The 57,671-nt window shown below is 59.8% G+C and carries 47 protein-coding genes and 1 pseudogene (1 of these 48 running past the window's edge); 25 read left to right on the forward strand and 23 right to left on the reverse strand.

The window, feature by feature from the left end:
• Nucleotides 1-270: 270 nt before the first annotated feature.
• From CEJ45_RS15845 to arsH, 4 genes are read left to right on the forward strand one after another with little or no spacing between them, the layout of a single operon-like run.
• Nucleotides 271-606 (forward strand): ArsR/SmtB family transcription factor, encoded by a 336-nt coding sequence (locus CEJ45_RS15845; protein WP_181464887.1) that lies wholly within the window; start codon nucleotides 271-273, stop codon nucleotides 604-606.
• Nucleotides 607-618: 12 nt separating this feature from the next.
• Nucleotides 619-1,899: an arsenic transporter gene (locus CEJ45_RS15850; protein ID WP_077236030.1), complete on the forward strand. Its 1,281-nt coding sequence runs from the start codon at nucleotides 619-621 to the stop codon at nucleotides 1,897-1,899.
• 27 nt (nucleotides 1,900-1,926) lie between these two features.
• Nucleotides 1,927-2,355, forward strand: a complete 429-nt coding sequence (gene arsC, locus CEJ45_RS15855) for an arsenate reductase (glutaredoxin) (protein ID WP_088756039.1) — start codon at nucleotides 1,927-1,929, stop codon at nucleotides 2,353-2,355.
• Nucleotides 2,336-3,058, forward strand: coding sequence for an arsenical resistance protein ArsH (gene arsH / locus CEJ45_RS15860; protein ID WP_034337071.1), 723 nt, complete (start codon nucleotides 2,336-2,338; stop codon nucleotides 3,056-3,058). The genes arsC and arsH overlap by 20 nt, the downstream gene beginning before the upstream one ends.
• Before the next feature lie 55 nt (nucleotides 3,059-3,113).
• On the opposite strand, the gene CEJ45_RS15865 is transcribed toward arsH, so the two are convergent.
• Nucleotides 3,114-3,437 (reverse strand): hypothetical protein, encoded by a 324-nt coding sequence (locus tag CEJ45_RS15865; RefSeq protein ID WP_077236028.1) that lies wholly within the window; start codon nucleotides 3,435-3,437, stop codon nucleotides 3,114-3,116.
• A 90-nt stretch (nucleotides 3,438-3,527) separates the two neighbouring features.
• On the opposite strand from CEJ45_RS15865, the gene CEJ45_RS24595 reads away from it, so the two are divergent.
• From CEJ45_RS24595 to CEJ45_RS15885, 7 genes are all read left to right on the forward strand, one after another.
• Nucleotides 3,528-3,824: a hypothetical protein gene (locus CEJ45_RS24595; RefSeq protein WP_141107011.1), complete on the forward strand. Its 297-nt coding sequence runs from the start codon at nucleotides 3,528-3,530 to the stop codon at nucleotides 3,822-3,824.
• A 414-nt stretch (nucleotides 3,825-4,238) separates the two neighbouring features.
• The gene (locus CEJ45_RS15870; protein ID WP_088756073.1) at nucleotides 4,239-4,616 is read left to right on the forward strand and encodes a response regulator; all 378 of its coding nucleotides are present in this window, start codon (nucleotides 4,239-4,241) and stop codon (nucleotides 4,614-4,616) included.
• A 1,300-nt stretch (nucleotides 4,617-5,916) separates the two neighbouring features.
• On the forward strand, nucleotides 5,917-6,177 hold the full coding sequence (locus CEJ45_RS24600) for a hypothetical protein (RefSeq protein WP_141107012.1): 261 nt from the start codon (nucleotides 5,917-5,919) through the stop codon (nucleotides 6,175-6,177).
• A 487-nt stretch (nucleotides 6,178-6,664) separates the two neighbouring features.
• A complete protein-coding gene (locus CEJ45_RS24605) occupies nucleotides 6,665-6,862 on the forward strand; it encodes a hypothetical protein (protein ID WP_141107013.1) in 198 nt (65 codons plus the stop codon).
• 497 nt (nucleotides 6,863-7,359) lie between these two features.
• Complete coding sequence (locus CEJ45_RS24610; protein ID WP_141107014.1) at nucleotides 7,360-7,665, forward strand: hypothetical protein; 306 nt, start codon at nucleotides 7,360-7,362, stop codon at nucleotides 7,663-7,665.
• 355 nt (nucleotides 7,666-8,020) lie between these two features.
• On the forward strand, nucleotides 8,021-16,582 hold the full coding sequence (locus CEJ45_RS15880; protein ID WP_088756040.1) for a glycoside hydrolase family 94 protein: 8,562 nt from the start codon (nucleotides 8,021-8,023) through the stop codon (nucleotides 16,580-16,582).
• A gap of 556 nt (nucleotides 16,583-17,138) precedes the next feature.
• Entirely contained in the window at nucleotides 17,139-17,723 is a 585-nt protein-coding gene (locus CEJ45_RS15885) for a hypothetical protein (protein WP_141107015.1), read from the forward strand.
• A 74-nt stretch (nucleotides 17,724-17,797) separates the two neighbouring features.
• Here the strand turns inward: CEJ45_RS15885 and CEJ45_RS15890 are convergent, their stop codons facing one another.
• A complete protein-coding gene (locus CEJ45_RS15890; RefSeq protein ID WP_158214921.1) occupies nucleotides 17,798-19,345 on the reverse strand; it encodes a ParB N-terminal domain-containing protein in 1,548 nt (515 codons plus the stop codon).
• Nucleotides 19,346-19,948: 603 nt separating this feature from the next.
• Here CEJ45_RS15890 and CEJ45_RS15895 point away from each other — a divergent pair.
• On the forward strand, nucleotides 19,949-22,177 hold the full coding sequence (locus tag CEJ45_RS15895) for an OsmC domain/YcaO domain-containing protein (protein WP_088756043.1): 2,229 nt from the start codon (nucleotides 19,949-19,951) through the stop codon (nucleotides 22,175-22,177).
• Between the two features lie 136 nt (nucleotides 22,178-22,313).
• On the opposite strand, the gene CEJ45_RS15900 is transcribed toward CEJ45_RS15895, so the two are convergent.
• The 4 genes and pseudogenes from CEJ45_RS15900 to tssK form a co-directional block, all read right to left on the reverse strand.
• Nucleotides 22,314-23,300, reverse strand: coding sequence for a glycosyltransferase family 2 protein (locus tag CEJ45_RS15900; protein ID WP_088756044.1), 987 nt, complete (start codon nucleotides 23,298-23,300; stop codon nucleotides 22,314-22,316).
• 65 nt (nucleotides 23,301-23,365) lie between these two features.
• A complete protein-coding gene (locus CEJ45_RS15905) occupies nucleotides 23,366-24,325 on the reverse strand; it encodes an NAD-dependent epimerase/dehydratase family protein (protein ID WP_088756045.1) in 960 nt (319 codons plus the stop codon).
• Nucleotides 24,326-24,819: 494 nt separating this feature from the next.
• Nucleotides 24,820-25,593: a type IVB secretion system protein IcmH/DotU gene (icmH, locus tag CEJ45_RS15910; RefSeq protein WP_420913302.1), complete on the reverse strand. Its 774-nt coding sequence runs from the start codon at nucleotides 25,591-25,593 to the stop codon at nucleotides 24,820-24,822.
• Between the two features lie 2 nt (nucleotides 25,594-25,595).
• Nucleotides 25,596-26,912, reverse strand: a pseudogene (tssK, locus tag CEJ45_RS15915) (type VI secretion system baseplate subunit TssK); the annotation flags it as partial.
• 549 nt (nucleotides 26,913-27,461) lie between these two features.
• Between tssK and CEJ45_RS25150 the strand changes: the two are divergent.
• Complete coding sequence (locus CEJ45_RS25150; RefSeq protein WP_277622427.1) at nucleotides 27,462-28,034, forward strand: T6SS immunity protein Tli4 family protein; 573 nt, start codon at nucleotides 27,462-27,464, stop codon at nucleotides 28,032-28,034.
• Between the two features lie 75 nt (nucleotides 28,035-28,109).
• Complete coding sequence (locus CEJ45_RS15930; RefSeq protein ID WP_241517357.1) at nucleotides 28,110-29,204, forward strand: T6SS immunity protein Tli4 family protein; 1,095 nt, start codon at nucleotides 28,110-28,112, stop codon at nucleotides 29,202-29,204.
• A gap of 49 nt (nucleotides 29,205-29,253) precedes the next feature.
• On the opposite strand, the gene CEJ45_RS25290 is transcribed toward CEJ45_RS15930, so the two are convergent.
• A complete protein-coding gene (locus CEJ45_RS25290) occupies nucleotides 29,254-30,777 on the reverse strand; it encodes a methyl-accepting chemotaxis protein (protein WP_088756049.1) in 1,524 nt (507 codons plus the stop codon).
• A 286-nt stretch (nucleotides 30,778-31,063) separates the two neighbouring features.
• Here CEJ45_RS25290 and CEJ45_RS15940 point away from each other — a divergent pair, with 286 nt between their 5' ends.
• Nucleotides 31,064-31,327, forward strand: a complete 264-nt coding sequence (locus CEJ45_RS15940; RefSeq protein ID WP_088756050.1) for a hypothetical protein — start codon at nucleotides 31,064-31,066, stop codon at nucleotides 31,325-31,327.
• Between the two features lie 21 nt (nucleotides 31,328-31,348).
• Here CEJ45_RS15940 and CEJ45_RS15945 read toward each other — a convergent pair whose 3' ends face one another.
• The 14 genes from CEJ45_RS15945 to CEJ45_RS16005 all read right to left on the reverse strand — a co-directional run bounded on the left by CEJ45_RS15945 (nucleotide 31,349) and on the right by CEJ45_RS16005 (nucleotide 45,903).
• Nucleotides 31,349-31,834, reverse strand: coding sequence for a MarR family winged helix-turn-helix transcriptional regulator (locus tag CEJ45_RS15945; RefSeq protein WP_088756051.1), 486 nt, complete (start codon nucleotides 31,832-31,834; stop codon nucleotides 31,349-31,351).
• Complete coding sequence (locus CEJ45_RS15950; protein WP_088756075.1) at nucleotides 31,812-33,587, reverse strand: acyl-CoA dehydrogenase family protein; 1,776 nt, start codon at nucleotides 33,585-33,587, stop codon at nucleotides 31,812-31,814. Before CEJ45_RS15950 ends, CEJ45_RS15945 begins: the two co-directional genes overlap by 23 nt.
• 14 nt (nucleotides 33,588-33,601) lie before the next feature.
• Nucleotides 33,602-34,153 carry a DUF3237 domain-containing protein gene (locus CEJ45_RS15955; RefSeq protein ID WP_088756052.1) on the reverse strand — a complete coding sequence of 184 codons (552 nt, stop codon included), beginning with the start codon at nucleotides 34,151-34,153 and terminating at the stop codon, nucleotides 33,602-33,604.
• A gap of 57 nt (nucleotides 34,154-34,210) precedes the next feature.
• A complete protein-coding gene (locus tag CEJ45_RS15960) occupies nucleotides 34,211-34,966 on the reverse strand; it encodes an ABC transporter ATP-binding protein (protein ID WP_088756053.1) in 756 nt (251 codons plus the stop codon).
• Nucleotides 34,963-36,756, reverse strand: coding sequence for a branched-chain amino acid ABC transporter ATP-binding protein/permease (locus CEJ45_RS15965; protein WP_088756054.1), 1,794 nt, complete (start codon nucleotides 36,754-36,756; stop codon nucleotides 34,963-34,965). Before CEJ45_RS15965 ends, CEJ45_RS15960 begins: the two co-directional genes overlap by 4 nt.
• The gene (locus CEJ45_RS15970) at nucleotides 36,753-37,793 is read right to left on the reverse strand and encodes a branched-chain amino acid ABC transporter permease (RefSeq protein WP_034334616.1); all 1,041 of its coding nucleotides are present in this window, start codon (nucleotides 37,791-37,793) and stop codon (nucleotides 36,753-36,755) included. The genes CEJ45_RS15965 and CEJ45_RS15970 overlap by 4 nt, the downstream gene beginning before the upstream one ends.
• An 87-nt stretch (nucleotides 37,794-37,880) precedes the next feature.
• Nucleotides 37,881-39,026: an ABC transporter substrate-binding protein gene (locus CEJ45_RS15975; protein WP_088756055.1), complete on the reverse strand. Its 1,146-nt coding sequence runs from the start codon at nucleotides 39,024-39,026 to the stop codon at nucleotides 37,881-37,883.
• 94 nt (nucleotides 39,027-39,120) lie between these two features.
• Entirely contained in the window at nucleotides 39,121-39,540 is a 420-nt protein-coding gene (locus CEJ45_RS15980) for an acyl-CoA thioesterase (protein WP_039783928.1), read from the reverse strand.
• Nucleotides 39,541-39,556: 16 nt separating this feature from the next.
• The gene (locus CEJ45_RS15985; protein ID WP_088756056.1) at nucleotides 39,557-40,321 is read right to left on the reverse strand and encodes an SDR family NAD(P)-dependent oxidoreductase; all 765 of its coding nucleotides are present in this window, start codon (nucleotides 40,319-40,321) and stop codon (nucleotides 39,557-39,559) included.
• Between the two features lie 27 nt (nucleotides 40,322-40,348).
• Nucleotides 40,349-41,602, reverse strand: a complete 1,254-nt coding sequence (locus CEJ45_RS15990; RefSeq protein WP_088756057.1) for a thiolase family protein — start codon at nucleotides 41,600-41,602, stop codon at nucleotides 40,349-40,351.
• A 13-nt stretch (nucleotides 41,603-41,615) separates the two neighbouring features.
• Entirely contained in the window at nucleotides 41,616-43,478 is a 1,863-nt protein-coding gene (locus tag CEJ45_RS15995; RefSeq protein WP_088756058.1) for a feruloyl-CoA synthase, read from the reverse strand.
• Nucleotides 43,479-43,643: 165 nt separating this feature from the next.
• Nucleotides 43,644-44,423, reverse strand: coding sequence for a crotonase/enoyl-CoA hydratase family protein (locus CEJ45_RS16000; protein WP_088756059.1), 780 nt, complete (start codon nucleotides 44,421-44,423; stop codon nucleotides 43,644-43,646).
• Between the two features lie 38 nt (nucleotides 44,424-44,461).
• Complete coding sequence (locus tag CEJ45_RS24615) at nucleotides 44,462-44,710, reverse strand: hypothetical protein (protein ID WP_141107016.1); 249 nt, start codon at nucleotides 44,708-44,710, stop codon at nucleotides 44,462-44,464.
• Between the two features lie 17 nt (nucleotides 44,711-44,727).
• Nucleotides 44,728-45,903, reverse strand: a complete 1,176-nt coding sequence (locus CEJ45_RS16005; protein WP_088756060.1) for an ABC transporter substrate-binding protein — start codon at nucleotides 45,901-45,903, stop codon at nucleotides 44,728-44,730.
• A 561-nt stretch (nucleotides 45,904-46,464) separates the two neighbouring features.
• Between CEJ45_RS16005 and CEJ45_RS16010 the strand changes: the two genes are divergently transcribed.
• A complete protein-coding gene (locus tag CEJ45_RS16010) occupies nucleotides 46,465-47,580 on the forward strand; it encodes a porin (protein WP_088756061.1) in 1,116 nt (371 codons plus the stop codon).
• Between the two features lie 143 nt (nucleotides 47,581-47,723).
• Here the strand turns inward: CEJ45_RS16010 and CEJ45_RS16015 are convergent, their stop codons facing one another.
• A complete protein-coding gene (locus CEJ45_RS16015; RefSeq protein ID WP_088756062.1) occupies nucleotides 47,724-48,665 on the reverse strand; it encodes an IclR family transcriptional regulator domain-containing protein in 942 nt (313 codons plus the stop codon).
• A gap of 364 nt (nucleotides 48,666-49,029) precedes the next feature.
• On the opposite strand from CEJ45_RS16015, the gene CEJ45_RS16020 reads away from it, so the two are divergent.
• The 7 genes from CEJ45_RS16020 to CEJ45_RS16050 all read left to right on the forward strand — a co-directional run bounded on the left by CEJ45_RS16020 (nucleotide 49,030) and on the right by CEJ45_RS16050 (nucleotide 55,165).
• Nucleotides 49,030-49,704, forward strand: a complete 675-nt coding sequence (locus CEJ45_RS16020; protein WP_034336231.1) for a 3-oxoacid CoA-transferase subunit A — start codon at nucleotides 49,030-49,032, stop codon at nucleotides 49,702-49,704.
• Entirely contained in the window at nucleotides 49,701-50,342 is a 642-nt protein-coding gene (locus tag CEJ45_RS16025) for a CoA transferase subunit B (RefSeq protein ID WP_088756063.1), read from the forward strand. The genes CEJ45_RS16020 and CEJ45_RS16025 overlap by 4 nt, the downstream gene beginning before the upstream one ends.
• 36 nt (nucleotides 50,343-50,378) lie before the next feature.
• Nucleotides 50,379-51,581 (forward strand): 3-oxoadipyl-CoA thiolase, encoded by a 1,203-nt coding sequence (gene pcaF / locus CEJ45_RS16030; protein WP_088756064.1) that lies wholly within the window; start codon nucleotides 50,379-50,381, stop codon nucleotides 51,579-51,581.
• A gap of 249 nt (nucleotides 51,582-51,830) precedes the next feature.
• Nucleotides 51,831-52,697 carry a branched-chain amino acid ABC transporter permease gene (locus CEJ45_RS16035; protein ID WP_088756065.1) on the forward strand — a complete coding sequence of 289 codons (867 nt, stop codon included), beginning with the start codon at nucleotides 51,831-51,833 and terminating at the stop codon, nucleotides 52,695-52,697.
• A complete protein-coding gene (locus tag CEJ45_RS16040; RefSeq protein WP_088756066.1) occupies nucleotides 52,694-53,701 on the forward strand; it encodes a branched-chain amino acid ABC transporter permease in 1,008 nt (335 codons plus the stop codon). The genes CEJ45_RS16035 and CEJ45_RS16040 overlap by 4 nt, the downstream gene beginning before the upstream one ends.
• Nucleotides 53,698-54,471 (forward strand): ABC transporter ATP-binding protein, encoded by a 774-nt coding sequence (locus CEJ45_RS16045; protein WP_088756067.1) that lies wholly within the window; start codon nucleotides 53,698-53,700, stop codon nucleotides 54,469-54,471. Before CEJ45_RS16040 ends, CEJ45_RS16045 begins: the two co-directional genes overlap by 4 nt.
• A complete protein-coding gene (locus CEJ45_RS16050) occupies nucleotides 54,464-55,165 on the forward strand; it encodes an ABC transporter ATP-binding protein (protein ID WP_088756068.1) in 702 nt (233 codons plus the stop codon). The genes CEJ45_RS16045 and CEJ45_RS16050 overlap by 8 nt, the downstream gene beginning before the upstream one ends.
• Nucleotides 55,166-55,168: 3 nt before the next feature.
• Here the strand turns inward: CEJ45_RS16050 and CEJ45_RS16055 are convergent, their stop codons facing one another.
• Nucleotides 55,169-55,678, reverse strand: a complete 510-nt coding sequence (locus CEJ45_RS16055; protein ID WP_088756069.1) for a MarR family winged helix-turn-helix transcriptional regulator — start codon at nucleotides 55,676-55,678, stop codon at nucleotides 55,169-55,171.
• A 326-nt stretch (nucleotides 55,679-56,004) separates the two neighbouring features.
• Here CEJ45_RS16055 and CEJ45_RS16060 point away from each other — a divergent pair, with 326 nt between their 5' ends.
• Nucleotides 56,005-57,054, forward strand: a complete 1,050-nt coding sequence (locus CEJ45_RS16060) for an aromatic ring-hydroxylating dioxygenase subunit alpha (RefSeq protein ID WP_088756070.1) — start codon at nucleotides 56,005-56,007, stop codon at nucleotides 57,052-57,054.
• Nucleotides 57,055-57,063: 9 nt separating this feature from the next.
• Nucleotides 57,064-57,671, forward strand: the 5' portion of a protein-coding gene (locus CEJ45_RS16065) for a PDR/VanB family oxidoreductase (RefSeq protein ID WP_088756071.1). It continues 349 nt past the right edge of the window; 608 of the gene's 957 nt are visible here — the first part of the coding sequence; it begins with the start codon at nucleotides 57,064-57,066; its stop codon lies off the right edge, out of view.

Raw genomic sequence — 57,671 nt, forward strand, 5'->3', positions numbered from 1 at the left:
GTAGCTATTTCGCTTCTTCTTTGCTTCACTCATTCTCGTCATCCCTTCCAGGACGACAGCTTAAATCAGTGTCTCAAATTCGGGGTCCACTTTAATAATCTCGGGCATTGTCACGAAGGTAAACAAGCAGCGTTTGATCTCCGCGTGCGTCTTCCACAGGCCTGAGTGGCAGATTTTTACAGCAGCGCATATTGGTTTGGTGCGGAAAATTTTATTGCACAGGCCTGTCATTTCAATAATGATTGAAATATCGAATTAATGAGGCAGGCCATGGAAACAAAATCCGTTATCGCCGCGCTTAGCGCGTTGGCCCAAGAGTCCCGTCTGGGCATCTTTCGCCATCTGGTTCAGGTCGGGCCGGACGGCTGTGCAGCGAGCAAGATTGGCGAGGCGCTTGACATCGCACCATCTTCGCTGTCCTTTCACATGAAGGAGCTGTCACACGCAGGCCTGGTGACGTCGCGGCAGGAGGGGCGTTTCGTCATCTATGCGGCCAATTACGACGTCATGAACGAGGTTCTCGGCTTTCTCACCGAGAACTGCTGCGGTGGCAATCCCTGCTCTCCAGTTAGTGCATGCTGTCCACCATCAGCTGCTACTACTTGATGCGGAGTAAGCATGCTGGTAGCGTTTTTCATTTTCCTGATTACATTGGTGCTGGTCATTTGGCAGCCCCGGGGTCTGGGCATCGGTTGGAGCGCTTGCGGAGGTGCAGTCGTGGCGTTGTCCTTGGGCGTAATCCATTGGGCTGATATTCCAACGGTGTGGCACATCGTCTGGAATGCTACTGCGACCTTCATTTCCATCATCATCATCAGTCTGCTGCTGGACAAGGCTGGTTTTTTTGAATGGGCGGCGCTTCATGTGGCTCGCTGGGGAAGAGGTAACGGCCAGCGCCTGTTCGTATTGTTGGTCCTGCTGGGCGCCACTGTATCGGCGATCTTTGCCAACGACGGTGCCGCACTGATCCTGACGCCCATCGTCATTGCCATGCTTCAGGCGCTGCGGTTCTCGCCGCAAGCGACCCTAGCGTTCGTCATGGCGGCGGGCTTCATCGCTGACACAGCCAGCTTGCCGTTGGTGGTATCGAACCTAGTCAACATTGTTTCGGCGGACTACTTCAAGCTCGGTTTTGCGCAGTATGCCGGCGTCATGGTCCCGGTCGACCTGGCCGCGCTAGTCGCTACGCTTTTGGCGCTCGTTGTCTTCTTCCGGAAGGACATTCCAAAGAATTACGACCTTTCGCAGCTAGAAGCCCCGGCTGCGGCAATACGTGACAAAGCCACCTTTATAGCTGGCTGGTGGGTGCTTGGGCTGCTCCTGCTGGGATTCTTCTGGCTGGAAGGCTTGGGTGTTCCCATCAGTGCGGTAGCCGCCGCCGGTGCGTTGATTCTTCTTGCGGTAGCCGCGCGGGGACATGTGATCGCGACGCGAGAGGTGATCAAGGGGGCACCGTGGCAGATCGTCTTCTTCTCCCTCGGCATGTACCTGGTGGTTTATGGCCTGCGTAACGCGGGACTGACGAATCTGCTGACACAGGTACTGAATGGTCTGGCGGAACAAGGGCTCTGGACCGCAACGCTGGGAACCGGCTTCGTGACGGCAATCTTGTCTTCCATCATGAACAACATGCCGACCGTGCTGGTCGGTGCACTATCCATCGACGCCACAACGGCGCATGGCGTGGTACGCGAAGCCATGGTCTACGCCAACGTGATTGGCTGCGACCTCGGGCCGAAGATCACGCCAATCGGCAGCTTGGCGACCTTGCTTTGGCTACACGTGCTTGACCAGAAGAAACTGCATATCTCGTGGAGATACTACTTCCGCGTCGGTGCTGTACTCACGATGCCAGTGCTGCTTGTCACGCTCGCAGCGCTGGCGATCCGCCTCCAATAGAACCTAACACATCACCCTGGAAACGTCATGACCACCATCTATCACAATCCTGCTTGCGGTACATCCCGTAACACTCTGGCCATGATCCGCAATAGCGGGGAAGAGCCAACTATCATTGAATATCTGCAGCATCCGCCAAGCCGGGAGCAACTGGCAAAGATGATCAAAGATGCCGGGCTGAGCGTACGCGGGGCGATTCGCCAAAAGGGCACGCCCTACGCGGAGCTGGGACTGGATAAGCTCGATGTTACGGACGACAAGCTGCTGGATGCCATGCTGGCGCACCCCATCCTGATCAACCGGCCGTTTGTGGTGACAACCAACGGCACTCGCCTGTGCCGCCCGTCGGAGCTGGTGCTGGATATCCTGCCCAATCCGCAGCAGGGGCCATTTACCAAAGAGGACGGTGAAGTCGTGGTCAACGCGGAGGGACAACGTGTCGCACCGGCTCAGTGACCTGCCGAACATCACGGCAGGCGAGTTCCAGGTCCCGGCGATTGACGGCTTTAAAGAAGTCGGCGCATCTAGCCATCGGCCGCGCTTCCTATTGCTTTACGGCTCCATCAGGGAGCGCTCATACAGCCGGCTGTTGACGATGGAAGCGGCACGTCTGCTGGAGGCATTTGGCGGCGAGGCCAGGATTTTCGATCCGCGCGGCCTGCCCTTGCCCGACGGCGAGCCGGATACGCACCCGAAAGTTGTAGAGCTGCGCGACCTGGCCAACTGGTCCGAGGGAATGGTCTGGTGCTCACCCGAACGCCACGGCGCCATGACCGGCATCATGAAAGCACAGATCGACTGGATTCCGTTGTCGCAAGGGGCGATTCGGCCGACCCAGGGTAAAACGCTCGCCGTAATGGAAGTATCGGGTGGCTCCCAGTCATTCAATGCGGTCAATCAGATGCGCGTGCTCGGACGCTGGATGCGGATGCTGACGATTCCAAACCAGTCGTCGGTCGCCAAGGCATACCAAGAATTCGACGATGCCGGCAGGATGAAGGCTTCGCCCTACTATGAGCGGGTCGTCGATGTAATGGAGGAGCTTTTCAAGTTCACCCTGCTGACTAGAGATGTCTCACCGTATCTGACCGACCGCTACAGCGAACGGAGGGAAGCTGCGGCAGATTTGGAAAAGCGTATGAGCCAAGAAAAATTGTAGCTGGCGTTTCACCATTGCAGAATGCCTACTCTTGGCTGGGAGAAGATATTCCATCCTATTCGTAAGTCTTCCCCATTAACAGGATATCGGCAACCTTACGCCAGGGATTTATTGAAACTTCATAGAAATGGGGACCATTTCTTGAATTCTCCACCCAACGAACGGAGGCATTTAGAAATGCACCGATATTGCCGTTCTTCCAGCCCAATACACCCGAAGAGTATGGTGATGGAAGTAAAGCCGCGTGTAATTCAGTTTCTGCGAACCAGTCTGCGGAGAGTACATTCAGAAAATTGATGAAACTCACTTCATCCACCACAGCATCTCGTGCAGACTCAAGTTGTCTCTCCATTTCTTGTTTGATGTATTTCGCGCTCATCTAATATCCTCGTCACATAGCCCGCTTCTGGGCGATAAGCCGTAGCTTCCGATGCCAAGCCGCTATGGGTAATCCAAGGCGGATTCCCCCATGTCCTATTTTTTACCTGACTGGCCGTTTTTTGACTACCAAACGATGTCTGGAGGTAGATATCGTTTGCTTAATGTTTGCCTCACATTATCGATTATTGGCTGTGTATTCGTGACTATTTTGCTTGTTGGAAATGGGCGCTACATAGACAGTAAAGCATCTGACGGAGCCCGCCATATGAGTGCAGAAAAATGGCACATAACGATCACTACCAAGGAGCGCGTCCAGGAAAACGCAGCGGGCGAGAATGAAGAACACTCGAACAAGGGGCAATTGGGCGCGGTCACCAGATGCTAATGTGGCGGGAAAAGTCGCAGCCGGTTATGAGCTGTCTGAGCCGTCGCAATCGAGAATCGCTCAGGCTAGTGAGTCGGACATACGCCGATAGCCTAAGCCCGGGAGCTCTTACGCTGTCGCGATGAATTACTACGTGTGGCTCCGATCCTTTTCAGCTTGTAGCAACTGATAATCCTCTAGGCCTGCGAAAGTGCAACTACTTCTGCGCACGCCTTTAACGGGACATCATTTCTAGGTTATTGCTATTTGATGCGCTCCCCACAGAGCTTCATCCATTAATCCTACGTGTCTGTCGGAGATAGATTCTCCGTTTTAGCGAATTGCCTGATGTTCATAAGGCAGATTTTTTCTCATACTATTAGTAGCCCTCTGATATCCGACTCTGGACCCATGGCCACTATTTGGGAGGGGGGCATGGACGGATTGTTTCGAGGGCGCACAATATTACTTGTCGAGGACAATGTCGATGTTCGGACCATCTTTTCAGAGGTGTTTAAAAATGAGGGTTACCGCGTTATGGAAGCTACAAACGGTCGAGAAGCCTATGACCTAATGATGGGGTCTGATGATTCTGTGAACGTTGTTTTGACAGATTTGCGAATGCCGATCATGGATGGGTTCGAGTTGGCGACCTTACTCAAAAATAACCCGCGATTTTCTTCCATTCCGATTGTTCTCCAGAGTGAGACCCCTTTGAAAAACTCTTGGAGAGCATTGGAGGTTTTTGACGCGTTGCTTGTAAAACCCTGTCTCTTCGCTGAAGTGGTCTCGACCGTTAAAGCTGTTCAGTAGAAGGGATTCTATATAGCTCACTTTTAGTTTCTGTTATCGTTGCGTAGGTCCTCGGGTGCTTCACGCGATGGGCCCGACCGTAAAAAATCGAAGATCGGCCCTAAAAATTACGCGAGATCACTTCGTCTTAGCTTCGTTTCTTCTCTTGCATCTTCGACGAGCCGTCTAATAACAACCCTCCTTCGTAAAATTTCTGCGTGAACCGTTGAGCTCATCGGCATAGTTGTTGTTAGCTCTTTGAGGCTGGCAGTGCTTTCGTTAAATCGCTTCTTCATTAGATCTCCTATTGAGAGGTGCCATTTGAACACGATTTCTGCGCCCTTTACTGCGTCGGGAAAATAATTGGACAGGAGCATGTCTCGACGCTATCACTATGATCCCACCGATAGAAAAATAAATGAGGTGCATTTCCGTTTTAGAGAAGTAATGGGAGTAAGGTCTGTGCATCCCTTTGCGAATCAAGGCTAGGTAAAAAGCTCGCTTCATTCGTTTTCCCCATCCCGACTCTGCCGCCTCTTCAGTTCATTGAGTCCCTCCGTTGAGATGCTTTGCTATCTTTCCAATTGGAGAATCATATGAACAAGATGAATCGCTTTCGAATGACGGAGCCAGTTCCCGATTACCAAAATTTTCTGGTTGCGGGAAGTGCCCTCTACGTAGACTATTCGGGGCAGCTTGCGGATATCGAATGCATTCAGCAAGTTCTTGAGGACCTCGCGCGTAGTCGTGGAAAGACAAACGACCTTTGTAACCCAAGGCCTCCCATTTCGTCTGAGGACTAGAGCGCGAAAGTGCGCATATACATCGTCCGCAAACCGGTTTTAGTATTCCGAATTTGGTGCCGCCACCTTGCTTGGGGCCAGAAGTTTGGCTCTCGCCAAAACTTTCTTGAAGTTGAGCGAAGGAATCGATCGTCTTGCTTCATTCACCTGTTCCTGCCTGGAGGAAGAAATGCGAAATTACTCTAATGGCCGCTTTAACAGCGACGAAATTGTGGAAGCAATAGATAAGCATCGACGAGAACACGGCGACTGTTATTTTGAAAATAACGAGATCAAAGACTCCACAACTCTTAGTGCAAAGGCGCAGAGCTTTCGTGAAAAGAAGTTAGGGTGGCCGATGAGTCCGAACAGCTTTCGACGGGTCACGTCGGTAAAGATTAAAAAATAGCTGAGAAATTGAAATGAAATCTCGGATTGTGACGCCTATTTTTGGGTGCCGCCGAACCGATGGGCAGCCCATGCGGAGGATATTCCCAGACCTGAAACTCTTATACATAGACAATACACAAAGGACGAACATGTCAGATACCAAACTACCTGTGGATCAAAGAAACGAAGGCCGAGAACATTTTTCGCCACGCGGACATCCGCAGCAGCATCAAGGGCATAAACCGAACCAAGAGCAAGTAGGGGGGGGCGAGGATCGCATTCGTAAACCGGCTAGCGATGTCGAACGTAATGGCTCCCAATCTCAGCAGCAAGAAGCCGCTAAAGGGCTATATGAAAAGCCTAATAAAGACCACCTTACATTGGTGAAAAAAACAGTTTCCCGCGACTGATCTTGCAACGGCTGGCTGTGAAGCATCCGTGGACTAAGTAAAGGTTAGGTATGGAGAGAAATTGATCGATGCCGAATATCGGCTTGCGAACTTCCAGGGCGAATTCGAATAAAAATACTACCCCAGGTAGCCGACCAAGTCGCCAGAAATGCCACCCTAACTCAGGATTCTTATGTCCATTTTTCAAAATGTAGACAGCTCCGGAAACTTTTCCTACGAGCTCAGATATTCGCACCACTCAGATGGGTGGCAAATGAATAGCATTTCGATTCAACGACGCGATCATCAGATTTTTTCAAAGAAGAATCTCGCAGGAGTTTACCGCGCGGAAGCGGTATTGCTTGAGCAGGGCGTCAACATGTGCGAAGCGGTAATTACACGTTTTAATCTGAAGCCGATTTTGCATGCATAGTAGTTGTACTCGCCTTTGTAACCTTTGATGGTATTGCCTGAGTCCAGTGCGATCTCCCTATGAGTAGGAGAAGTTATGAGCAAGGTAAACCGGTGGCGTGAGTTTTCTTTCATAAAGACTGTTTCCTCACCAGAAAAAGGTATTGAGGCGGACTTGTCGACGAGAAATGATGAGAAATTGGCTGCCAGCCAAATCTCCGGAGCCGACGCTGTTCGAGATCAACAAGCAATCTTAGCAGCTGAGTCGGAAGGACTAGCGATTCAAGAGGACTAGATCTCGTCCGTTATCCGTCGGACAGAGAGCCTCAATTGTTGCCCTTGTATTTCACGTCATTTTTCATTCATTAATATGGATGGACAGCATTTTAATTGAATGATTTTCGCGATCAAATATCGCGACAACGGACATCGCGGCCTGTTCCATTGAATCCTTAACCTGACCGCGATACGAAGGAATGATCGTGTCAAACTTCAATAAGACCCAAGGCTCTCATCGACTGGAGCAGCAAGGATTTACTCCCCATAAGGAGAAGACGTCGAGATCTAACGATGGTCGCTATTCTTCACGCGATGGCGAGAAGAGAAAGCAAGAGCAAGCTGATCAGCAAAGTGACGCTGGCCCACGCCGCTATGAAGGGGGTGACATCTATCGAAGGAACTACATGAGAGAGACCGAGAAGGCTGATCGCTCGCGGTAATGTTGTATGTGGGCAGGCAGTCCAATTTATTAAAGGGGCCGCAGTTGCGGCCTTTTTAAATGAGGAGATTGACATGCGATTTCATTTCGAAGATAGAGGCCATGAGGCTGGCTTCGTATGGCTGCGGATTGGGAAGATCGAGGTTATTGAAGTAACTAGTGGTTTAGGAAGCAGCCGCACACGAACAGAGTTTCAAATTCGAAACGTACCTATCAATCTAGAAGGTCAGATTATCGTCTGTCGAAAAGCAATAGCTCAATTTATTCGTGAATCTACGGGCTCAAAGGAAATGTCGATTTCAATTTTCGATGAATCGATTGAGCCGTGGAAAGGACAATTGTTTGCGATAACCCCGCTGGATGATCATCTCGATGTGTAAGTGAATCGCTGATCCAGGCCCTTTCCTGACGCACACGCCAGCAATTTTTGTTGAATGGTTGTGCACCTTGCCCGTGATAACGGGCCGATATCCCAATAGTAGGAGTTTCCCATGGCAGAAAAAGAGCAAAAGCGCGGCAACCGAGAGCCGAAAAAACCTAAGAAAAAACCAGTGCCAGCAGTCCCGGTGCAGCGCGCTCATCAAGGACTGTAGTGAAAACGGTTCTTAATCATAAAAATCCTGACAACCGCTGGGCCACATCGCCTAGCCTTTGCCCCCGGGGCTATACGGCCTATCTTCTTCACGGCGGGTTTATCGCGGGGCGTCTCTCCCCGCGGTGCCCTGAAAGGCCAACATGCGCCGATTTTTTCAATTTGCGTCCCAACGCTCCGCCCCAGATCTGTGGGCCGATACCGCACCTGTGCGCGAGGAACTGTTCGGCATCGAGCGCCTAGAGCAGCATGCGCGCAGCCTCGCGACGGCTCAGTTAGTTAGCATCCATTCACCTCGGGTTCGGTCGTTGCACAATCGGTTGCGCGAAAACGCCGTTGATCTGCTACTGGCCTATCGCGCAGGTGCCGCAGAAGTGGCTGCTGGACGCCGTGTAGTCCCGGCCGCTGAATGGCTGCTGGATAACTATCACGTTGTTGAAGCGCAGGTGCGCGAGATTCGCACTGACCTACCGCCCGGCTACTATAGGCAGTTGCCCAAGCTGGCAGATGGTCCGTTGGCGGGCTATCCACGCGTCTTCGGAATTGCGTGGGCATTCGTCGCCCACACCGACAGCCACTTCGATCCTGCCGTCCTCCGCCGCTTTATTGCAGCCTACCAGGAGGTCCAACCACTGGACATCAGCGAACTATGGGCTGTGGCGATCACCCTACGTATCGTGCTGGTGGAGAACTTGCGCCGATTGGCCGATCAGATCACTGTCGGACGCGCGGCACGCGCCGATGCCCAAAGGCTCGCTGACCGCTTGCTGGAACCGGGCGCAGCCTATGCCGCGTTGAACCAGGATATCGCCACGCGCGCGAGCAGCCCTGTGTCCGAACTTTTCGCGGCACAGCTCGCCAAGCGTCTGCGCGACCAGGACCCGCGCGTCACGCCTGCCCTACAGTGGCTGGATGAGCGGCTGCGTGACCAGGGCACGGATGCTGACCAGGCTATCCTGCATGCACAGCAGCGTCAGGGTGCCTCCAACGTCTCGGTGCGCAACGTCATCACCAGCATGCGCTTGATGTCTGATTTCGACTGGGCAGATATGTTCGAGAGCACTAGCTTAGTGGACACGCGTCTGCGCGCTAGCAGCACCTTCGCGGAGATGGATTTCCCCACACGCAATCGCTACCGTACGGCGATCGAGCAACTGGCTCGGGGATCACCGTTATCCGAACTCGCTATTGTTGAGCGAGCGTTGGCGCTGGCGCAGGCGGCTTCGCCGAAGTCGCCCGAGCTTCTCGTCCAGAACTCCAGCAGGATAGATCCCGGTCATTACCTGATCGCCGAGGGACGCAGCGAATTAGAGCATGCCATCGGATTTCGGCCGCCACTGGTTCTTCGCATCGACCGTTTTAGCGTCCGCGTGGGGCTTAGCGGATACGTGACCGCCATCCTCGCGCTTGCGGCCGTGCTGCTGGGTCTCGCGTTCTGGGCCATGTTTGGCATCGGCAGCTTGACGATAGCTCCCACAGGGCTGCTGGCGGTGCTCGCAATGGCCGCATTCATTCCCGCGACGGAGGTAGCCACAGCGCTGGTCCAGCGCGCAATTGCGTCCCGCGCTGGCGCAGTGACGCTCCCGGCTTTGGCGCTGGCCGACGGGGTTCCAACCCATTTGCGCACACTAGTTGTCGTGCCCACGCTGCTCTCCGGCGAGGCGGAACTGCGCCGGCATATCGAGAGCCTTGAAGTTCACCATCTGTCTGGTGCCGGTGGTGACCTATCTTTTGCTCTGCTATCGGACGGCCTTGATGCAGATTCGGAAGTGCTAGACGGCGACGCCTACCTGATCGGCATTGCGCAGGATGCCATCGACGCACTTAACCAACGGTATGGACCAGCACCAGGTGGTAAGCGCTTTTACCTGTTGCACCGGCAGCGCCGATTCAACGCAAGCGAAAACCGATGGATGGGATGGGAGCGTAAGCGTGGAAAGCTCCATGAACTCAATCGATTATTGCGCGGCGCAACTGACACCAGTTTTATGTCGCTGGGTGGTGCTGCCGACAAAGCTCATCAACCCGAGATCCTTGCCAGAGTGCGCTACGTCATTACGTTGGACGCCGACACCCGACTGCCCCGTGACGCAGCGCTGCGCCTGATCGGCAAGATGGCTCACCCCTTGAACTGTGTGCGCTGGAACAATGCTGAACAGCGTGTAGTGGGCGGTTACGCCATCTTGCAACCACGCGTGACACCAACACTGCCATTGGGCCGCGAGGGATCGCTCTATCAGTGCATTTCGGCCGGTTCGGGTGGCATGGACCCCTACGCGTCCGCCGTGTCTGACGTTTACCAGGACCTTTTCGGTGAGGGATCCTACACCGGTAAAGGCATCTACGACGTCGATGCCTTCGAGGCAGCGCTTGCTGGGCGTATTCCTGAGAATACGATGCTTAGCCACGACCTGTTCGAAGGCGTGTTCGCTCGCGCGGGGCTTGCCTCGGACGTCGAAGTGGTCGAAGAATTCCCTGCCCGCTACGACGTCGCTGCCAGGCGCCAACACCGCTGGACGCGCGGCGACTGGCAACTCCTGCCCTGGATACTCGGGCGACGCCATTCAGGTGCGACCCTACCGCCAGTGGGCCGCTGGAAAATGATCGACAACTTGCGGCGCTCCCTGCTGGCGCCCACGAGCCTACTGGCTCTAGCGCTGTGCGCTTGGTTGCCCTGGCCTCAATCATTACAAGCCATGGGGATGCTGGTACTGGCACTGGCAGTGCCGTTCTTTCTGCCCCACATCTCCGGACTAGCGCCAACGCGCGCGGGCATCGGGCTGAGTAGCCAACTACGCCGGTTGGCCAGCGATCTTCGGTTAGCCGTAATGCAGACACTCTGGACGCTAGCTCTGCTTCCGGATCAGACCTGGCGCACGATGGATGCTATTACGCGTACCCTGATCAGACTCTACGCGACGCATCGGCATCTGCTGGAATGGACAACCGCAGCCCAGTCCGCCGCTCGCCCGCGCCCCGGTATAACTGGCTTCTATGGCCAGATGGCCGGTGGCGTGCTGTTGGCCCTAGTATTCGCCATGGGCGTTAGCGTGTTCTTTCCTGCAGCATGCGCAATTGCGTTGCCGCTGTCGGCGCTCTGGGTCGCAGCGCCGGTCTTGGCCTGGCGCGTCAGCCGCCGTCCGCCGATCGTGACATCCGGTGCGCCCGAACTCACAGATACCTTGGCCCTACGGCTTACTGCACGTCGCACTTGGCGTTTTTTCGAAACCTTCGTGACGCCGGCTGAGCACATGCTTCCACCGGACAATTTTCAGGAAGATCCGAAGCCAGTGATCGCTCACCGCACCTCGCCTACCAACATAGGCTTGTACTTGCTGTCGACGGTGGCGGCCCGCGATTTTGGCTGGGCTGGTGCCCTGCAGACTTGCGAGCGCCTGGAAGCGGCTTTCGTCAGCTTGCAGACATTGGAAAGGTTCCGAGGCCATTTCTACAACTGGTATGACACGCGCACGAACCAGGTGCTTGCACCGGCCTATGTGTCGTCTGTGGACAGCGGTAACCTCGCCGGCCACTTGATCGTACTGGCTAATGCCTGCGAAGAATGGATGGGTGCGTCGCTGTCGACGGATTGGACGGAGGGTGCGAGCGACGCACTCGCGCTAGCCCGGGAGTCGGCGTCTGCTAAACCTTCGACCCAAGGGGCACAGGGACAGCGACTGCTGAGCGTCCTTGCCGAGATCGAGGCAGGGTTCCACGATCCTGCCAGCATGTCACTTCCGGTATTTCAGCGCCTGGCCGATAAGGCGGCAGAAGAAGCGCAGGCGCTGGTCCCAGCAATACAAGCGGAAGGTGACGACCTGCTATTCTGGACCAATGCGCTGCAAGGGCGGATCGAGCAACAGGCACGCGACGCTAAGTCATTCGGCGTCGCGGCGAATGCTATCGATGCCCGCTGGCAGGCGTTGGCGCAACAGGCGCGTGCGCTAGCGCTAGGGATGGACTTCGCCTTCTTGTTGGATCCTGAACGCAAACTGCTTTCCATAGGTTATGCCGCAGTGGAGAACGTGCTCGATCCCAACTGCTATGACCTATTAGCCTCTGAGGCGCGACTAGCCAGCCTCTTCTCAATCGCCAAGGGCGACGTATCCACGCGCCACTGGTTCCGCTTGGATCGGACAGCCATCCCCGTAGGACGTGGATCGGCCCTGGTATCTTGGTCAGGGTCGATGTTCGAGTATCTGATGCCCTCGCTGGTGATGCGCGCACCGGCAGGTAGCCTACTGGAGCAGACCAATCGCCTGATCGTGCAGCACCAGATGGCCTACGGTCGGCGGATGAGCGTGCCGTGGGGCATCTCCGAGTCGGCGTACAACGCTCGCGACCTGGAATTCACTTACCAGTACTCCAACTTTGGCGTGCCAGGCCTGGGCCTAAAACGGGGGCTGGCTCAGGATCTGGTGATCGCGCCTTACGCGACCGGTCTCGCTACCATGGTCGATGCACCGCTCGCACAACGCAACTTTGAGTACCTGCAGACGCTTGGTGCGCTCGGGCGCTATGGCTTTTACGAGGCGCTGGACTTCACCCGTGCCCGCCTGCCCGGCGGGTCGCAGGTCGCCATCGTACGCAGCTTTATGGCGCATCACCAGGGCATGACACTTGTCGCAATCGCCAATACGCTCCAGGGCGCTCGCATGCGGGAACGCTTCCATCGTGAACCGATGATCCAGGCCTGCGAATTGCTGTTGCACGAGCGTATGCCGCGCCTCGTCTCTGTGGCGCGTGCGCGCGCTGAAGAGGTGCTGTCTGGCGCAACCAATCCACATGGTGACTTACATGCGGTACGGCACATAGACCCGTCTGTTACGGCGGCCCCTGCTACGCACCTGCTGTCCAACGGGCGTTATGCCGTCATGCTCACCGCAGCGGGTGCTGGCTATAGCCGCTGGCGTGAGTTGGCTGTGACGCGCTGGCGCGAAGACGCGACCCGCGACGACTGGGGCGCCTACGTCTATCTACGTGACACGGATACCGGTCAGATATGGTCCGCTGCGGCGCAGCCGCTGGCCATGTCACCCGACAGCTACGAGGTAGTCTTCGCCGAGGACCACGCCGCCTTTACGCGGCACGACGGCAGCCTGACGACCACAATGGAGGTGCTGGTGTCCGCCGAAGTTGACGGCGAGGTACGCCGCGTCACAGTCGTCAATACAGGCCGCAAGACTCGTGAAATCGAACTCACCTCCTACTCTGAGGTGGTGTTGGCGTCGCCCGCGGGTGATGATGCCCATCCGGCCTTCTCCAAGATGTTCGTGCAGACTGAATATCTCCCAGAGTTCGGTGCCCTAATCGCTACGCGACGCCCTCGCGGGCCGCACGAGCAGCGGATCTGGGCCGCACACTTCGCCGTGGTCGAAGGCATCGTCACGGCACCCGTGCAGTACGAATCCGACCGGGCACGGTTCCTGGGCCGAGGTCGTACATCCGCCACGGCGCAAGCCATGGCGGACGGAGCCATGCTGTCTGGTACGGCCGGTACGGTACTCGATCCGGTTTTCTCGGTGCGACACCGCGTGCGTATCGCGCCCGGTCGTATGGCGCGCCTCGCCTTCTGGACGCTGGTGGCGCCTACTCGCGAAGCGCTACTGGAATTGGTGGACCAGCACCATGACCGTAGCGCCTTCGAGCGTGCTCGGACCTTGGCCTGGACGCAGGCCCAGGTACAGTTGCGACACATCGGCGTCGAAGCCGACGAAGCCGCAGACTTCCAGCGGCTGGCGGCACCTATCCTCTATGCGGATACACGCTTCCGCCCACCGGCCGAGGAGATCGCTCGTGGTGCAGGCCCGCAGTCGGGCTTGTGGCGGCACTCGGTCTCCGGCGACTTGCCAATCGTGGTGTTGCGAATCGATGACATCGAGGATATTGCTCAGGTGCGCCAACTACTTCGTGCGCACGAGTACTGGCGAATGAAGGGGCTGAGCGTCGATCTGGTGATCGTTAATGAGCGAGCTTCCTCTTATGTGCAGGATCTGCAGTCCGCTATCGAAACGGCCGTGCGCCGGAGCCAGTCGCCCCTTCGACCACACGGCGAGACGATAGCCCAGGGGGTGGTCCATACACTGCGCGCAGATCTGATGGATGTGTCAGCCAGGGCCTTACTGCATTCAGCAGCTCGCGTGCTGCTGCTAGCGCGTCGGGGCGACATCGCTCGGCAAATCGGTCTTCTGCCGGAGACGGTGCACTACGCGAGTGCAGCGCTCGAATTAGCTACCTATACCCAATCTTCCAACCTGACGAGGCAGGGGCAGAGCACAGACACGGTGCGGCTGGAGTTCTTCAACGGACTCGGTGGCTTCGATCAGGACGGTCGCGAATACGTCACCGTACTCACCGACGGACAGACCACCCCCGCCCCCTGGATCAACGTCATCGCCAACCCTGCCTTCGGCTTCCAGGTCTCGGCCGATGGCAGTGCAAGTACTTGGGCTGGTAACAGCCGTGAGAATCAACTTACCCCATGGTCCAACGATCCAGTGATCGATCCGACCGGCGAGGCGTTCTTCGTACGAGACGAGTCGAGCGGCGAGCTCTGGAGCCCTACAGCGCAGCCAATCCGCGACGGCGGTACCTACGTTGCACGCCACGGTCATGGCTATAGCCGCTTCACGCACGAGGCGCACGGTATCGCGCTTGAACTGCTGCAGTTCGTGCCACTGGACGACCCAATTAAGGTGTCGCGCCTCACCTTACGCAATCTCAGCCCACAGACGCGGCGCCTATCCGTCACGGCCTATGCAGAATGGGTGTTGGGCGCCTCGCGTGCGGTTTGCGCACCCTTCATCCTTACCGAGATCGATGCAGCCAGCGGCGTGCTGCTGGCGCGCAATCCCTGGAGCACAGCCTTTCCGGGTAGAGTCGCTTTCGCCGATCTCGGGGGCCGGCAGACCGCTTGGACCGCTGACCGTAAGGAATTCCTTGGCCATCGCGGCAGTCTGGCGGCACCCGCTGCATTGCAGAGCCAGGCGTCCCTATCCGGTACGGTGGGTGCGGGCCTGGATCCCTGCGCTGTGCTGCAGTGCAGCCTAGTGCTGCGGCCCGGCGAGTCGGTAGACATCATCGCTCTACTCGGGCAATGCGGCAGCGCGCAGGAAAGTTTGGAACTAGCGGCGCGCTGGCGTGAGACTGATCTGGAGGCCGAACTGCAGCGGGTGCGTGACCATTGGGAAGGGCTGCTCGGTGCCGTGCAAGTGCGCACGCCAGACCGCGCGATGGACATCCTGCTCAACGGTTGGCTTCTCTACCAGACGCTGGCCTGCCGCATCTGGGCCCGCTCGGCGTTCTATCAGGCCAGCGGTGCCTACGGCTTTCGAGACCAACTGCAGGATGGCATGGCGCTCACATTCGCGCGTCCTGAAGAAACGCGTCAACACTTGCTGCGCGCGGCAGGCCGTCAGTTCCTCGAAGGTGACGTGCAACATTGGTGGCTGCCGCATTCGGGCCAAGGCGTGCGCACGCGAATCTCGGACGACCGCATCTGGCTGGCTTTCGCCGCGGCCAGCTATGTGATCGTCTCGGGCGATACAGCGGTACTTGACGAATCCATCGCCTTCCTGGACGGCCCCGCGCTGCAGGTAGGCGAACATGATGCCTTTTTCCAGCCGATGCCTGCAGGCATCTCTACAACGCTGTTTGAGCACTGCGCGCGCGCATTGGACCAGAGTATCGACCTCACTGGCGAATTAGGGCTGCCGCTGATGGGGACCGGCGATTGGAACGATGGCATGAATCGTGTGGGCCAGGAAGGCCGGGGGCAGAGCGTTTGGCTCGGCTGGCTGCAGGTACGCACACTGATCCTATTCGCTCCTCTGGCAGAGGAACGCGACCCCACTCGTGCCGCGCGCTGGCGGAGCCATGTCCAGTCTGTGACGGCCTCGCTGGAGCGCGAGGCCTGGGACGGCGCCTGGTATCGGCGCGCCATATTCGACGATGGCACGTGGCTGGGCAGCCGCCACAGCGAGGAATGCCGCATCGATTCGATCGCCCAATCCTGGGCCGTACTGTCAGGAGTCGCCGATCCTGGCCACGCACAGATGGCGATGGACTCGCTGCGCTCGCACCTGGTGCTGCCAGAGGCGGGGCTGGCGTTGCTCTTTACCCCACCTTTTGACCACACACAGAGCGACCCTGGCTACATCTTGGGTTACCCGCCGGGCTTACGTGAGAATGGAGGTCAATACAGCCACGCGGCCATGTGGGCCATCCTAGCGTTCACGCAGTTACGCGGCGACCCGCAGGCGGGCGAGCACGCCCATGCCCTGTTCGCTTTGGTCAATCCTATCAACCATGCTCGGACACCTGCTCAGACGGCGCGCTACCGCGTGGAACCGTACGTGGTGGCTGCGGATGTGTATTCGGTATCGCCGCACGAGGGCCGGGGCGGCTGGACCTGGTACACCGGTGCCGCCGGCTGGATGCACCGTGCGGGTATGGAGGGGATTCTAGGCATTCGCCGGGAAGGCGAGGTGTTAATCCTCGATCCGTGTATTCCAGCCGGATGGCCTGGCTTTGAGGCAAAAATCGTCTTGGGTGCGGCACGCTACATCATCCAGGTCGAATCGCCGGGGATGCGCTGCGTCGGTATCTCGGCAGCTGAACTGGACGGCATGCCACTCACCTGCGATGGTGGCGCATTGCGAGTGCCCGTCACACCAGGTGAGCATCGGCTGGTGGCTACGGTGTGAAGGTATGCTTGTCCCACTGACCCGGCAATGAAAGCCAGCAGAAAGCGGCTTCGACTTGTTCTTCACCGCCTTCGGGTGTCCATGTATTTTTTCTCTGACGCGTAACGGACCAGCCTCTCAAATGCGACAAACTCGTCGATGCTGGCCCAGGCCAGATCTGTGGCTCACCAGGTCATCGCAGCCCGTACATGCGGGAAAGATTATTAAAACAACAACTTTAAAGCGTATCGGAGTCGGCGCGCGCAGTTGCCCCCACCCCGCGCCTGCCCGCTAAACAGGTTGGTTTTGACTCAAATTCGCGTCAGGAGCCGAGGGCTGCCCAGCCTGGTTCGGCACCCCATCCGACCACCATCAAATCTGACGCATTTTGACGCACCTAGAGGGCATTTTTAATGCTGGACTATACTTGTGCAGAAATCATCGAAACAACTCTATAGCGGGCCAAATAATGAGAAAGAAGGGGATTCCGGGATTGAAGCGAATCCGGGAAAAAAGAGAACAATCCAAGCAGCCCGGTTTTTTTGCGCGACATTGGTAGTACCTCACGTCTCTAGCCGTGGCATTGGGCTGGATGCTGACAAACAGTACAGCGGTCATGACCAATTTGCGAGAATTTCCGGACCTTGCTAGCGGCCTCAAAAACCAGGTCCTTGCATGGTATTACGATGATCAGGGCTGGACTGGCGCTTGGTCCGATGAGGTGGAAGGAATCATCGGCGAGAATCCGCTGACGGGCACAACGGCGCAAATCCGACTATCGGCAGAACATGGAGAAATTGGTGGAGAAATATCGACAAAACAACTTTGCGCGCGATTTCCTTTTTTTAACTTTGTGATGCTTGAGGGCTCGCTCAGTTTCGGTAAATTTCGTGGTATCGGCTGGGATTACCTCGCGGGAGAACGGGTTACGTTGTTCACGTTCAAAATGCGACGCATAGATAATTCTTTGATGGAAGTTATTCCTATTCAGGATCCAGCTCATTTGCTACCTGAGAAGATGGTGCTAGCAAGACTGGTTACCAGGAATTACCCGGCTGGCATGACCGCTGGCACTGAGCAGAAAGAATATTGCAAGGAAGAGAGAAAGTCGGCCTCCGAGAGACTCTTCAGGCAAGGTAATCGCGATAAGGCCGATAAGTAGGTGCCGTGGTGACGCGTTGTTTTTTGTAGGCGGCTAGGGCAGCACTCCTGCAAGTTCATTACCTCAAATGAGGTCTAACGTACTCGCGGATTCCAGAGGGCAAAAGGTGAAAAGCCCACATAAAAGCGGGCTTTCGATTCACATCCGCTGTACTGTGAATTAAACCTACAGGATACCGACGGGAATTGTAGGGATACCCAGCTCACCGGAGAATAGCAATGCTGCGGCTTCGCTCCCCATACAGCAATTAAAGTGTCCCTGCGTGTGGAGGAGCGCGGTGTCCTCATCATCGGCACAAGCACATAGCGCACAATTGAACCGGTCTTCATGCGGGCACTACCATCGTATAGATTTCGTTGCAGTTTGCCAGCGAGTGGCCCTTCTTTCGATAATCCAGCGACGATACTTTTAGCCAAGGCGATCGGAGAAAGCGGATTAACGATAGCTTCAATTTCTTGCTTCAGATCCGATCTAACGCTCGCTTGCGTATCATTAATGGCCAAGAATAACTCCGCCTCAAATTTTGCGCGCTGGGTGTCGTCGTAATTTGTAGGAAAGATGAGGCCGGTTACAAGTAGGTTTTGCCTCTCTCTGTACTGTTTGATAGTTGACTCGTAGCCGTCATGCCCCTCGTGATACGAGAAAATTCGGTGCTGCCCATCAATTACGCCAATCGTCCCGAGTTCATCCGGGATCGAAATCTTCGCGTCGCAAATTTTATTTATGCCAGCTAGAGAGATGGTGGTTTTGGTGTTCGAGTCACGAATCTCAGATTCTGATGGAAGCGTGACGATGAGGTTATTGATATACACACGCTTATTTTTCGAGAGATAGTTTCTCATGCTTGTGATTTTTGTTCTTTTGAGAAAACGCTGATACGAAACCTCCGGCTGAGTCCACCCATCTTTTCTCATCACGTAGGCCCGACGAATGAGTGATGCTGGGTCAGCATAAAAAGAAACAATGCCGAATCCTGGCGGATAGTTTGTTTGCGATGAGGGAAGCACGAACGCACTGAAATCAGTAAAGGGCGTTCCCGAACCACCCCTCTTTCTGCGGTCTCCGATGTCCTTTAGACCAATCTTCAAATACTTGAGCATTTCATACCGGGCTGAAGATCCGATGATCTTGCCGAGCTGGTCAAAGTAATTTGCGTCTTGGATCTGCATGATCCGCAAAATGTTGCTGTTCAGCGTGAGGCCATCATCCGCCTCCTTATTGCCTGAGAAGTAGATATGGCGGAATTCGTATTCTTCATCTAGGAAGTCAGACTGTTCGAGGTAACTGGCAAAAGCCTGATTGAGCTTTCGATAAATTTTCAGGAATTCAGGGCGAGATTGTGCGATTAACTCATGGAAAAACTTTTTATTTCCAAAATGACTGGAGACGTCTTGCTGAACCGTCTCTTCGCAAAGCACGACCACATTTTCATATACAAAAATATGGTCAATTTCGCCTTCCCTGCTATTGATTTGGAAGTGGATATTGTCGGATTGAATGTGGCGAAATCCACAACCTTCGAATACTTTTCTAATGATTGTGTCTTTTGGCTTCTTCACCTGGGCTGTCGTCGTCGACTTTTTCGACACCGAATTATTTGTCTGCGCTCTCTCCTTGGCCATTTCCCTTACCCTCATAAGTACAAATTTCCGCTAAGCCCGTCGGCTAGCCCCCTTGTCAATATAGCATGTCGCTCCCGTCCGGCGGGATGTCATGGCCGTCAGTGCTAATTTAGCCGAGTTGATGCGGAACCAATTTTTCGGTCCCGCTAAACCGGGAACATTCGCGTCCGCATATCAAAATTCCGCTTCGCAATTGTCAAACGACCGAGGCCCAATAAGGGCTTCCGGGGCGCAAAATTTCTTGATTGCGAAGCAAAAAATGATCTAAGTCTTTGATATAATTGAGATTCGCGCCGGACTTGTAATCAGGGGGTGGCGGGTTCAAGTCCTGCAGCCAGCACCAATACCGAAGCGGCTCACAGCAATGTGAGCCGTTTTTCTTTGCTCTGCAATCTCGCCGGTGCGTCGTAATCCGGCGCTAGCTGCGTGCTCGACATGGGCCGGCAACGCTGGTGCAACCGCACTAAGCTATCATCGAAGCTCTTTTGTGCGACGACCGCCAGATCCGCTCCTCGGACAACGCCATCGTCTCGACAAACTCGTGGGCCGCTGTCGCGCACACGCCTTGCCGCCATCCCTTCGGTTCATTCTCGGAATCTCGCCATGGAAATCAAAGTCAACTTCCTCGACAAGCTGCGTCTCGAAGCCAAGTTCGACGACTTCACCGTCATCGCCGACCAGCCCATCCGCTACAAGGGAGACGGCTCCGCGCCAGGTCCCTTCGATTACTTCCTGGCGTCATCGGCCCTGTGCGCAGCGTATTTCGTGAAGCTGTACTGCAATACGCGCAACATCTCCACCGAGAACATCCGCCTGTCACAGAACAACATCGTCGACCCGGAAAACCGCTACCAGCAGACATTCAAGATCCAGGTCGAACTGCCACCCGACATCGAAGAGGCAGATCGTCGCGGCATCCTGCGTTCCATCGAGCGCTGTACCGTCAAGAAGGTGGTGCAGCAGGGGCCGGAGTTCATCATCGAGGAAGTGGAGAGCCTGGACGCTGACGCGCAGTCCTTGCTGACACTCAAGCCCGAGGCTGGCATGAGCACGCACATCCTGGGCAAGGATCTGCCGCTGGAGCAGACCATCGCCAACATGTCCGGCTTGCTGGCCGAACTGGGTATCAAGATCGAGATCGCTTCGTGGCGCAATATCATTCCCAATGTGTGGTCGCTGCACATCCGCGACGCTCACTCGCCCATGTGCTTCACCAACGGCAAGGGTGCGACCAAGGAAAGTGCGCTGGCCTCGGCCCTGGGCGAGTACATCGAGCGCATCAGCAACAACCACTTCTATGCTGGTTCCTACTGGGGCGAGGAGATCGCCAATGCCGAGTTCGTGCATTACCCCAACGAGCGCTGGTTCAAGCCCGGCCGCGGCGATAAATTGCCCAAGGAAATCCTCGATGCGTATTGCCTGGACATCTACAACCCGGATGGCGAGCTGCGCGCTTCGCATCTGGTCGATACCAATTCCGGCAACGCAAAGCGCGGCATTTGCTCGCTGCCTTACGTGCGGCAGTCGGATGGCGAAGTGGTATATTTCCCTTCCAACCTGGTCGAGAATCTGTTCGTCAGCAACGGCATGAGCGCCGGCAATACCTTGCCTGAAGCGCAGGTGCAGTGCCTGTCGGAGATCTTCGAGCGGGCCGTCAAGCGTGAAATCCTCGAAGGCGAGATCTGCCTGCCTGATGTCCCCCAGGACGTGCTGGCAAAGTATCCCGGCATCGTGGCTGGTATCCGCGGACTTGAAGAGCAGGGTTTCCCTGTACTGGTCAAGGATGCTTCGCTGGGCGGCGTCTATCCGGTGATATGCGTGACCTTGATGAACCCCCGTACTGGCGGCGTGTTTGCTTCCTTCGGCGCTCACCCGAGCTTTGAGGTGGCGCTGGAGCGCAGCCTGACGGAACTGCTGCAAGGGCGCAGCTTCGAAGGGCTCAACGATTTGCCGCAGCCGACTTTCGAGAGCAATGCCGTTACTGAACCCAACAATTTCGTCGAACACTTCATCGATTCTTCCGGCATCGTGTCGTGGCGCTTCTTCAGCGCCAAGGCGGATTACGAATTCGTGGAATGGGATTTTTCCGGCCAAGGCGAGAATTCCAACGCGCAGGAAGCGGCTACGCTGTTCGGCATTCTGGAGGAGATGGGCAAGGAGGCCTATGTGGCTGTCTACGACCAGCTCGGGGCGACCGCGTGCCGCATCCTGGTGCCTGGCTATTCCGAGGTGTATCCGGTCGAGGACCTGATCTGGGACAACACCAACAAGGCGCTGCTGTTCCGCGAGGATATCCTGAACCTGCATCGTCTGGACGACAAGGCCCTGGCTGCCTTGCTGGACCGCCTGGAAAACAATGAGCTTGATGACTACTCCGACATCGCCACCCTGATCGGTATCGACTTCGATGAGAACACAGAATGGGGGCAGTTGACCGTCCTTGAACTGAAGCTCTTGATCAACCTGGCCCTGCGGCAGTTTGAAGAAGCGCATGACCTGGTCGGTGCCTTCCTGCAGTACAACGACAACTCAGTGGAGCGCGGTCTGTTCTACCAGGCGTTGAATGTCGTGCTGGAAGTGGAGCTGGATGATGAGCTGGAGCTGTCGGACTATGAGACCAACTTCCGCCGCATGTTCGGCGACGCGCGCATGGATGCGGCCATCGGTTCGGTGAAAGGCAGCGTGCGCTTCTTCGGATTGACGCCGACCAGCATGAAGCTCGAAGGCCTGGATCGCCATCAGCGCTTGCTCGATAGTTATCGCAAGCTGCACAAGGCGCGTACGAAAACCGCGCAGGCTGCTGCTTCAGTGAAGCAGCTCTCCGCTGTGTGACGATGACGGCTTGTTCGAATATCCGAACGAGCCGTTTTCAATTACGAAAAGCAATGGTCGCTATCGAAGTGGATGAAGCCGTCCAGACAGTTTGCCCTTTATCCGACCTGCCGCTGACGCACCCGGCTCAGAGCTGTCATGTCGCACCCTGCCATTTTTGCTCGCGCAACTTGAGCATGCCGTAGGCAAAGCCAAGTGCCCAGCCGCTATGCATCGCAAAGGCCGCTACGCCTGCCAGCAAGGCACAGGGCTTCTTGTGTTTGGCTACCACGGAGGCGGTACCTGCAAGTAGCAGCCCAAGATAGCCGGCCGGGATGATGAGACTGTAAGGCGTGATGAGTGCCAGCGGCAGTGCCAGCAAGCTGCTGCCAATGCAGGCGGGGACCGCGAACTGGCGCAGGCGTAGCGAACCAGGGTGTTTCCTGACCGTGCGCGAACGACCCTTGCCATAGTTGAAATACTGCTTGAACAGGCTTTTGAAATTGGCGCGCGGATGGTAAATCAGACGGATGCTGCCGTCCAGATATATCTTCATGCCGCGAGCGCGTAGTCTGCAGTCAAATTCTGCATCTTCGTTATGGGTAAAGGTGGCGTCGTAGCCCTGGTTTCGCAGGAAAGACTCCGTCTTGAAAATGGCATGATGCCCATGGTCGACATATCCGCTGAAATTGCCGCCCCGATGTGCCGATCCGCCAGAGCCGATCAGGCTGTCCGAAACCCAGGCCACTGCGTTCTGGAAGCAGGTCTCGCCGCGTGAATCCATGGGAACGACCACCGAGTCTGCGTCGTGTTGCTTGATTGCCGCAATCAGCGTCCTGATGAAATTGGAGGGATAGACGGCATGGGCATCGCAGCGAACCACATACTTGGTTTCGCCGCCGAGAGTCTCGACCGCGAGATTTACCGCGGCACTTTGAATCTTCTGCGGATTGTGGATCAGTTTGACGCAGGCATGCTGGCGGCCATAGTCCAGAACTTTTTGAGCGGTATCGTCACTGCTGCCACCATCTGCCACCACAATCGTGCAGCCGGCCGGAAGGTCAGACGAAATGCTGTCCAGGACGGAGACGATGTGTTTGCTCTCATTGAGCGTGGGGATGACAATCAATACGGAATCGGACATGTGTATAGGTTTTCTTGTGTCTTGATTTCAGGCCAATGAGCCAGTAATTCCTGGAAGTTGCTGATTCAGTCGAATCGTCCTTGGCTTTCCTTGCCCCATTGGTTCAACGCATTGCTCAGTGCCGATTCTTTCTGCTGGCTCTGCTCAGTCAGCCAGGACGGAATGATGTCGGTGGAGCGCACCAGTTTCATGACCCGGTCCGGGTGAATGCCAAGTCCCAGTGCAGAAAACGGGCGCAACAACTGGGCTGCCGTGTAGACGATGACCTTGGGTACCAGATATGTTTTGGCCTTGGGGAAGTGATGTTGACGGAAGGTGTCGACAATTTGCTCCAAGGTGTAACGGTCCGGGTAGCAGCCATTGAGCAGGGTAAATCGCTGGTTATTACTGGCAGCAAACTCGATGGCGTCGAGCAGGTCCCCCACATAGAAGCAGGCCTTGATCGTATCTTTGCGGCCCGGAAAGATAAAGAAACCCCTTTTCAGCAACTTTGCCATGCGCGTGAAGTTGCCGCCTTCCCCGTGTCCGAAAATAACTGCCGGACGGCAAATGACCAGTTTTCTGCTGTCGTCTTCTTCCATCCAGTTTTTCTGGATGCGTTCTGCCAGAAATTTGGACCATCCGTACGCCGATTCTGGCGTGGGTTTGGTGGTTTCCGATTTGGCTTCCTCGGAAGGACCGTAAACCGAAATGGAGCTGGTGAACACGATTTCACCAATGTTGTTGCGACGTGCCCAAGCGGTGATTTCCGTTGCGCCGAGAATATTGGTTTCGTAGTACTCATGGGTCGGATGACCTGGTGTGGTGTGGACGGCCGCCAGGTTGTAAATCCGGTCTACCGTCCCGGGCACTTTCATCTGGCTGAGGTCACGCACATCTTCGGTCAGGTAGTCCACGCCGCTGAGTCGTTCGCGCGGCGGTTTGATATCCACGGAGATCACTCGCTGGCCCTCTGCGACCAGTCTGCGCGTTAGATGTGTTCCGATGAAACCCGATCCACCGAAAATGACACTGCATTGAACCATGAGTACTCCAGATATTTTTGCTGAGATGAAAGATTTGCGCTGAGAAGCAAGTGAAGCAAAAAAGAAACAGGCGCGCACTGGTCCTGCTGCTGCGGGTGCGAAGATGATTTTTACTGGTCAGTGACCCGGCGCGTTTGGGCCCAAGGACTGCTGGGCAATAATTGACGTTTTTACCATATTTTCTCGCCTGAATCATCAATTTTGTGCAGAAATGCGCTTGTTTGGAGTGATGAATTGCATCGAACGGCGAAGTGCTGCCAGAAGACGTTTCCGACTTTCGAAAGACGAAAGATTGTAAAGCACGGCGGTATGCTTTTTTGTGTCAGGCAGATGAAATGCGTGAAGCCAACCCCTGTTGTGCTGTTGAGCGTGATGGCGAGCGCCTTGGACAGGCTGGGGACGAAGTGCCCCTAGACGACGCCGGATAGCGAATCGGGAACGGCAGATTCGTCCGTGCGGCCTTCGTTCGATAAACATCTGGGGCGCGATTGCCCTCACGGCAGGGTAATGGTCAGGTTGGCCGTGCGCGGCGCCAGTTTGACGATATCGGAATAGCCTGCCAGTCCATTTTCGGTGCCGCTGGTCAGCATCCAGTTCAAGCCCAGGTAGGCAAACAGGGCAATGAAGGCAAACAGTGAAGCCACCACCCACAGCGGCACGTCATTGCGCAGCTTGTTGACGATGGCGTCAGGCCGCGCCCAGTGTGGCGCGAAGCCCGCGCTCTTGCCTTTGAGATGGGCTATTTCATCACCCAGTCGCGCGGTCAGGTAATTCAGTTTTTCCGGACCTTCCAGCGCGTACTTCCCCTGAAATCCCAACAACAGGCACATGTGAAACACTTCCAGCGCCTGGATGTGCGCATTGCCACGCACCCGCAGATATTCCAGCTGCTTGAAGAAATTTTCACCCGCCAGCTGATCGCCGAACATGGTCAGCTGCAGCGGCCGGCGCTCCCACGCATCGCGGATGCCAAAGCTGGAGCGCAGGATGATTTCATCGACCGAGGCGCAAAAAGCATACTTGGCGGCATAGACATCTTCGGGAGAGACATCGAGCTTCTTGGCATTGCGCTCCACATCCCCCAGAAACTTCTGCATCTTCACCGCGAAGGAAGCTTCATCCAAGGGCGCGCTGCCGTTCTTGAGCATGAAGAGCGCGTAGAAACCGTCATACATCAGATCCAGCAGCGAGCGCGCATTGACCGGCGCGGCCGCCATCTGGGCCGGGGGCAGATGGTCTTGATCGAGCAGGGAAGGGGCCGAGGTCATGTTCATTGCGTCACCGCCAGGAGTTCGAGTTTGAGGTCACGGATGCCGGAAGGTACATAAATGCAGATCGATTGCGCCTGCAGCATGCGCTCGTACATGGCGCCCTTGCTTTCCAGCGTGAAGTAATAGGTATCAGGGCGCACGGGCAGGGCGGCCGGCACTTGCGGCGAGTGCACCAGCTTCACGCCTGGCAATGCCGCCAGCACGAATTTTTCCACATCGTCGGGTGCGCCGATCTTGAAGCGCAGGGGTACCACATCCACCAGTTCGATGGCCGGCAGGTCGGCATTGACGGCGAGGTAGAAGCTGGTCTTCTCGTCGATCTTGCCGGAGTCCAGCATGCCCAGATGGTAGGAGGGTTTGCTCTCGTGGAGGGCGATGGCGAAGTAGCGCGAGGAGATGACAGTGTCGAGCAGCTCGCGGATGATGCCGTCGAGCCGCGCAAACGGCGGGCCCGGGTCGCGATGATCATAAGGCGGCAGGTCCGCCAGCGCCAGGCTGCGCGAGAACGTCATCAGCGAGCCGGCCAGTCCGAGCAATTGTTCATACAGTCGCTCGGGATGCAGCTGCGGGTTGTTCAGGTAATGCGAGAGGCTGGCATAAGCGGTGCTGGCCGTATGCAGCAGCCAGAAGGAGGTGATGTCGCCGGAACGAAATTCCACCACGCTCTTGCTCGGCTCACGATGATGTCCGTAGAGTGCGCTGACTTTGGCCTGCAAGGCATCGAGCAAGCGCCGCAGGCGCAGGAACAACAGCGGCGCCGCATGTACCGACAGGCTGGGCGCGACGAAATCAGGATCGAGCTCGAATCCTGATGAGCTTGCCCGTCGCAGTCGCACGATCGGAATGCACACGAGCGAGTCGCGCGGCTCATTCTCCGACACCAGCCTGACTGCTTTCTTCAGGTAGCTCATCTCCGCCTTGGCCGCATCGGTGAACAAATCGGGCGTCTCGACATTGTCTTGAATGTAACGGCTCGACTGATGATTGGTACCGCCGGAAGCGAAATTGCTGCCGAAGCTCTTCAGTGCCGGCAGGGCGGCATAGAAGGTGACGGATTGCTGCGAGAGCGGGATCTCGGTCAGTTCGATGGGATCGGGCAGGTCGTCGCCATCGGGCGCCTTGTAGATCTCGCCGTCCTGGAAGATGGCCGACAGTTCCAGGATGCGTAGCGTATTGTTATTCAGCGCATCGCGATCCACCTGCAGCGATGACACGCCCCAGCAATACGGATTGAGCGCCAGCGCGGTCTGGTGCAGGCGCGTTTCATGATAGTGATCCTGGCGCTGGAAATGCTGAGGCCGGAGGAAGGCCGCCTGCCTCGCTCAGGCTCTTTCAGGTTTTCTATGCGAATTTGCCTGTTTTCTGTTTTAAGTGTGACGGTCTTCATGATGTGTCATTGGGCCGCCCTTGCTTCTGCTGAAACTCCGTGGAGCAGGGATTGCGTTGGCCATCTGGAAATTTCCTTGCCGGAAAAGGCCGATGTTGCTGCGACCGCATTTGAGCAGCTGTTTCAGGCAAGACGTACGCTGTATAGTGAATTTGAAGACGGCCAAGTTGCAGCATATAGCAAGTATGAATATGCAGGCACGATGGAAGTGACGCGTCGTCTGTCTGCCGACGAGAACAGGCGTTTCTTGTCCGATATACGTAAAACCAGCATGCGACTTAAGGAGGATGCTGAAGGCTACAGGAAGTTGAATGCAGATGCGCCGGAAGCCGAGTACGAGGAGCACAAGCTCCATGCGGGGGATGGGCTTGGAATGCGACGTTTTAGATACCTTTATGCTGCCAAAAGCATGGGCCTTCATGCGGTAAGTTGGGACTTGACTTCGCCCGACGACCGTATTCCCGAGTTCGTTCAATTCATGAACAAACTGATCAACGCGGTCGAATTGCGTGATAATTTCACCGTGCCGTCAGCTCCCGGACTTTGCATGCCTCACGTGTTCATTCCCATTGATGGTGCCGAGATTTATGGTCATTCAATTGCCACTACGTATCGCCTGAAGAGACATCCCGACGTCACCGTGTTGCTGGAAGATACCAGCGCCAGACGCCCTTACCCATCACAAGACCCCGCGAAACTGACGGCAGTCTACAAGTCCAATTTCTTCTGGACCCAGGACTACCGAAGCTATGACTCAATCAAGAATCTGCTGACCTTGCGCCGTCACAACACGGTTGAGTTCGCCGGGCAGAAAGGTGTGGAGTCCATGGTGAGCATGATTCGCAAGGACAAAGCAACAGAGGACTATGGATATCTGGTTGTCACCGACGGCGATCCAAACGCCGGAAATCAGAAGCCCGAACTGATGCTGTACGTGATTCGCGACGCCAAGAACGCTGAGAAGCGCGGTATGAAACCGATCGGAAAGGATGAGTTTTTCAAACTGGCCCGAGAGATTGCGGCTTCGGTCAAGCTACGTTCCTTACATTGATTGCAGATCGTAATTTGGTTGGAATTGCCGTGCGTAGGAAAAGCCCTCATTTACACATGCCATTCGAGAGTTGATATGAAATTTCATCGCTTGGTTGTCGCATGTCTGGCTGTCTTGCCTCTTTTTAATTGCAGTGCCATCGCATCCGATGCGCGTTTATGGACTAAAGATTGTGTGGGCTATCTGGAAATTTCGTTGCCGGATAAGGCTGACGTAGCCGCGACAGCCTTCTCCCAACTTCTCCATCCTGCCCGGACCGTATATAGCGAATTCGAAGATGGTCAAGTTGCTCCATACAGCAAGTACCACTATGTAGGCGCCATGCAGGTCACGCATGCCCTTTCGGAAGAGAAGATCCAGCGTTTCTTGGCCGAGGCTAAAAGGACTCGCGCGCAGTATCAAGCGGATGCTGAAAGTTATAAAAAAAATGATGCCAATATGCCCGAAGCGGCATACCAGGAATTCAATCTGCCGAAGGGTGATGGGGTTGCAATACGGCGGTTCAGATATCTCTATGCAGCCAAGACCATGAATCGCCATGCGTTCAAGTGGGGGATGAATGCGCCAGATGATCGCATTTCAGAGTTCGTTCAGTTCATGAGCAAGCTGCTAAGCACAATTGCACTTCGTGAGGACATGACGGTGCCGTCAGGCTTCGGACTTTGTATGCCGCACTTGTTCATTCCGATTGACGGCCCGGACAGGTACGGTCGCACAATTGCGACGACCTATCGGCTCAAGAACCATCCAGACGTGACCGTAATGCTGGAAGACGCCAGTGCAAAGCGCCCGTTGGAATCGCAGGATCCGGCGAAATTGACGGCACTCTACAAGTCCAATTTCTTCTGGACCCAGGATTACCGAAGCTACGAATCGATCAAGAATCTATTGACGATGCGCGGCCACAACACCATTGATTTCGCCGGACAGAAAGGTGTGGAGTCCATGGTGAGCCTGATCCGCAAGGACAAGGTGACGGAAGATTATGGCTATTCAATCGTGACCCAAGGCGACCCCGACGCCAGGAATGAAAAGCCTGAGCTGATGTTTTACGTGATTCGTGACGCCAAGAATGCCGACAAGCGCGGAATGAAGCCCATCGATAAAGAAGAATTTTTCAAACTGGCCCGCGAGATTGCAGCTTCGGTCAAACGTCGCGCCATGCCCTGATTCCTCGCCAAGTCACCACCGATAGTTGCACGCTGCATCTTTCCCCCCTTCAAGCCATCCTCCCCACCCCCAGCCGAAACACGCTCACCGACTCCGCCAGCCTGCGCGCCTGTTCCTTGAGCGCTTCCGTGGCTGCCGCAGCCTCCTCGACCAGCGCCGCATTCTGCTGCGTCACCGTATCCATCTGTGCAATGGCCTGGTTGACCTGTTCGATGCCGGCTTCCTGTTCGCCGCTGGCGGCCGAGATCTCGCTCATGATCTGCGTCACGCTGCGCACGCTCACCACCAGTTCCTCGATGGTCGTACCCGCATTCCTGACCAGCTGGCTACCGGCTTCCACTTTCTCCACGGAGGTTCCGATGAGGGTCTTGATTTCCTTGGCCGCTGTCGCCGCGCGCTGGGCCAGGCTGCGCACCTCAGAGGCCACCACCGCAAAGCCGCGCCCCTGTTCACCGGCGCGCGCGGCCTCCACTGCCGCATTGAGCGCCAGGATATTGGTCTGGAAGGCGATGCCATCGATCACGCTGATGATGTCCGCAATCTCGCGCGCCGACGCCTGGATCTCGTCCATGGTGCTCACCACATCCGTTACCACCAGCCCGCTGCGCGAGGCTACTTCCGACACCGAGCCCGCCATCGCATTGGCCTGGCGCGCATGATCGGCATTGCGCCTCACGGTGGAGGTGATCTGCTCCATCGCCGCCGCCGTCTCTTCCAGCGAACTGGCCTGCTGTTCCGTGCGCGCCGACAGGTCGAGATTGCCACCGGCGATCTGGGTCGAGGCCGTCACGATGGTATCGCTGCCGGTGCGCACGCCGCCGACCACGCGCTGCAGGCTGCTGTTCATCTCCTTCAAGGCCTGCAGCAGTTCACCGGTCTCATCCTTGCGCTTGACCTCGATACGGCTGCCCAGGTCGCCTGCCGCCACCGTCTTGGCGATGGTGACCGCCTCGGCAATGGGGCGCGTAATCGAGCGGGTGGCAAGCAGCGCCAGCAGTGCGGCCAGCAGCACTACCACGGCGCCCACGCCCAGCTCGACGAGCTCGCCGTTGCGGATGGCGCTGGAGATTTCCTGGCCGGTGCCATTGGCGTTCTCACGCGCAATCGCCAACAGGCCCGCAAAACCTGCGCCCAGCACCTTGTCGGCGCCGCTGATGGAAGCATCGATCTCGTTGACCGCTGCCCCGGCGGCCTTCATCGCCTGTGCCTTGGCCACGGCTTCACGGTAATTGCGTTCGCCCGTGCTGATCTTCTGCAGCAGCTCTTCTTCCTTGGGGTTGTCCACGCCCAGCTTGCGGTACTCGCTCATCAGGCGGGCGATGGCGTCCATGTCGGCCAGGAAATGCTTGTCATAGTCCTTGCCGCGCACCACGTAGTTCTTGAAGTTCTGTACGCCGTCGCCCAACTTGATGTAGCCCTGGGTGGCGTAGTCCTGCTTGGTCAGCACGGTGCCGGAAAAATCACCCCAGTGCTGGCCGATCCGGGTCAGCGTGAGCAGGGACGCGGTAATGAGTACGCAAGCCAGCAACGTGACCAGCAGGAAGGAGCCGCCAAGACGGGTGCCGATTTTCATGCCTGTTCCCTGAAAATTATTTATAAGATTTACCAATTCTGAGGGTGGCTGGTCGTGGGGAAAGCCCGATGGAGGCGGGTAAAAGCCTTGCAGCTCATCATTTGTCATACCAGTGCTGGCAAATCGACAAGATGCCTGGGAGCATTCTTTCGCCTTCCGCAAAAGAGCGTTGCCGGATCACCGGTTTTTCCACCGGAATGGAAACAATAAAATGTCTGCATGGGAATCAAGCATTCATAAGCGATACGCACCGTGCAGCATCCGCTTGCATTCCAGGGAGCAGAACATGAACAAGATCTTCACACGCCAACTCGCCCTGGCCGCCACGCTTGCCGTAGCCGGCATCGCAGCGCAGGCAGCCTATGCAGCCGAACCCGCCAAGGCCGAGCCGGCCTCGACCATCAGCATCCCGGCGCAGCAAACGCGCACCGCCGCTGCCGAGCAGCCGCAACAGCCAGGCCTGACCCGCGCCCAGGTCATCGAAGACCTCAAGCAATACCAGCGCGCGCACGCGAACCCCAGCTACGCCGAGCTGGTTTTCCTGCGTTGAGGATGGAATGAAAAATGCCGCTTACTGCGGCAGGAACATCTTCTGCAACAAGCCGATGAGCTGGGCGCGTTCGGCGTCCGAGAGCATCTCGGTGGCCTTGAGCTCCAGTTCGATGGCGGTCTGTTCAGCCTTGGTGCACATGCGCATGCCGGCAGGGGTCAGCGCCAGGACCTGTGAACGGCGATCCTGCGGATTGCGCTGGCGTACTACCAGGCCGCGCTGTTCCAGCTTGTCCAGCAAGGTCGCCAGGTTGGGCGGGGAGACGTTGATGGCCTTGGACAGGCGCTTCTGGTTGATGTTGGGATTGGCCTTCAGCAGGCTGAGCACCGTGAAGTCGACTGGCCGCAGCTCGAACTTCGCCATCCGCTTTTCGAACAACGGCATGATGGTGATGTAGGCGCGGCGGCAGTTGTAGCCGACCAGGCTCAGCAGCAACTGCTGGTCCAGCGCCGCGCTCGGCGCTGCATCGTCGTCGGAATCGAAATCAGCCGGCTTCTTGGGCAGCATGGTGGTCCAGGTCGGTAGGAAGGGGCGGCAGCCCGGTCGCCAGGCAGCCTTCGATCACGCTGGACAACTGGTGGACTTCCGCAAACACAAAGGCGAAATGATAGCACGCGGCATCCCGCTTGCCGCCGTACCAGGCCGGGTCCGAGGCCATGGCCGAAAGCGCCCTGCGGCCCGCGCGCAGCCACATCCAGCCCAGCGCCACGTGGCCGGTCAGGCGCAGCATTTCATCGGCAACAAAGTAGGGCAGGGAGGGCGTTTGCACCGCCGCCGTGGCAATACGCTTGGCGAGCCCACTTAATTTATCCACAGCGTTGGCCAGCAATCGGGCCTGGTCACCAAGCAGGGCTCCCTCCTCGATGTCCGCGCGCACCAGCGCGAGGAAATCATCCAGCCGCCTCCCCTCATCGCCCAGCACCTTGCGCATCAGGAAATCGATCGCCTGGATCTCGTTGGTCCCCTCATAGATCATGGTGATGCGGGCGTCGCGCATGAATTGCTCGATCCCCGTCTCGACCACATAGCCATGTCCACCAAAGACCTGCAACGCACGGCTGGCGCACTGGAATCCCTGGTCGGTGAGGAAGGCCTTGATGACCGGCGTGATGAATTCCAGCCGTTCATGATGGCGGCGGCGCTGGGTAGCATCGGGATCATGCGCGGCCAGGTCCAGCAAGAGGCCTGCCCAGCAAGTCAGCAGGCGCGCGCCCTCGATGCGGCAGCGCTGCTCCATCAGCAGTTTCTGCACGGCAGGGTGGCGCACGATCAGGTCATTGCCCGATGAACCCGGTGCGCGCGACTGGCGACGTTCACGCGCATAGGCGCTGGCGCGCTGCCAGGCTGCTTCGGCCAGCCCCAGTCCCTGCGCGCCCACATGCAGGCGCGCGGCATTCATCATCACGAACATCGCTGCCAGGCCGCGTCCCGCTTCACCCACCAGCCACGCCTGCGCCTGCTCGAAATGCAGGCTGCACGTGGCGCTGCCATGAATGCCCATCTTGTGCTCGATGCCGGTGCAGTGCACGCCATTGCGGCTGCCATCGTCCAGCACGCGCGGGGCCAGGAACAGCGACAGCCCCTTGCTGCCCGGTAGCGCATCCGGCAAGCGCGCCAGTACCAGGTGAACGATGTTGGGCGTCAGGTCGTGTTCGCCCCCGGAGATGAAGATCTTGTCGCCGGTGAGGCGATAGCTGCCATCCTCCTGCGGCACCGCACGTGTGCGCAACTGCCCCAGGTCGCTGCCGGCCTGCGCTTCCGTCAGGCACATGGTGGCCAGCCATTGGCCACTGGCGATCTTCTCCAGATAGCGTGCCTGCAGCCCAGGCGAGCCGTGCGCCGCCAGGCAGGCATAGGCCCCGTGCAGCAAGCCGGGATACATGGTCCAGCCATGATTGGCCGCGCTCAGCATTTCAAAGAGCGCGCAGTCCAGCACATGCGGCAAGCCCTGGCCGCCGTGCTCGGGGGCGCAGGCCAGGGCTGGCCAGCCGCCTGCGCAGAATTGCGCATAGGCGCGCGCGAAGCCGGGCGGCGTGGTGACCGTTCCATTTTCGAGACGGCAACCCTCGCGGTCGCCGATACCGTTCAGGGGCGCGACCACGTCAGCGGCGAAGCGGCCGGCTTCTTCCAGCACCTGCATCATCAGTTCGCCATCGATCTCGGCGTGCGCAGGCAAGGCGCGCAAGACCTGCGGAGCCTGCAGTACCTCATCGAGGACGAAGGCGAAGTCGCGCAGCGGGGGCGTGTAATGCATCGTCATCGACTCCATCCATCTCAGTTGAGCAGGTAGGCGTCATACACCACCGCATTGCCGAGGCGCATGGCGTAGCCCACGCCCATGGCGCGGTTGAGCCAGTCGTACTTCTTGGACGCGGTCTCGAAGTTCATGAACAGGCGGAAGGTATAGCGCGAAGGATCGACCGGCTTGCCCTTGGCGACCTCGGCCATCACCTCCGGCGGACCGTAGCGCACGCCACGGGTTTGCAGGTAGACCAGCTCGCCGTCATCGAGTTTGAGCAGGTAGCGGGTGTCGATGATGGCCAGGCCATCGGCCGTCACGGTCTGCCAGTCGGCACCGTTGTTGAGGATCTCGCCATTGATGAGCGGTCCCTTGAAACTGCCGCCGGTGATCGGGATGATGCGGCGGCGGCCCAGGTCGGAGGTCTTGCCCAGCTCCCAGATCGGCGCCACCAGGTCTACCGAGAAGCGGGCCAGGAAGGCCAGCTTGGGTTGCGGCGGCACCAGGGTGGTGTTGTCGGCATCACTGGCCGCATGCACCTGGAAGGACAGCGTCAGGGCAGCCAGCAGCAGGAAAAGCTTTTTCATGTCGGTCTCCTCGTTCTATGTGTTTTTGACATACCGTGGTGCAGAAAACGTCAAGCCTCAGGAAGCCGCCACCACCTCGGCTTCCAGCTTCTTGCCAAATCCCAGGTAGGCCTGGATCACCTGCGGATCTCCCGCCAGCCTGGCGGACTCGCCCTGCATGGTGACCTTGCCCAGTTCCAGTACATAGCCATAATCGGCCGTCTGCAAGGCCGCGCGCGCATTCTGCTCCACCAGCAGCACCGAGATGCCGGCCGTGCGCAGTTCGGAAACGATATGCAGGATTTCCTTGACGATGCGTGGTGCCAGACCCAGGCTGGGTTCGTCCAGCATCAGCAGTTCCGGCTTGGCCATCATGGCGCGGCCGATGGCCAGCATCTGGCGCTCGCCGCCGGAGAGCGTACCGGCCTGCTGGGCGCGGCGCTCCTTCAAGCGCGGGAACAGCTCGAAGACGGTGGCCAGCTGATCCAGCGGCTGTGCCTGCCGCAAGCGCAGGCGGCGAAATCCCCCCAGGAGCAGGTTGTCTTCCACGCTCATGGTGGAAAACAGTTCACGCCGCTCCGGTACCAGGGCGATGCCCGCCATCACGCGCTGTTCCAGGCTCCAGCGTTCCACCGGCTTGCCTTGATAACGCACCGTGCCCTGCGCCGGCAGCACGCCCATGATGGCATTGAGCAGCGTGGACTTGCCCGCGCCATTGGGCCCGATCACGGTGGCGATGCTGCCGCGTTCCAGCTTCAGGTTGATGTCGTGCAGCGCCTGCACCTTGCCATAGCTTGCGCGCAGTTGCGCGACGTCGAGGACCAGTTCACTCATTCGATTCCACCCAGGTAGGCTTCGATCACGGCGGGATGCCGCTGGATTTCTTGCGGTGTGCCTTCGGCGATCTTGGTGCCGAATTCCATCACCACGATGTGGTCGGTCAGTTCCATGACGAATTCCATGTCATGTTCCACCAGCAGGATGCTCATGCCATCGGCGCGCAACTCCTGCAGCACCTTGGAGAGGGCCTGCTTTTCCAGGTGGCGCAGCCCTGCGGCCGGTTCATCGAGCAACAGCAGCAGCGGATCGCAGCACAGGGCGCGGGCGATCTCCAGGATGCGTTGCTGGCCCAGTGCCAGGTTGCCAGCCTGCTCATGCATCAGGTGCTGCAGGCCGACGCGATGCAGGGCGCGTGCGGCTTCATCGAGCAGCGCCTGCTCTTCGGCGCGTTCCAGATGCAGCATGGCGTTGACCGTATTGCTGAGGAAGCCTTGCTGGCTGCGCATGTGCGCGCCCAGGGCCACGTTCTCCAGCACCGTCATGCCCGGCAGCAGCCGCACGTGCTGGAAGGTGCGGGCGATGCCCAGCCGTGCGATGGCGCGCGCCGGCAGTCCGGCGATGTCGCGACCGTTGAAGCTGACGCGTCCGCCGCTGGCATGCAGCAGGCCCGTGACCAGATTGAAGGTGGTCGATTTGCCCGCGCCATTGGGACCGATCAGCCCGACGATCTCGCCGGCCTTGACCTTGAAGGAGACGTCATTGACCGCCACCAGTCCACCGAAGCGCTTGTTGATCTGGTCCACCTCCAGCAGCGGCGCACCGCGTGCCGGGCCGTTGCGCTTGTCCATCGGCGCGGCCGTGGCCACCCGCAGTGGTGCCGGCGCGGCCGGGAAGGCACGCAGCCACAGCGCGCGTACCCAGGGCCAGAGGCCGCCGCGTGCGTATTTGAGCAACAGGATCAGGATCAGGCCGAAGACGATGCTTTCATAACTGCCGCCATCGCCCAGCAGCGCCGGCAGCAGCACCTGCAACTGGTCCGACAGCAGTTTCAGTACCCCCGCGCCCAGCAGCGCACCCCAGATATGGGCAATGCCGCCGACCACCACGATGAAGAGATATTCGATGCCCATCGCCAGGCTGAAGGGCGAGGGATTGACGGTGCGCTGCATGTGCGCAAACAGCCATCCCGACACCGATGCCAGCAGCGCGGCAAAGACGAAGATGAGGATCTTGTAGCGTCCCGTATCCACGCCCATGGCCTCGGCCATCGAACGTCCACCCTTGAGGGCGCGGATGGCGCGGCCCGCGCGCGAATCCAGCAGGTTCAGCGAGACCCAGGCGGCGGCCAGCACGATGGCCCAGATCAGGTAATACAGGTGGCGTTCCTTGGCCAGGTCCAACCCCGCCAGTTGCAGCGCGGGGATGCCGGAGATGCCGTCATATTTGCCGAGGAAGTCCACCTTGCCGAACAGGAAGTACAGGCTGATACCCCAGGCGATGGTGGCCAGCGGCAGGTAGTGGCCGGACATGCGCAGCGTGATGCGGCCCAGTACATAGGCCGAGACACCGGTGATGAGAAGGCCTACCGGCAGCGTCAGCCACGGCGACACGCCGTGCACGGTGGTCAGGTAGGAGGTGGTGTAGGCCCCCATGCCGACGAAGGCCGCCTGTCCGAACGAGGTCATGCCGCCGATGCCGGTCAGCAGCACCAGGCCGATGGCCACCAGCGCATACAGGCCGATGTAGTTGGCCTGGATCACCCAGAACTGCGGCGTGGGCAGGATGGGGAACAGCGCCAGCACGACCAGCAGCGCGTAGAGAGGGAGTCGTTTGTTCATCATCATTCCTCATCCTCGTCATGCGCGGGTGTGACCAGCGAGCGCCACAGCAGGATCGGCAACAGCGCCAGGAACACGATCACCTCCTTGAAGTCGCTGGCCCAGAAGGAACTGAAGGATTCCAGCAAGCCCACCAGCAGCGCGCCCCCTGCGGCTGCCGGGAAACTCGCCAGCGCACCGATGGTGGCGGCGACGAATCCCTTCAGGCCGATCAGGAAACCCGAGTCATAAAAAATGGTGCTCATCGGGCCGATCAATACCCCCGACAGAGCACCGATAAACGCTGCGACGGCAAACGACAATTTGCCCGCCAGCGTCGTGGAGATTCCCATCAGCCGTGCGCCCAGGCGATTGACCGCCGTGGCGCGCAGCGCCTTGCCATACAGCGTGCGCCCGGAGAACAGCCACAGTGCCACCAGCAGCGCGGCAGCCGCGACCACCACCACCACGGTCTGGGCGCTCAAGGTGAGCGCGGCGAGGTTCCAGCGTTCATCCCAGAAGGCCGGGGTACGGAAGCCCTCGGCCCCGAAGAACACCAGCCCCAGTCCGGTCATGGCCAGGTGGATGCCGACCGAGACGATCAGCAGCTGCAGCACGCTGGCATCGGCCATCGATTCATAGACCACCTGGTACATCAGCGGCCCGAGTGCGGTAATGAGCAGCAGGGTCAGCAGTACCTGCACCGGCAGCGCGAACTGCTGCGGCGCGGCCCACCAGACCAGTGCGGCGATGGCCAATGGCACGCCCAGCGTGCCCAGCAGGGTACGCGGCAACAGCGCGGCCTGGCCCGCGCGCAAGAGCTGTGCGGCCTGCATGCCGGCCGCGCACACGGCCAGTACCAGCAGCAGCCACAGTGGGCCGGGGCGCTGGCCTTGTTGCAGCATGGCCAGGGTGAGCGCGCCATAGGCGACGAATTCCCCCTGGGGAATGAAGAGGATGCGGGTGACCGTGAAAACCAGCACCAGTGCAATGGCGATCAAGCCATAGACGATGCCGTTGGTCAGGCCATCCAGGGTCAGGATGGCGGCAATGGAGGAGTCCATGTTTCGGGTGTGGTGCAGAAAACGTCAGGCTGGAAAACGGCGGCGCAAGCTGGAGACCTCGCGCCGCCGCGCGGACAGGAGGGCGGATTACGGATTGACCGCCTTCCAGTTGCCGTTCTGGATGGTCAGCATGATGCGCGCATCGTCACCCAGGCCGAAGTGATCCTTGGCCGAGTAGTTCAGCGTTCCCTGCGAGATCTGGATCGGGCCGGCGGTCTCCAGCGCTTCCTTCAAGGCGGCCCGGAAGGCGGGAGTGCCGGGTTTGGCTTTCTTCAGCGCCTCCGGGACTACCTTCTGCAGCACCAGTTGCGCATCGTAGGTATGGGCCGCGAAGAGGTTGCGCGTGCCTGCGCCAAACTGCTTCTCGTAACGCGTGACGAAATCCATGGCCAGCTTCTTGGAGGGATTGCTGTCCGGCAGGGCTTCCGGCACCACGGCCGGGCCGGAGATGACGTAGGAACCTTCCACATCCTTGCCGCCCAGGCGGATCAGGTCGCGCGAGGCGGCGCTGTGGGTCTGGAAGATTTTGCCCTTGTAGCCGCGCTCGATGAGCGCCTTGTGCGGCATGGCCGCGCCGCTGCCCGAGGCCACCACCAGGACTGCATCCGGATTGGCGCTGACCACGCGCAGTGCTTGGGCGGTCACGCTGGTGTCGGCCCGCGAGAAACGTTCCACCGTGCCCATCTTCATGCCGGCGGCGGTGGCCAGGCGCTGTACTTCCTTGAGCCAGTTTTCACCATAGGAGTCGGAGTAGCCGAGGAAGCCGATGGTCTTCACGCCCATCTTCTTCATCTGGTCCACCACGCCACCGGCCATGACGGCCGTGGATTGCGGCAGGCGGAAGGTCCAGGCGTCTTTTCCTTCAGCGGTCTCGATCGGGGAGATGGCCAGCTGCACCGTCTGTGATTCCAGTGCCACGTCGGCTACGGCCAGCGTGGGCGGCACGGCGGCCGAACCGATGAGCAGGTCGACCTTGTCCTCGGCCACCAGGCGGCGCGCATTCTTGCTGGCCTGGGTGGGATCGGTGGCATCGTCCAGGATGATCATCTTGACCTTCTCGCCGCCGATAGTCTCGGGCCACAGCGCGAAGCCGTTCTTGGCCGGAATGCCCAGGCCCGAGCCGGGGCCGGTCAGCGACATCACCACGCCGATGGTCAGTTCGGCCTGTGCGGCCCCTGCACAGGCCAGCATGGTGGCCAGTACGCCTGCCTTGATTGCCAATTTCGTTTTCATCTCCGTCTCCTTTGTAATTTTCGTTCGAATGCTCGATGTGGGCGGATACGGCTTGCTGCCGCTTGTCGCCGCCTCTCGCCTGCTGCCGTATTGCTTAACTGCACATCTCCCTGATGTCTTCCGGAATCGGAATGGCCTTGATGCGCGCCGGATCTTCCGGATGGCGGATGGCGAAGACACGCACGTCGCGGCCTTCGCACAGCAGCTCGCCGTCGCGCTTGATCTCGTGCTTCATCACGAAGGTCTTGTCGTTCCATTCGACGATGGTGGAATGCACTTCGATGCGGTCGCCATAGGTGGCCGGACGCACGAAGCGCGAGCTGATGTCCACCACCGGTGTGCCGATGATGCCGCGCGTCTTTTCGGTATCGCGCCAGGGGGGCACGCCGCATTCATGGAAGAAGTTGCGCGAGGCGGCGTCATACCAGCGGAAGAAGTTGGGGAAATACACGATGCCGGCCGGATCGCAATCGCCGAATTCCACGCGCACCGGATGAATGATGGTCTTGCTCATGGATTCTCCTCGGTACTCAACGCGGTGCCAGGCGCAATGCGCCATCGAGCCGGATCACTTCGCCGTTCAGCGATAGATTGGTGGCGATATGCAAGGCCAGCTGCGCATATTCCTCGGCCTTGCCCAGGCGTTTCGGGAAGGGAATGGACGAGGCCAGCGACTGCTGCACTTCTTCCGGCAGCTTGTAGAGCAGGGGCGTGAGGAACAGGCCCGGCGCGATGGTCACCACGCGGATGCCGTGTTGCGCCAGGTCGCGTGCCAGCGGCAGGGTCATGGAGGTGATGCCTCCTTTGGAGGCCGCATAGCCGGCTTGCCCGACTTGACCGTCGAAGGCCGCTACCGAGGCGGTCGCCACGATCACGCCGCGTTCGCCCTCGGCCAGCGGCTCGGCGGCAGCCATGCGGGCGGCCGCCAGGCGGATCACGTTGAATGTGCCGATCAGGTTGACGTTGACGATGCGGCTGAAATCCTCCAGCGGCATCGGGCTGCCATCCTTGCCGACCATACGCTTGGCGCCACCGATGCCGGCACAGTTGATGAGGATGCGCGGTGCGCCGTTGGTTTCTTGTGCCGAATCGAGGGCTGCGGTTACCGATGCGCTGTCGGTGATATCGCAGCGCACGGCGTGGCAGCGCAGTTCATCGGCCAGGGCCTGGGCGGCTTCCATGTTGACGTCCAGGATGGAAACCCGGGCACCGGCCTGGACCAGCTGGCGCACGGTCTCGGAACCGAGTCCGGAGGCGCCGCCCGTCACCAGGGCGGCTTGTCCTTGCAGTTGCATGAAGTGTGTCCTTGTCGAATGAGCGGCTCAGTGGGAGGCCGCAGGATTTTCCAGCAGCAGGGCAATGCCCTGGCCGCCGCCAATGCAGGCTGACGCCACGCAGTAGCGCGCACCCCGGCGATGCATTTCGCGCGCGGCCGTGATCGACAGGCGCACGCCGGTTGCGGCCAGGGGATGGCCCAGGGCGATGGCGCCGCCGTTGACGTTGAGCTTGTCGCGGTCGATCCCCAGCTCACGTTCCACCGCCACGATCTGCGCGCCTTGCGCTTCGTTGATCTCGAAGCAGCCGATGTCGGCCACCGTCAGGCCATTGCGTTCCAGCAGGGTGCGGATGGCCGGCACCGGGCCGATGCCCATGATCTCCGGTGGCACACCGGCCACAGCAGCCGCGACCACGCGGGCCAGCGGCTGCTTGTCGTTGCGGCGCACGTAATCGCCCGAGGCGACGATGGTGGCGGCCGCCGCATCGACCAGCGCCGAGGAGTTTCCCCCGGTCTGCACCCCGTCCGGATAGAGCGTGCGCAGCTTGGCCAGCACCTCCACCGGTGAGGGGCGCGGATGGGTATCGGTGGCCGCTTCGCTGACCTTGCCTTGCAGCTTGATGTGGCGGTCGTTGTAGCCATCCAGGCGGAAGGTCTCGTTGACGACCGGGACGATCTCGCCTGCGTGGAAGCCGGCCGCCTGCGACTTGAGCGCGCGCTCGAAGGAATACGCGGCGTATTCGTCGACCTCGGCGCGGGTGATGCCATATTTTTTCGCCAGGTTCTCGGCGGTCTGCGGCATGGTGATGCCGGGGGCCGGATCGACCAGCGCTTCCCACATGTAGTCCTGGAATTCCACCGGTGCGCCCAGCTTGAAACCGGTGCGATGGCCGAAGGCCGCAATGGGATTGCGCGTCATCGATTCGCTGCCCACGATCAGCGCCGTCTCGGTGTAGCCACGTTCGATCTGGTCCCCTGCCTGACGGATCAGTTCGAAGCCGGTACCGCAGATGCGCTGGACCATGATGGCCGGCGTGGTGATGGGGACGCCGGCGTACAGGCCGATGTGGCGCGGCAGCATGTACTGGTAGGCATCGCCCGGCGCCATGTTGCCGGCCACCACCGAGCCGATGTCGGTCGCGGCGACGCCGGTGCGGGCCAGTACTTCGCGCGCCACCTTGATGCCCATGTCGGTGGGCGAGAGCTGGCTGAAGCTGGTGCAGTAATCCACCATCGGCGTACGTACGCCGCCGACGAGCCAGATGTCCTTGAAGCTGGAATAGAAAGCTGCTTGTGCCATGTCTGTTGCTTCCTCAGTGAGCGGGCGAGAGCGCGGGCTGCGCGGTCAGCAGGGCCGGATCGGTGCCGGCGTAGAGCGCCTCTACGAGGGCTGCGCGATGGGTCAGCACGGCGCGTTGATTGATGGACCCCTTGTCGGTGATTTCGCCCCGGTCAAACGAGGGCGGATCGATCAGCACCAGCGCCCGCGTCACCCGGTTGGAGCTGCCGGTGGCATGGGTTTGCAGGCGTTCCAGCATGCCCTGGAAGAAGTCGCGCACCGGCGCCGCATGCAGCACCTCGGCGCGCGATGCATCGGCAGGCAGCTGCGCCAGCTGGCGGCAGCGCTCGATGTTGGGCACGATCAGCATGCCGACTTCATTGCGGTCCTGGCCGGTGATGACGGCATCCTGCAGGTAGGGCGCACCCTCGTGCGCAATCAGCGCGCGCAGCGGGCCGACGCTGACCCAGGTGCCGGTGTAGAGCTTGAAGTCTTCGGCCACGCGGCCATCGAACATGAAGCCGCGATCCGGATGGGCCGGGTCCAGCCAGCGCACCGCATCGCCCGAACGGAAGTAACCCTCTTCATCGAAAGCTTCGGCCGTCTGTTCCGGTGCACGCCAGTAACCCGGTGTGACGTTGGGGCCGCGATAGCGGATCTCGATCTTGTCGCCATTGGGGACCAGCTTGATTTCCATGCCCGGCGTCGGGATACCGATTTGCCCGGCCTGCACTTCCAGGTCGGCCACGAAGAGGGCCGAAGGCGAGGTCTCGGTCATGCCCAGGCCGCAGCACATCACGATGCGCTCGCCGCAGGTGGCTTCGGCGGTGGCATGCAGCTTGTCCCACACCGGTTGCGCCAGTGCGGCACCGGCATAGAACTGCATGCGCAGCCGGCTGTAGAATTTTTCGCGCAGGGCCTGGTCCTTCTCCAGCGCGTGGGCGATGCCTTCCCAGCCGACCGGCACGTTGAAATACACGGTCGGCGAAATCTCGTGCAGGTTGGCCAGGGTGGTGGCCAGGCCTTGTGGTGTGGGTTTGCCTTCGTCGATGTACATGGTGCCGCCGTTGTAGATCACGATGCCCACGTTGTGGTTGGCGCCGAAGGTGTGGTTCCAGGGCAGCCAGTCGATCAGGATGGGCGGCTCTTCGGCCAGGAAGGGGAAGGTCTGCACGATCATCTGCAGGTTGCTGCACATCATGCGCTGGGTGTTGATGACCGCCTTGGGCATCTTGGTCGAGCCCGAGGTGAAGAGGAACTTGACGATGGTGTCCGGACCGGTGGCGGCATAGGCGCGCTCGACTTCGTCGCCCGCGCGGGTGGCTTCCAGTTCCGCATACAGCGTGCATTCGCGCCCGGCAGGCGGGGCTTCGGTGACGACGAATTCGATATCGGGTGCCACCGCATTGACGGCCGCGGCAAACTTCTCGCCATGCGCGGCAAAGATCAGGCCGGGCGTGAGCAACTGCACCGCGTGGCGCAGCTTGGCGTAGTCCTTGGAGAGTAGCGAATAGGCCGACGAGACCGGCGCATACGGCACGCCCGCATAGTGACATCCCAGCACCAGCATGGCATGTTCGAGGTCGTTTTCGGACAGGATCAGCAGCGGGCGCTCGGCCGACAGGCCGCGCTGCAGCAGCGCCTGGCCGATGCGGCGCGCGCTTTGCAGGGCCTCTCCATAACTGATGCGGCGCCATTGGCCATCCTTGTCGCGGCGGGCCATGTAGGTGCGCTCGGGATCAACGGTAGCCCAGTGGATGAGCTTGTCGGTCAGGCGTGGAGGATAGTCGCCCAGCGGCTGCCGGGTCTTGACGATGGAGATGCCCCCGGCACCCGGCACGACGTCAACGCCGCCGATGCCGAACCTGAAGCTGCGATAGCGAGGAGGAGTGTTCATACATGTCTCTGTTGTGTCACCCGTCCGGTCGTGGCCGGGCAGGTGTGTTGTTGTGGTCTTGCGCTGTATTACTGACTTGCTGACTTGCTGGCCGCTGTGGTGGCTCTTGTCCGGCCATGGTGGGCCGATTCTTCTGCGATGCTTTGTACGGTTTTGCGGCCGTGATCAGGCCGGCTTGACCTTGTTCTGCTTGTGATCGAGGAAGGCCGCCAGTCGGCCCTTGGTATCGGGATCACTGCCCGCTACCGCCGCCATGAGCGACTCGGTCATCAACCCATCCTGGATCGACTGGTCATGGATGCGCGGCAGCACGTGCATGATTCCGTAATTGGTCATGGGCGCATTGCGGGCGATGCGTTCGGCCAGCTCGCGCGCCTTGTCCAGCCCGGTGCCGGCGGCCACGCTGTACTGCGAGATGCCGGCCTGGTGCCCTTCTTCAGCTGTCAGCACGCGGCCGGTCAGCATCATGTCGGCCATGCGGGCCACGCCGATCAGGCGCGAGATGCGTACCGAACCGCCGCCACCCACGTAGAGGCCGCGCTGTCCTTCCGGTAGGCCGTAGAAGGCGCTCGGTTCGGCCACGCGGATGTGTGCAGCGGAAGCCAGTTCCAGGCCGCCGCCGATGACTGCGCCATGCAGTACCGCAATCACCGGCACGCGGCCGAAGGCGATCTGCTCGAAGGCCGCATGCCACATGCGCGAGTGATGCAGGGATTCGGTGGTGTCGCGTTCGCGCAGTTCGGAGAGGTCGAGACCGGCGCAGAAATGTTCGCCGATGCCATGGATGATGGCGACCTTCACACCTTCGGGCAGGTCTTCGAAACAGTCGCGGATGGCACGCACCAGCGGATCGTTGAGGGCATTGCGTTTGGCGGCGCGGTTGAGCGCGATCTCGGCGATCGCGCCGTGAACTTGGATGTCGAGGAGGTCGCTGTGATGGTTCATGCTGTCTCTGGTCATGCCGTGGTCGGTGTTTGAATTAGTTATAAGTTATAACGTGTATTCAGTATAAGTAAAGTGGATGTAAACGCAAGCCCCATCCGCATTCCGGTTTGTGCGAACAAAGTAAAAGCGGGCGATAAACGAACAAAAAATGCGTGATGCAGCAGTACGGTAATTGCTGCGGCGCGTCGAAAAAATGACGTCGTCGTGACCGATGGCGCACCAGCCAGCGCGGCTGCCCGCACGCCAAAGAAAAACGCCGGTGTGCACTGCATCACCGGCGTTTCCATGGCGTATCGGCAGGCGATTACTTGCCGGTGTCCTTCATGTTGTCGAACTTGTCGAATTCGACGTTGTAGACCTCGTTGCCGACCTTCTCCACCTTGCGTACGTAGACCGTCTGCACGATGTCGCGTGTGGCCGGGTCGATGGCAATCGGGCCGCGCGGGCTGGTGAATTTCATGTTCTTGAGGAGGGCCATGGCACGGTCGCCATCGATCTTGCCGTTGAGTTTCTTGCTCACCTCGTAGATGGCGTTCATGCCGTCGTATGCGGCCACGGCCATGAAGTTGGGGCGGCCCGCGCCGGGATTGGCGGCGGCAAAACTTTTGAGGAAGGCCTTGTTCTCTGGCGAGTCATGCGCGGCCGAATAGTGGAAGCTGGTAATCACGCCCAGCGTGGAGTCGCCCATGGCGGGCAGCACGTGGTCGTCGGTCAGGTCACCGGTGGCGATGACCTTGATGCCGGCCTCGGCCAGTCCGCGTTCGCGATAGCCCTTCATGAAGGCAATGCCCTGCTCGCCTGCCGGCACGAAGATGAACACGGCCTCCGGCTTGGCGTCCTTGATGCGCTGGATGTAGGGCGCGAATTCAGGATTGCGCAGCGGCACCCGGATCGATTCCAGCACCTGGCCGCCACCGCCCAGGAGGTTGGTCTTGAAAGCGGTCTCGGCATCGATGCCCGGTCCGTAATCGGCCACCAGGGTGACCACGCGTTTGATGCCGTTCTTGATCGCCCAGGTCGCCATGGGGCCCGAGACCTGTGGCAGCGTCATCGAAAAGCGCGCGATGTAGCTGGACTTGGTGGTGATGACGGAGCTGGCTGCATTCATGACGATCATCGGCTTCTTCGCTTGTTCAGCGATGGGCGCGACCGCCAGCGCTTCGGGCGTGAGGCCGAAGCCGGCCAGGAAATCCACCTTGTCGCGCACCACCAGTTCCTGTGCCAGGCGCTTGGCGATCTCAGGCGAAGGACCCGTGGTGTCCTTGATGATGACCTGGATTTTCTTGCCCGCGACCGTGTCGCCGTGCTGTGCCATGTAGGCCTTGATGCCGCCTTCCATCTGCTTGCCGTAATCGGCGAAGGGGCCGGAGAAGGCGGCGATCAGGCCGACCTTGATGGTTTCCTGACCGTATGCCAGCGATGTCAGCAAGCTGGCGGAGGCCGCCATCGCGGCCAGCATTGCGCGTTTTTTCAGTGTCATTTTTTTGTCTCCTTTGTGATTGTGATGAGCGGCGATGCGCGGGCGGTTCTGCTGCCGTCCTGATTGTCGCATCGCCAGTCCGACTGTTGCGGACGGACGACGTATCGCTTTCCCTTCCTTGGCTCGCCTTGTTGACAAAGCGTCGGTGCCAACAATAGTATCGCACCATCCGTTCGGTAAACAAACCGATGTTCGCTTACCGAACGGCCAATAAAAGTTATAAAAAATAAGAAACAAGCCAGAAACGAGACGCTTCACACTGCGGTGCCCGCCTGGAGGCATCGACCAACTCGCATTTTGAAACTGACGCCGCAGGCGTCGCAGGCAAGCATGCCGATGGCGCTGACCATGGGGCAGGGGGCTTTTTAGGCCCGCGTTCCGGGACATTGCGTGACGGCAGCAGGAATTCGCAACAGGCAGTCGCAGTACACCCAGAGGGAGTGACATTACTGGAAGTCACCCGGCCGGCGAGCGGCGAATCGTTGGCGTACGCCTGGAGGAGGGCGCGCGCCGGCAGCGCACCGGCCATTCACCATTCAATGAAATCAGGAGGAGATGGCAATGACAAGAACAACCACCCTGCGTGCAGTAGCCCTGGCCGCTGCCGCATGTGCAATGACCGCGGGCGCGGCGGGCTCGGCCATGGCGCAGAGTTCCGTGACCATTTACGGCATCATCGATACCGGCGTGGTCTATACCACCAACGCCAATGCCAACGGCAATTCGGTCTTCAAGATGCCGTCGCTGACGGGCAGCTTCCCGTCGCGCATCGGCTTCCGTGGTACGGAAGACCTGGGCGGCGGACTGCAGGCGATTTTCGTGCTGGAAAGCGGCTTTGCGCCCGACACCGGCGCCATGGGCCAGGGCAACCGCATCTTCGGGCGCCAGTCGTATGTGGGCTTGAAGAGCGACTGGGGCCAGGTCACGCTGGGCCGCCACATCAACATGACCTACCTCTCTCAGCTCAAGACGGACGTGATGGGCCCCAACATCTTCGCCATCGGCAGCATCGACCCGTACCTGCCCAATGCACGCAGCGACAACTCCATCGGCTACCTCGGCAGCTTCAGCGGCTTCACGCTGGGTGCGACCTACAGCTTCGGACGCGATACCTCGGCCACGGGCGGTCCGGCCGCCACCAACTGTGCCGGCGAAGTGGCCGGCAACAGCAAGGCCTGCCGCCAGGTCACGGGCCTGTTGGGCTATGACGGCAAAGGCTGGGGCGTGACTTCGTCCTATGACATCCTGTACGGCAACACCGGCGCGGCCGGTGGCCTGACCAGCAGCAGCAACAGCGACCAGCGCATCACGCTCAACGGCTATTTCATGATCGGTGACGTCAAGATCGGCGGCGGCGTGGTGGATCGTCGCACCCGTGCTGCGGCCAACACCAATACCGATTCCGATCTCTACTACCTGGGTGTGAGCTATCCGCTGACCACCACCCTGGTACTAGATGCGCAGGTCTCGCGCCTGAATGTGAAGAACAGCCCCAATGACGTGACGCTGTCGGTGGCCCGCCTGACCTACAACCTGTCCAAGCGCACGGCGCTCTATACGTCGCTGGGCTACATCAAGAATGGCGGCACGTCGGCCGTGGCTGTCGACGCTGGTGGGTCGGTGGGGGCGGGCAAGAACCAGCTGGGCGTGATGTCCGGCATCCGTCACACCTTCTGATTCTGATCGGTGATGGAAAAGCAGTCTTGAGGAGGATGGCGCACCAGGATTCTCGAGGGGTGCGCCGACATCCGCAGCATGGCAAAGGCAGGGTCTGCTTTTGTCTTCGGTCCGCCTCCCCGATGGGGAGCGCGGACCTGTTTTCAGGGCAGCAGCACCGACAGGTCCTGTGCGCCACGCAGCAGCACCGGCAGGATCTCTTCTTCCATCTGCGCCACCGATACGCGCGCGGCCTGCGCGCCGACGTTCAGTGCGGCCAGCACATTGCCGGAAGCACCACGCACCGGCACGGCGATGGAGCGCAAGCCGACTTCCAGTTCTTCATCGATGACCGCATAGCCCTGTTCACGCACACCGGCCAGGATGTCGCGCAGGCGCTTCTGCGATACCACGGTCTTGTCGGTGAGGGCGCGCAGCTTGACCTTCTCGAAGTAGGCTTTGAGCTGTTCATCCGGCAGGTGCGCCAGCATGGCGCGGCCCAGGGAGGTGCAGTAGGCCGGCAGGCGGCTGCCGGTATTGAGTGCCACCGACATCACGCGCGAGGTGGCCGAGCGTGCCACGTAGAGCACTTCGTTGTCGTCCAGCACGGCCAGCGAGCAGGACTCGCCGAGCGTGCGGCTGATGTTGTTCAGGTAGGGCTGTGCAGAAACGGTCAGCGGGGTCGACGAGAGATAGGAGTAGCCCAGCGTCAGGATCTTGGGCCGCAGCGAGAAATTGTTGACGTCGGAGTCGGCATAGCCGAGTTGCTTCAAGGTATGCAGGCAACGCCGCACGGCCGCGCGCGGGATACCGGTCTTCTGGCTGATCTGGGCGATGGTCAGGCTGCGGCGCGAATCGCTGAAGGCGCGGATCACCGCCAGGCCCCGGGCCAGCGAAGTCATGAAGCTGGGGTCGGTGAGGGCATCGATTTCTTCGGCGATGGTCAGCTCGCGTTCCGCTCCGGGCGCGTCGGCGGCCGGTTCCTGGTCGCGCGCCTTGCTGCGCCGGGTGGTGGCCGGGGCCGATTTGAGCGACTTGGCGTCCTTGACGGCAGGAGTGCTCTTGGCGGCGGTCTTGCGGGGCTTGGCAGCAGGGGCGGTGGACATGGGCGCGAATGGACTCTCTGGTCGGGTGGTTCAGGACGATGCATCGGCGGCGCGGCTCGGATTTTCCGGCCTGCCTTGAATGCGTCAGGATTTTAACGTTTTGTGCGGCAAGCGAACACATCCTGCGGGTTTTTCTTGACGGCCGTCAAGCCGGATCGCTAAACTCTTTTTGTGCGAAAATCAAACATTAGTTCGGTGATCGAACATTCTGGTGCAGGAAACGTCACGCTGCAAATGCCGCCGGAATGCCCGTCCACACCGGCAGAGACGAGTCCCAACCGCCTGGCTGAACGGCAGAGAGTGCAAGCTCAGCGAGGCATCCCGCAGGCGCAGCTGGAAGCGCCGCATCTACAGTGAGAGCAACGTGATCAATAAAATTTCTGACTCTTTGGAGCAGGCGGTCGCTGACATCCATGATGGCGCCACCATCATGATCGGTGGCTTCGGCAATGCCGGCATGCCCTCGGCCCTGATCGATGCGCTCATCGCCCAGGGCGCGCGCGACCTGACCATCGTCAACAACAACGCCGGCAACGGCGATACGGGCCTGGCCGCGCTGCTCAAGACCAAGCGCGTCAAGAAGATCATCTGTTCCTTCCCGCGCCAGACCGATTCCCACGTCTTCGATGCGCTCTACCGCGCCGGCGAAATCGAGCTGGAACTGACCCCGCAAGGCAACCTGGCCGAGCGCATCCGTGCCGCAGGTGCCGGCATCGGCGGTTTCTTCAGCCCGACCGGCTACGGCACCATGCTGGCCGAAGGCAAGGAGACGCGCCTCATCGACGGCAAGCACTACGTACTGGAGTCGCCCATCCATGCCGACTTCGCGCTCATCAAGGCGCTGCGCGGCGACCGCTGGGGCAACCTGGTGTATCGCAAGACGGCGCGCAACTTCGGTCCCATCATGGCCATGGCCGCCAAGGTCACCATCGCGCAAGTCACCGAGGTGGTGGAACTGGGCCAGCTCGATCCGGAAAACATCATCACGCCCGGCATCTTCGTGCAGCGGATCGTGCAAACCAAGGAGGCACAGCAATGAAGCGCTTTACCCGTGAAGAGATCGCCGCCCGCGTGGCGCAGGACATCCCCGAGGGCGCCTACGTGAACCTGGGCATCGGCTTGCCGACCAAGGTGGCCAACTACCTGCCGGCTGACAAGGAAATCTTCCTGCACAGCGAAAACGGCGTGCTGGGCATGGGCCCGGCCCCGGCCCCCGGCGAAGAAGACGAAGACCTCATCAATGCCGGCAAGCAGCCGGTGACGCTCCTGACCGGCGGTTCCTACTTCCACCACGCGGATTCGTTCTCGATGATGCGTGGCGGCCACCTGGACATCTGCGTGCTGGGCGCCTTCCAGGTCTCGGCCAAGGGCGACCTGGCCAACTGGCACACCGGTGCGCCGGACGCCATCCCCGCCGTGGGCGGCGCGATGGACCTGGCCATCGGCGCCAAGCAGGTGTTCGTGATGATGGACCACCAGACCAAGACCGGCGAAAGCAAGCTGGTGGAGGCCTGCTCCTATCCGCTCACCGGCATCGGCTGCGTCAACCGCATCTACACCGACCTGGCCGTCATCGACGTGACCCCGCAAGGCCTGCAGGTGCGCGAGATCGTCGAGGGCCTGTCCTTTGCGCAACTGCAGGAACTGACCGGCGCACCGCTGCGCCCGGCGGCCTGATTCCGTGACCCATCTCGTTTTCGCTGTGAGGAATGCATGAAAGACGTATTTATCTGTGACGCCATCCGTACTCCCATCGGCCGCTACGGCGGTGCGCTCAAGGACGTGCGCGCCGACGACCTGGGCGCCGTGCCGCTGCGCGCGCTCATGGAGCGCAACCCGCAGGTGGACTGGAAGGCCGTCGATGACGTGATCTTTGGCTGCGCCAACCAGGCCGGCGAAGACAACCGCAACGTCGCGCGCATGTCGCTGCTGCTCGCGGGCCTGCCGCAGGAAGTGCCGGGCAGCACCATCAACCGCCTGTGCGGCTCCGGCATGGATGCGCTGGGCACGGCCGCGCGCGCCATCAAGTCCGGTGAAACGCAGTTGATGATCGCCGGTGGCGTCGAGTCGATGACCCGTGCGCCCTTCGTGATGGGCAAGGCCGATAGCGCCTTCTCGCGCCAGGCGGCGATCCAGGACACTACCATCGGCTGGCGTTTCGTCAACGCGCTGATGAAGCAGAAGTATGGTGTGGATGCCATGCCCGAGACGGCCGAGAATGTCGCCGTCGATTTCAAGGTCAGCCGCGAAGACCAGGACCAGTTCGCCGTGCGCAGCCAGGCCAAGGCTGCCGCTGCGCAGGCCAATGGCAACCTGGCCCAGGAAATCGTACCGGTGGTGATCCCGCAGAAGAAGGGCGATCCGATCACCGTGACCCAGGATGAACATCCGCGTGCGACCAGCATGGAAGCCCTGGCCCGCCTGAAGGGCGTGGTCAAGCCGGATGGCACCGTCACTGCCGGCAATGCCTCCGGCGTCAACGACGGTGCCTGCGCCTTGCTGCTGGCCAGTGCCGACGCCGTGGAGAAATACCAGCTCAAGCCGCGCGCCCGCATCCTGGGCATGGCCACTGCCGGTGTCGCACCGCGCATCATGGGCATGGGTCCGGCCCCGGCCAGCAAGAAAGTGCTGGCGCAACTGGGCATGACGATTGACCAGATGGACGTGATCGAACTCAACGAGGCCTTCGCCTCGCAAGGCCTGGCCGTGCTGCGCGAACTGGGCGTGGCCGATGATGACGCACGCGTCAATCCGAACGGCGGCGCCATCGCCCTGGGCCATCCGCTGGGCATGAGCGGTGCGCGCCTGGTGACCACCGCCACCTACCAGCTGGAGCGCACCGGTGGCCGCTATGCGCTGTGCACCATGTGCATCGGCGTGGGGCAGGGCATCGCGATGGTGATCGAGCGCGTGTGATGCGTTCGGGATGGCGCGGCCGGGTAGCCATGCCGCGCCATCCGTGAAGATCGCAAGGGTCTTCGTGAAAATTGATCAAGCATGAATTGAGGCAGGCGCAGCACAATAGAAAAATAATTTATATCGATTCCGGAGCAGCCAAAAAAACAGAGCTGCAGGACAGAAGGAGACAAACCGCATCATGCATCCGCATCATGACTGCGCGCCGCGTTCGGCTGCGCCCGCCCGTCCTTGCCGGGGAGGTGTGCCATGCTAGGCAACTTCCTTGGCGTGCTCTTCGATGGCATTGCCTATGGCAGCCTCCTGTTCCTCATCAGCGTGGGCCTGTCGGTGACGATGGGAATGATGAACTTCATCAACCTCGCCCACGGTGCCTTCGCCATGCTGGGCGGCTATGTCTGCGTGACGCTGCTCAATCGCATCGGCGTTCCCTTCCTGGCGACCCTGCCGCTGGCTTTCATCGCGGCCGCCTTAGTCGGCCTGATCCTTGAACGTTCCCTCTATCGCCGTCTCTACAAGGCCAGCCACCTGGACCAGGTGCTGTTTTCCATCGGCCTGACCTTCATGGCCGTGGCCGGGGCCACCTGGCAATGGGGGCCGACCCAGCAGCCTGTCGTGCTGCCGGATTGGCTGCGCGGACAGGTCTCGTTGCTGGGGCTGGATGTCGGGGCGTACCGCGTCTTCCTGATCGGCGTGGTGGTGATCGTCACGGTGGCGCTGGGGCTCTTGATCGAGCGCACGCGTTTCGGTGCGCAGATCCGCGCTTCGGTCGACAACCAGGTGGCGGCGGCAGGGCTGGGCATCAATGTCAGCCGCGTGTTCAGCCTGACCTTTGCGCTCGGATCGGGCCTCGCCGGCCTCGGTGGCGGCCTGGGCATTGACGTGCTCGGGCTGGACCCGACCTTCCCGGTCAAGTACATGGTCTACTTCCTGCTGGTGGTGGCCGTGGGCGGGGCCGGTACCATCAAGGGGCCGCTGCTGGCCGCGCTGATCCTGGGCGTGTTCGATGTCGCCGGAAAATATTATGTGCCGGAGATCGGCGCCTTCGTCATCTACGGCCTGATGGTGGTGTTGCTGATCCTGTTCCCGGCCGGACTGATGCGGAGGCGCGGATGAACAGCGCAAGCACTTCAACCCGATCGGCCGCACGGCCGGTACTGCGCCTGCCCAATGATCGCTGGACTCCATTGGAAATCGTCTTCTGGCTGATGCCGGTGGCGGCGTATTTCGTCTTCCCCGATTACCTGGTGCTGATCAGCCAGATCATGATCGTAGGTCTTTTCGCCGTCTCGCTGGACCTGATCCTGGGCTATGCGGGCATCGTTTCGCTGGGGCATGCCGCCTTCTTCGGCCTGGGCGCCTATACGGCCGGTCTGCTGGCCGTCCATGGCTGGGGCGAGCCGATCACGGGGCTCCTGCTGGCGGGCATGGTGGCGGCCATTGCCGGTTTCCTGGTGAGCTTCCTGGTGGTGCGCGGAGCAGATCTCACGCGGCTGATGGTGACGCTGGGCATCGGCCTGATGCTGTTCGAGGCGGCCAACAAGGCGGCCTTCATTACCGGTGGCGTGGATGGTTTGTCGGGCATGGTGATGGGCAAGATCTTCGGTGTCTTCGAGTTCGATCTCAACGGGCGGGTGGCTTATGGCTACAGCTTCGCGGTGCTGTTGCTGCTGTTCGTGGTGCTGCGGCGGATGGTGAATTCACCCTTCGGCTTGGGCCTGCGCGGCATCCGCGAAGGTGGCCGTCGCATGCCGGCCATCGGTGCGGACGTCAATCGCCGGCTGGTGGTGATCTTTACCGTGGCCGCTGCGGTGGCCGGTGTGGCCGGTGCTCTGCTGGCGCAGACCACGCAGTTCGTCGGGCTGGATGTGCTGGGTTTCCCGCGGTCGGCCGAGTTGCTCATCATCCTGGTGCTGGGCGGCACCGGTCGCCTCTATGGCGGACTGGTCGGTGCACTGGTCTACATGCTGGCGCAGGATTATCTGTCCGGCCTCAATCCGGCCTACTGGCAATTCTGGATCGGCCTGCTGCTGATCGTCATCGTTCTCTTTGCGCGCGGTGGCCTGCTCGGCGGGCTGGCCGTGCTGCGTGACAAGCTCTTCAAGGGAGGCCGCGCATGAGCCTGCATCCGCATCCTGCCGATACCACCTTGCGTACCGAAGGGCTAAGCAAACGCTGGGGCAGCTTCGTGGCCAACAGCGACATCTCGCTGAGCTTCGCACCCGGTGCGCGCCACGCCTTGATCGGCCCCAATGGCGCGGGCAAGACGACCTTCATCAATCTGCTCACGGGCGGCTTTGCGCCCAGCGCGGGCAAGGTGTGGTTTGGTGGCGAGGACATTACCGCGCTGGCCCAGCATGAGCGCGTCAAGCGCGGCATGACGCGTACCTTCCAGATCAATACGCTCTTTGCCGGCCTCACGGTGCTGGAGTCGGTGATCCTGGCGATCCAGGAGCGGCGTGGCCTGCAATACAAGTGGTACCAGACCGTGGCCAGCCAGACCGAGGTGGTGGACGAAGCCATGGCCTTGCTGGATTCACTCAAGCTGGCGCAGGAAGCCAACAGCATCACGCGCAGCCTGGCCTATGGCAAGCAGCGGCTGGTGGAGATTGCCTTGGCACTGGCGACTCAGCCGAAGGTACTGTTGCTGGACGAACCGGCCGCCGGCATTCCCTCGGCGGAAAGCCGTGAACTCTTCGAAGTGATTGCGCAATTGCCACGCGAGGTGACCATCGTCTTCATCGAACATGACATGGGGCTGGTATTTCGCTTCGCCGAGCGCATCACGGTGCTGGTCGGCGGCAAGGTGCTGGTCGAAGGTACACCGGCCGAGATCGCGGCTGACCAACGCGTCAAGGAAGTCTACCTGGGGGAGGCTGAACATGCCTGAGCTGCTGGCATTGGACAAGGTGAGCGCCGGTTATGGCGATTCCATCGTCCTGGAGGAGCTGTCCTTCTCGATGCAGGAGGGCGAGAGCCTGGCCCTGCTGGGGCGTAATGGCGTGGGCAAGACCAGCTTGTTGATCACGCTCATGGGACTGACCCGCCTGCATGGCGGCAGCATCCACTGGCGCGGCAGCAACATCGCACGCGTGCCGACCCACAAGCGCGCGCATGCCGGGCTGGGCTGGGTGCCGCAGGAGCGGTTCATGTTTCCTTCGCTGTCGGTGGAGGAACACCTGACGGTGGTCGAGCGTGGCGGCAAATGGAACTTGCAGAAGATCTATTCGATTTTTCCCCGCCTGCATGAGCGCCGCCACAACATGGGCAACCAGCTCTCCGGGGGCGAGCAGCAGATGCTGGCCATTGCGCGCGCGCTGATGGTCAGCCCCAGCCTCCTCTTGCTGGATGAGCCGATGGAAGGGCTGGCGCCCATCATAGTGCAGGAGCTGCTGAAGGTAATCCGCCGCCTGGTCAGTGAGGAAGGGATGTCGGTGATCGTGGTGGAGCAGCATGCCCGCATGGCGCTGTCGCTGACGCAACGGGCCATCGTGCTCGATCGTGGCCGCATCGTGCATGCCTCGGATAGCCAAAGCCTGCTGGACGATGGCGAAACACTGGATCGACTGGTAGCGGTAGCCTGAGGCTCAGTCCTCCTGGCAATCCTGGTCGCGCAAGCGTGCGAGCGGTGCGCGGCTTTGTGGATTGTTCTCGTGCACCAGCTTGTCCAGCAGTCGCATGAACTGCTCCTGCTCGGCCTCATCAAGCGGCGCCAGGATGCGCTTGCGCAGGCGCTGCAGGCCGGGAATCAGTTCTTCCAGCAGGGCTTCGCCTGCCTGCGTGATGCGCAATGCGCGCTGGCGGCGGTTGTGCGGAATGACTTCCCGCACCAGCAAGCCCTTTTCTTCGAGGCGGGCACAGACCGTGGCGCCGGTGGAGGTGTCGATGGCGACCAGTCCCGACAAGCTCACCTGGTCGATGCCGGGATGATTCGACAGCATGCGCAGAATCGCGTATTGCACCGGGGTAATGATGCCGCCGGTTTCGTCATGGAAGATCGACACCGAAATCTGTTGCGCGCGGCGCAGCAGGTGGCCGGGATGCTCGTAGAGATCGATGAGCTGGCTTTCGTCCTTGGGCGGCGTGGTCTCTGGCATGGCGGATAGGGTCGGATGCAATCGGGCAATGGATGAGCTGCAAGGTGAAGGCAGCGATGCGGCAGTGTAAGGTCCGCGCGGTTTTCCCTCAATCAATTGATGCAACGCGCAACGAAAAAAGTCCGCCAGCGCGTTTACTTGCGCTGCGGATTGACGGATACTTTTCTAACATTCAGTGTACTGAATATTAAAACAGAAAAATGCGAGACCCGACAGGATCTGGATCAAGCCACCTGCGGAAAAGAACAAGCTGGAGCAGTCCATCAAGAAGGGTACTGGCCATGCAAGGCCGGTGCCGGTTGAGGAATTCACCCAAGGAGACCGTCATGTTCCCCAAGAATGCCTGGTACGTCGCCTGCACGCCCGACGAAATCGAAAGCAAGCCCCTGGGCCGCCAGATCTGCGGCGAGAAGATCGTGTTCTATCGTGGTGCCGAAGGCAAGGTGGCCGCGGTCGAGGATTTCTGTCCGCATCGCGGCGCGCCTTTGTCGCTGGGTTTCGTGCGTGAAGGGCAGCTGGTGTGCGGCTATCACGGCCTGGAGATGGGCTGCGACGGGCATACGCGCAGCATGCCGGGCCAGCGCGTACGGGGCTTCCCTTGCATCCGCAGTTTCCCGGTGGTGGAGCGCTACGGTTTCATCTGGGTATGGCCGGGTGACAAGGAGCAGGCCGATCCGGCGCAGATCCATCATCTGGAATGGGCGGACAATCCCGAGTGGGCCTATGGTGGTGGCTTGTATCACATCAATTGCGACTATCGCCTGATGATCGACAACCTCATGGACCTCACGCACGAAACTTATGTGCATGCCTCCAGCATCGGCCAGAAGGAGATCGATGAAGCCCCGGTCAATACGCGGGTGGAGGGCGAGCAGGTCATTACCAGCCGCTTCATGGAGAACATCATGCCGCCGCCGTTCTGGCGCATGGCCTTGCGAGGCAATGGATTGGCCGATGAGGTGCCGGTGGATCGCTGGCAGATCTGCCGCTTTTCGCCGCCCAGCCACGTGATGATCGAAGTGGGCGTGGCGCATGCCGGCAAGGGGGGCTACGAGGCCGGGCCGGAGCACAAGGCTTCCTCCATCGTGGTGGATTTCATCACACCCGAGACCGAAACGTCGCACTGGTATTTCTGGGGCATGGCGCGTCACTTCCGTCCTGAGGACAAGGAGCTGACCAACACCATCCGCGAAGGGCAGGGCAAGATCTTCGGCGAGGACCGCGAGATGCTGGAGCTGCAGCAGGCCAACCTGCTGAAGTATCCCGAGCGCCGCCTGCTGGCGCTCAACATCGACGCTGGCGGCGTGCAGTCGCGCAAGGTGCTGGACAAGTGGCTGGCGCGCGAAGCCGAATCCGGCAAGGCTGCAGCGGCCTGAGGAGTGACGATGACGACATTGCAGGTCAAGGTCGCGGCGCGCCGCGAGGAAGCCGACGGCATCGTCGGGTTGGAGCTGGTCTCGGTGGATGGTGCGCCCTTGCCGGGCTTTACTGCCGGTGCGCATATCGACGTGCATCTGCCGGGCGGTTTGCTGCGCCAGTATTCGCTGTGCAATGCCCCGCATGAGCAGCATCGCTACCAGATCGGTGTATTGCGCGATGCCAATTCGCGCGGTGGTTCGGTGGCGGTGCATGAGGCGCTGAAGGTCGGTGATCTGCTCACCATCGGCGTGCCGCGCAACCAGTTCGCACTGGTGCCGGCGCAGCACAGCCTGCTGTTGGCGGGCGGCATCGGGGTGACGCCCATCCTGTGCATGGCCGAGGCGTTGGCTGCCTCGGGGGCGTCCTTCGAGATGCATTACTGTGCTCGTTCGCCTGCACGCCAGGCATTTCGTGAGCGCATTGCCGGATCGGGATTCGCCGAGCGCGTGGTGCATCACTATGACGATGGCGATGCTGCGCAGAAGCTCGATCTGGATGCGTTGCTGTCAAAGGCTGATGTGGCCACCCATCTTTACGTCTGTGGCCCGGCGGGATTCATCGCGCATGTGGTGGA

The organism is Herbaspirillum aquaticum (genome assembly GCF_002213425.1).
Taxonomy (GTDB): Bacteria; Pseudomonadota; Gammaproteobacteria; order Burkholderiales; family Burkholderiaceae_D; genus Herbaspirillum; species Herbaspirillum aquaticum.

What these genes read in the sequence shown, in the direction of transcription:
- CEJ45_RS16005 (WP_088756060.1), bottom strand. Translation starts at nt 45,903, where the DNA reads ATGACACTGAAAAAACGCGCAATGCTGGCCGCGATGGCGGCCTCCGCC.
- CEJ45_RS15890 (WP_158214921.1), bottom strand. Translation starts at nt 19,345, where the DNA reads ATGGCCAAGGAGAGAGCGCAGACAAATAATTCGGTGTCGAAAAAGTCG.
- CEJ45_RS24605 (WP_141107013.1), top strand. Translation starts at nt 6,665, where the DNA reads ATGAGCAAGGTAAACCGGTGGCGTGAGTTTTCTTTCATAAAGACTGTT.
- CEJ45_RS15880 (WP_088756040.1), top strand. Translation starts at nt 8,021, where the DNA reads ATGCGCCGATTTTTTCAATTTGCGTCCCAACGCTCCGCCCCAGATCTG.
- CEJ45_RS15950 (WP_088756075.1), bottom strand. Translation starts at nt 33,587, where the DNA reads ATGACGATGCATTACACGCCCCCGCTGCGCGACTTCGCCTTCGTCCTC.
- icmH (WP_420913302.1), bottom strand. Translation starts at nt 25,593, where the DNA reads ATGACCTCGGCCCCTTCCCTGCTCGATCAAGACCATCTGCCCCCGGCC.
- CEJ45_RS15985 (WP_088756056.1), bottom strand. Translation starts at nt 40,321, where the DNA reads ATGCAACTGCAAGGACAAGCCGCCCTGGTGACGGGCGGCGCCTCCGGA.
- CEJ45_RS15960 (WP_088756053.1), bottom strand. Translation starts at nt 34,966, where the DNA reads ATGAGTGAACTGGTCCTCGACGTCGCGCAACTGCGCGCAAGCTATGGC.
- CEJ45_RS15870 (WP_088756073.1), top strand. Translation starts at nt 4,239, where the DNA reads ATGGACGGATTGTTTCGAGGGCGCACAATATTACTTGTCGAGGACAAT.
- CEJ45_RS15995 (WP_088756058.1), bottom strand. Translation starts at nt 43,478, where the DNA reads ATGAACACTCCTCCTCGCTATCGCAGCTTCAGGTTCGGCATCGGCGGC.
- CEJ45_RS15970 (WP_034334616.1), bottom strand. Translation starts at nt 37,793, where the DNA reads ATGGACTCCTCCATTGCCGCCATCCTGACCCTGGATGGCCTGACCAAC.
- CEJ45_RS15895 (WP_088756043.1), top strand. Translation starts at nt 19,949, where the DNA reads ATGGAAATCAAAGTCAACTTCCTCGACAAGCTGCGTCTCGAAGCCAAG.
- CEJ45_RS16055 (WP_088756069.1), bottom strand. Translation starts at nt 55,678, where the DNA reads ATGCCAGAGACCACGCCGCCCAAGGACGAAAGCCAGCTCATCGATCTC.
- CEJ45_RS16025 (WP_088756063.1), top strand. Translation starts at nt 49,701, where the DNA reads ATGAAGCGCTTTACCCGTGAAGAGATCGCCGCCCGCGTGGCGCAGGAC.
- CEJ45_RS16010 (WP_088756061.1), top strand. Translation starts at nt 46,465, where the DNA reads ATGACAAGAACAACCACCCTGCGTGCAGTAGCCCTGGCCGCTGCCGCA.
- CEJ45_RS25150 (WP_277622427.1), top strand. Translation starts at nt 27,462, where the DNA reads ATGAACAAACTGATCAACGCGGTCGAATTGCGTGATAATTTCACCGTG.
- CEJ45_RS15975 (WP_088756055.1), bottom strand. Translation starts at nt 39,026, where the DNA reads ATGAAAACGAAATTGGCAATCAAGGCAGGCGTACTGGCCACCATGCTG.
- CEJ45_RS24600 (WP_141107012.1), top strand. Translation starts at nt 5,917, where the DNA reads ATGTCAGATACCAAACTACCTGTGGATCAAAGAAACGAAGGCCGAGAA.
- CEJ45_RS16060 (WP_088756070.1), top strand. Translation starts at nt 56,005, where the DNA reads ATGTTCCCCAAGAATGCCTGGTACGTCGCCTGCACGCCCGACGAAATC.
- CEJ45_RS15945 (WP_088756051.1), bottom strand. Translation starts at nt 31,834, where the DNA reads ATGCTGCCCAAGAAGCCGGCTGATTTCGATTCCGACGACGATGCAGCG.
- CEJ45_RS15865 (WP_077236028.1), bottom strand. Translation starts at nt 3,437, where the DNA reads ATGAGCGCGAAATACATCAAACAAGAAATGGAGAGACAACTTGAGTCT.
- CEJ45_RS15940 (WP_088756050.1), top strand. Translation starts at nt 31,064, where the DNA reads ATGAACAAGATCTTCACACGCCAACTCGCCCTGGCCGCCACGCTTGCC.
- CEJ45_RS15990 (WP_088756057.1), bottom strand. Translation starts at nt 41,602, where the DNA reads ATGGCACAAGCAGCTTTCTATTCCAGCTTCAAGGACATCTGGCTCGTC.
- CEJ45_RS15900 (WP_088756044.1), bottom strand. Translation starts at nt 23,300, where the DNA reads ATGTCCGATTCCGTATTGATTGTCATCCCCACGCTCAATGAGAGCAAA.
- CEJ45_RS15905 (WP_088756045.1), bottom strand. Translation starts at nt 24,325, where the DNA reads ATGGTTCAATGCAGTGTCATTTTCGGTGGATCGGGTTTCATCGGAACA.
- CEJ45_RS16045 (WP_088756067.1), top strand. Translation starts at nt 53,698, where the DNA reads ATGAGCCTGCATCCGCATCCTGCCGATACCACCTTGCGTACCGAAGGG.
- CEJ45_RS15955 (WP_088756052.1), bottom strand. Translation starts at nt 34,153, where the DNA reads ATGAAAAAGCTTTTCCTGCTGCTGGCTGCCCTGACGCTGTCCTTCCAG.
- CEJ45_RS16035 (WP_088756065.1), top strand. Translation starts at nt 51,831, where the DNA reads ATGCTAGGCAACTTCCTTGGCGTGCTCTTCGATGGCATTGCCTATGGC.
- pcaF (WP_088756064.1), top strand. Translation starts at nt 50,379, where the DNA reads ATGAAAGACGTATTTATCTGTGACGCCATCCGTACTCCCATCGGCCGC.
- CEJ45_RS24595 (WP_141107011.1), top strand. Translation starts at nt 3,528, where the DNA reads ATGTCCTATTTTTTACCTGACTGGCCGTTTTTTGACTACCAAACGATG.
- CEJ45_RS25290 (WP_088756049.1), bottom strand. Translation starts at nt 30,777, where the DNA reads ATGAAAATCGGCACCCGTCTTGGCGGCTCCTTCCTGCTGGTCACGTTG.
- CEJ45_RS15965 (WP_088756054.1), bottom strand. Translation starts at nt 36,756, where the DNA reads ATGATGATGAACAAACGACTCCCTCTCTACGCGCTGCTGGTCGTGCTG.
- CEJ45_RS16015 (WP_088756062.1), bottom strand. Translation starts at nt 48,665, where the DNA reads ATGTCCACCGCCCCTGCTGCCAAGCCCCGCAAGACCGCCGCCAAGAGC.
- CEJ45_RS16050 (WP_088756068.1), top strand. Translation starts at nt 54,464, where the DNA reads ATGCCTGAGCTGCTGGCATTGGACAAGGTGAGCGCCGGTTATGGCGAT.
- arsC (WP_088756039.1), top strand. Translation starts at nt 1,927, where the DNA reads ATGACCACCATCTATCACAATCCTGCTTGCGGTACATCCCGTAACACT.
- CEJ45_RS15845 (WP_181464887.1), top strand. Translation starts at nt 271, where the DNA reads ATGGAAACAAAATCCGTTATCGCCGCGCTTAGCGCGTTGGCCCAAGAG.
- CEJ45_RS16040 (WP_088756066.1), top strand. Translation starts at nt 52,694, where the DNA reads ATGAACAGCGCAAGCACTTCAACCCGATCGGCCGCACGGCCGGTACTG.
- CEJ45_RS15980 (WP_039783928.1), bottom strand. Translation starts at nt 39,540, where the DNA reads ATGAGCAAGACCATCATTCATCCGGTGCGCGTGGAATTCGGCGATTGC.
- CEJ45_RS24615 (WP_141107016.1), bottom strand. Translation starts at nt 44,710, where the DNA reads ATGGAAACGCCGGTGATGCAGTGCACACCGGCGTTTTTCTTTGGCGTG.
- CEJ45_RS15930 (WP_241517357.1), top strand. Translation starts at nt 28,110, where the DNA reads ATGAAATTTCATCGCTTGGTTGTCGCATGTCTGGCTGTCTTGCCTCTT.
- CEJ45_RS24610 (WP_141107014.1), top strand. Translation starts at nt 7,360, where the DNA reads ATGCGATTTCATTTCGAAGATAGAGGCCATGAGGCTGGCTTCGTATGG.
- CEJ45_RS15850 (WP_077236030.1), top strand. Translation starts at nt 619, where the DNA reads ATGCTGGTAGCGTTTTTCATTTTCCTGATTACATTGGTGCTGGTCATT.
- CEJ45_RS16000 (WP_088756059.1), bottom strand. Translation starts at nt 44,423, where the DNA reads ATGAACCATCACAGCGACCTCCTCGACATCCAAGTTCACGGCGCGATC.